Origin of the sequence: Haemophilus haemolyticus (genome assembly GCF_001008275.1) — a bacterium.
Taxonomy (GTDB): domain Bacteria; phylum Pseudomonadota; class Gammaproteobacteria; order Enterobacterales; family Pasteurellaceae; genus Haemophilus; species Haemophilus haemolyticus_P.
In genome coordinates, this window is sequence record NZ_LCTH01000032.1 from 1 (window position 1) to 56867 (window position 56867).

Annotated in this window: 60 protein-coding genes and 1 tRNA gene (1 of these 61 running past the window's edge); 36 read left to right on the forward strand and 25 right to left on the reverse strand. The window is 38.9% G+C overall.

Features of this window, described 5'->3' with window-relative positions:
- A partial coding sequence (locus AAX15_RS04940) for a S6 family peptidase (RefSeq protein ID WP_052749718.1) occupies window positions 1-3929 on the reverse strand: 3929 nt, incomplete at its 3' end.
- Between the two features lie 351 nt (window positions 3930-4280).
- On the opposite strand from AAX15_RS04940, the gene AAX15_RS04945 reads away from it, so the two are divergent.
- The 4 genes from AAX15_RS04945 (at window position 4281) to AAX15_RS04960 (ending at window position 8804) form a co-directional block, all read left to right on the forward strand.
- Window positions 4281-6203, forward strand: coding sequence for a TonB-dependent receptor plug domain-containing protein (locus AAX15_RS04945; RefSeq protein ID WP_046939389.1), 1923 nt, complete (start codon window positions 4281-4283; stop codon window positions 6201-6203).
- 73 nt (window positions 6204-6276) lie between these two features.
- Window positions 6277-7062, forward strand: a complete 786-nt coding sequence (locus AAX15_RS04950; RefSeq protein ID WP_046939390.1) for a substrate-binding domain-containing protein — start codon at window positions 6277-6279, stop codon at window positions 7060-7062.
- A 27-nt stretch (window positions 7063-7089) separates the two neighbouring features.
- Window positions 7090-8067, forward strand: coding sequence for a FecCD family ABC transporter permease (locus AAX15_RS04955; protein WP_046939391.1), 978 nt, complete (start codon window positions 7090-7092; stop codon window positions 8065-8067).
- The gene (locus tag AAX15_RS04960) at window positions 8067-8804 is read left to right on the forward strand and encodes an ABC transporter ATP-binding protein (protein WP_046939392.1); all 738 of its coding nucleotides are present in this window, start codon (window positions 8067-8069) and stop codon (window positions 8802-8804) included. Before AAX15_RS04955 ends, AAX15_RS04960 begins: the two co-directional genes overlap by 1 nt.
- 48 nt (window positions 8805-8852) lie before the next feature.
- Here AAX15_RS04960 and AAX15_RS04965 read toward each other — a convergent pair whose 3' ends face one another.
- A complete protein-coding gene (locus AAX15_RS04965; protein ID WP_046939393.1) occupies window positions 8853-9320 on the reverse strand; it encodes a hypothetical protein in 468 nt (155 codons plus the stop codon).
- Between the two features lie 312 nt (window positions 9321-9632).
- On the opposite strand from AAX15_RS04965, the gene AAX15_RS04970 reads away from it, so the two are divergent.
- Window positions 9633-10958 (forward strand): hypothetical protein, encoded by a 1326-nt coding sequence (locus AAX15_RS04970; protein ID WP_046939394.1) that lies wholly within the window; start codon window positions 9633-9635, stop codon window positions 10956-10958.
- Between the two features lie 48 nt (window positions 10959-11006).
- Here AAX15_RS04970 and metH read toward each other — a convergent pair whose 3' ends face one another.
- From metH to AAX15_RS05000, 6 genes are all read right to left on the reverse strand, one after another.
- Window positions 11007-14696: a methionine synthase gene (metH, locus tag AAX15_RS04975; protein ID WP_046939395.1), complete on the reverse strand. Its 3690-nt coding sequence runs from the start codon at window positions 14694-14696 to the stop codon at window positions 11007-11009.
- A gap of 105 nt (window positions 14697-14801) precedes the next feature.
- A complete protein-coding gene (napF, locus tag AAX15_RS04980) occupies window positions 14802-15308 on the reverse strand; it encodes a ferredoxin-type protein NapF (protein ID WP_046939396.1) in 507 nt (168 codons plus the stop codon).
- Window positions 15308-15919 (reverse strand): Tat proofreading chaperone DmsD, encoded by a 612-nt coding sequence (gene dmsD, locus AAX15_RS04985; protein WP_046939397.1) that lies wholly within the window; start codon window positions 15917-15919, stop codon window positions 15308-15310. Before dmsD ends, napF begins: the two co-directional genes overlap by 1 nt.
- 95 nt (window positions 15920-16014) lie before the next feature.
- On the reverse strand, window positions 16015-16854 hold the full coding sequence (locus AAX15_RS04990) for a dimethyl sulfoxide reductase anchor subunit family protein (RefSeq protein ID WP_046939398.1): 840 nt from the start codon (window positions 16852-16854) through the stop codon (window positions 16015-16017).
- A 1-nt stretch (window position 16855) separates the two neighbouring features.
- Entirely contained in the window at window positions 16856-17473 is a 618-nt protein-coding gene (locus AAX15_RS04995) for a DMSO/selenate family reductase complex B subunit (RefSeq protein WP_046939399.1), read from the reverse strand.
- A 10-nt stretch (window positions 17474-17483) separates the two neighbouring features.
- Window positions 17484-19904 carry a DmsA/YnfE/YnfF family dimethyl sulfoxide reductase gene (locus AAX15_RS05000; RefSeq protein WP_046939452.1) on the reverse strand — a complete coding sequence of 807 codons (2421 nt, stop codon included), beginning with the start codon at window positions 19902-19904 and terminating at the stop codon, window positions 17484-17486.
- Between the two features lie 242 nt (window positions 19905-20146).
- On the opposite strand from AAX15_RS05000, the gene AAX15_RS05005 reads away from it, so the two are divergent.
- From AAX15_RS05005 to AAX15_RS05015, 3 genes are read left to right on the forward strand one after another with little or no spacing between them, the layout of a single operon-like run.
- Complete coding sequence (locus AAX15_RS05005; protein WP_046939400.1) at window positions 20147-21253, forward strand: transglutaminase-like domain-containing protein; 1107 nt, start codon at window positions 20147-20149, stop codon at window positions 21251-21253.
- Entirely contained in the window at window positions 21228-21590 is a 363-nt protein-coding gene (locus AAX15_RS05010) for a mercuric transporter MerT family protein (RefSeq protein ID WP_046939401.1), read from the forward strand. Before AAX15_RS05005 ends, AAX15_RS05010 begins: the two co-directional genes overlap by 26 nt.
- Window positions 21591-21598: 8 nt before the next feature.
- Window positions 21599-21877: a heavy-metal-associated domain-containing protein gene (locus tag AAX15_RS05015; protein WP_046939402.1), complete on the forward strand. Its 279-nt coding sequence runs from the start codon at window positions 21599-21601 to the stop codon at window positions 21875-21877.
- Between the two features lie 66 nt (window positions 21878-21943).
- Here AAX15_RS05015 and sodC read toward each other — a convergent pair whose 3' ends face one another.
- Both sodC and folB read right to left on the reverse strand, forming a co-directional pair.
- The gene (sodC, locus tag AAX15_RS05020) at window positions 21944-22516 is read right to left on the reverse strand and encodes a superoxide dismutase family protein (protein ID WP_046939403.1); all 573 of its coding nucleotides are present in this window, start codon (window positions 22514-22516) and stop codon (window positions 21944-21946) included.
- Window positions 22517-22603: 87 nt separating this feature from the next.
- Window positions 22604-22960 carry a dihydroneopterin aldolase gene (gene folB / locus AAX15_RS05025; RefSeq protein ID WP_046939404.1) on the reverse strand — a complete coding sequence of 119 codons (357 nt, stop codon included), beginning with the start codon at window positions 22958-22960 and terminating at the stop codon, window positions 22604-22606.
- A gap of 82 nt (window positions 22961-23042) precedes the next feature.
- On the opposite strand from folB, the gene plsY reads away from it, so the two are divergent.
- From plsY to rpoH, 5 genes are all read left to right on the forward strand, one after another.
- Window positions 23043-23642, forward strand: coding sequence for a glycerol-3-phosphate 1-O-acyltransferase PlsY (gene plsY, locus AAX15_RS05030; protein ID WP_046939405.1), 600 nt, complete (start codon window positions 23043-23045; stop codon window positions 23640-23642).
- A gap of 41 nt (window positions 23643-23683) precedes the next feature.
- Window positions 23684-25387 carry a nitrate/nitrite two-component system sensor histidine kinase NarQ gene (gene narQ / locus AAX15_RS05035; protein WP_046939406.1) on the forward strand — a complete coding sequence of 568 codons (1704 nt, stop codon included), beginning with the start codon at window positions 23684-23686 and terminating at the stop codon, window positions 25385-25387.
- A gap of 75 nt (window positions 25388-25462) precedes the next feature.
- Window positions 25463-26488 carry a UDP-N-acetylmuramate dehydrogenase gene (gene murB, locus AAX15_RS05040; RefSeq protein WP_046939407.1) on the forward strand — a complete coding sequence of 342 codons (1026 nt, stop codon included), beginning with the start codon at window positions 25463-25465 and terminating at the stop codon, window positions 26486-26488.
- Between the two features lie 25 nt (window positions 26489-26513).
- Complete coding sequence (locus tag AAX15_RS05045) at window positions 26514-26825, forward strand: DUF2322 family protein (protein WP_046939408.1); 312 nt, start codon at window positions 26514-26516, stop codon at window positions 26823-26825.
- A gap of 137 nt (window positions 26826-26962) precedes the next feature.
- Window positions 26963-27808 carry an RNA polymerase sigma factor RpoH gene (gene rpoH / locus AAX15_RS05050; protein ID WP_005626842.1) on the forward strand — a complete coding sequence of 282 codons (846 nt, stop codon included), beginning with the start codon at window positions 26963-26965 and terminating at the stop codon, window positions 27806-27808.
- A 52-nt stretch (window positions 27809-27860) separates the two neighbouring features.
- Here rpoH and AAX15_RS05055 read toward each other — a convergent pair whose 3' ends face one another.
- A complete protein-coding gene (locus AAX15_RS05055; RefSeq protein WP_046939409.1) occupies window positions 27861-28226 on the reverse strand; it encodes a helix-turn-helix domain-containing protein in 366 nt (121 codons plus the stop codon).
- A gap of 126 nt (window positions 28227-28352) precedes the next feature.
- On the opposite strand from AAX15_RS05055, the gene AAX15_RS05060 reads away from it, so the two are divergent.
- Window positions 28353-28922, forward strand: coding sequence for a hypothetical protein (locus AAX15_RS05060; RefSeq protein ID WP_046939410.1), 570 nt, complete (start codon window positions 28353-28355; stop codon window positions 28920-28922).
- Window positions 28923-28964: 42 nt separating this feature from the next.
- Here the strand turns inward: AAX15_RS05060 and dusC are convergent, their stop codons facing one another.
- The 5 genes from dusC to dauA all read right to left on the reverse strand — a co-directional run bounded on the left by dusC (window position 28965) and on the right by dauA (window position 34039).
- Entirely contained in the window at window positions 28965-29900 is a 936-nt protein-coding gene (gene dusC, locus AAX15_RS05065) for a tRNA dihydrouridine(16) synthase DusC (protein WP_046939411.1), read from the reverse strand.
- Window positions 29900-30766 carry a co-chaperone DjlA gene (gene djlA, locus AAX15_RS05070; protein WP_046939412.1) on the reverse strand — a complete coding sequence of 289 codons (867 nt, stop codon included), beginning with the start codon at window positions 30764-30766 and terminating at the stop codon, window positions 29900-29902. The genes dusC and djlA overlap by 1 nt, the downstream gene beginning before the upstream one ends.
- Window positions 30767-30844: 78 nt before the next feature.
- Window positions 30845-31486 (reverse strand): orotate phosphoribosyltransferase, encoded by a 642-nt coding sequence (gene pyrE, locus AAX15_RS05075; RefSeq protein WP_046939413.1) that lies wholly within the window; start codon window positions 31484-31486, stop codon window positions 30845-30847.
- 23 nt (window positions 31487-31509) lie between these two features.
- Window positions 31510-32226 (reverse strand): ribonuclease PH, encoded by a 717-nt coding sequence (rph, locus tag AAX15_RS05080; protein ID WP_046939414.1) that lies wholly within the window; start codon window positions 32224-32226, stop codon window positions 31510-31512.
- A gap of 70 nt (window positions 32227-32296) precedes the next feature.
- Window positions 32297-34039, reverse strand: a complete 1743-nt coding sequence (gene dauA / locus AAX15_RS05085) for a C4-dicarboxylic acid transporter DauA (protein ID WP_046939415.1) — start codon at window positions 34037-34039, stop codon at window positions 32297-32299.
- 124 nt (window positions 34040-34163) lie between these two features.
- Between dauA and AAX15_RS05090 the strand changes: the two genes are divergently transcribed.
- Both AAX15_RS05090 and AAX15_RS05095 read left to right on the forward strand, forming a co-directional pair.
- A tRNA-Ser gene (locus tag AAX15_RS05090) sits at window positions 34164-34253 on the forward strand.
- A gap of 209 nt (window positions 34254-34462) precedes the next feature.
- A complete protein-coding gene (locus AAX15_RS05095) occupies window positions 34463-35665 on the forward strand; it encodes a tyrosine-type recombinase/integrase (protein WP_046939416.1) in 1203 nt (400 codons plus the stop codon).
- On the opposite strand, the gene AAX15_RS05100 is transcribed toward AAX15_RS05095, so the two are convergent.
- A complete protein-coding gene (locus AAX15_RS05100; RefSeq protein ID WP_046939417.1) occupies window positions 35654-35899 on the reverse strand; it encodes an ogr/Delta-like zinc finger family protein in 246 nt (81 codons plus the stop codon). The genes AAX15_RS05095 and AAX15_RS05100 overlap by 12 nt on opposite strands.
- A 474-nt stretch (window positions 35900-36373) precedes the next feature.
- On the opposite strand from AAX15_RS05100, the gene AAX15_RS05105 reads away from it, so the two are divergent.
- The 15 genes from AAX15_RS05105 to AAX15_RS05170 all read left to right on the forward strand — a co-directional run bounded on the left by AAX15_RS05105 (window position 36374) and on the right by AAX15_RS05170 (window position 45631).
- Window positions 36374-36589, forward strand: a complete 216-nt coding sequence (locus AAX15_RS05105) for a helix-turn-helix transcriptional regulator (RefSeq protein ID WP_046939418.1) — start codon at window positions 36374-36376, stop codon at window positions 36587-36589.
- A 1-nt stretch (window position 36590) separates the two neighbouring features.
- Complete coding sequence (locus tag AAX15_RS05110; RefSeq protein ID WP_046939419.1) at window positions 36591-37292, forward strand: hypothetical protein; 702 nt, start codon at window positions 36591-36593, stop codon at window positions 37290-37292.
- Window positions 37293-37454: 162 nt separating this feature from the next.
- A complete protein-coding gene (locus AAX15_RS05115) occupies window positions 37455-38399 on the forward strand; it encodes a hypothetical protein (RefSeq protein ID WP_155397819.1) in 945 nt (314 codons plus the stop codon).
- Window positions 38400-38622: 223 nt separating this feature from the next.
- Entirely contained in the window at window positions 38623-39621 is a 999-nt protein-coding gene (locus tag AAX15_RS05120) for a phage major capsid protein, P2 family (protein WP_052749719.1), read from the forward strand.
- Window positions 39614-39748, forward strand: coding sequence for a hypothetical protein (locus AAX15_RS09675; RefSeq protein WP_268988590.1), 135 nt, complete (start codon window positions 39614-39616; stop codon window positions 39746-39748). Before AAX15_RS05120 ends, AAX15_RS09675 begins: the two co-directional genes overlap by 8 nt.
- Before the next feature lie 129 nt (window positions 39749-39877).
- Window positions 39878-40093: a helix-turn-helix transcriptional regulator gene (locus AAX15_RS05125; RefSeq protein ID WP_032823658.1), complete on the forward strand. Its 216-nt coding sequence runs from the start codon at window positions 39878-39880 to the stop codon at window positions 40091-40093.
- Window positions 40074-40304: a hypothetical protein gene (locus AAX15_RS05130; RefSeq protein ID WP_046939421.1), complete on the forward strand. Its 231-nt coding sequence runs from the start codon at window positions 40074-40076 to the stop codon at window positions 40302-40304. The genes AAX15_RS05125 and AAX15_RS05130 overlap by 20 nt, the downstream gene beginning before the upstream one ends.
- Window positions 40305-40363: 59 nt before the next feature.
- On the forward strand, window positions 40364-40954 hold the full coding sequence (locus AAX15_RS05135) for a host cell division inhibitor Icd-like protein (RefSeq protein WP_080950433.1): 591 nt from the start codon (window positions 40364-40366) through the stop codon (window positions 40952-40954).
- The gene (locus tag AAX15_RS05140; protein ID WP_046939422.1) at window positions 40947-41186 is read left to right on the forward strand and encodes a hypothetical protein; all 240 of its coding nucleotides are present in this window, start codon (window positions 40947-40949) and stop codon (window positions 41184-41186) included. Before AAX15_RS05135 ends, AAX15_RS05140 begins: the two co-directional genes overlap by 8 nt.
- Window positions 41183-41407 (forward strand): hypothetical protein, encoded by a 225-nt coding sequence (locus tag AAX15_RS05145; RefSeq protein WP_046939423.1) that lies wholly within the window; start codon window positions 41183-41185, stop codon window positions 41405-41407. The genes AAX15_RS05140 and AAX15_RS05145 overlap by 4 nt, the downstream gene beginning before the upstream one ends.
- A gap of 8 nt (window positions 41408-41415) precedes the next feature.
- Window positions 41416-41694 (forward strand): hypothetical protein, encoded by a 279-nt coding sequence (locus AAX15_RS05150; protein ID WP_046939424.1) that lies wholly within the window; start codon window positions 41416-41418, stop codon window positions 41692-41694.
- 9 nt (window positions 41695-41703) lie between these two features.
- Window positions 41704-43911, forward strand: a complete 2208-nt coding sequence (locus AAX15_RS05155) for a DUF927 domain-containing protein (protein ID WP_046939425.1) — start codon at window positions 41704-41706, stop codon at window positions 43909-43911.
- A gap of 496 nt (window positions 43912-44407) precedes the next feature.
- Window positions 44408-44662, forward strand: a complete 255-nt coding sequence (locus AAX15_RS05160; RefSeq protein WP_032823666.1) for a type II toxin-antitoxin system Phd/YefM family antitoxin — start codon at window positions 44408-44410, stop codon at window positions 44660-44662.
- Complete coding sequence (locus AAX15_RS05165; RefSeq protein WP_046939426.1) at window positions 44652-44942, forward strand: type II toxin-antitoxin system RelE family toxin; 291 nt, start codon at window positions 44652-44654, stop codon at window positions 44940-44942. The genes AAX15_RS05160 and AAX15_RS05165 overlap by 11 nt, the downstream gene beginning before the upstream one ends.
- 434 nt (window positions 44943-45376) lie before the next feature.
- Window positions 45377-45631, forward strand: a complete 255-nt coding sequence (locus tag AAX15_RS05170) for a type II toxin-antitoxin system Phd/YefM family antitoxin (RefSeq protein WP_046939455.1) — start codon at window positions 45377-45379, stop codon at window positions 45629-45631.
- Between the two features lie 202 nt (window positions 45632-45833).
- On the opposite strand, the gene AAX15_RS05175 is transcribed toward AAX15_RS05170, so the two are convergent.
- Window positions 45834-46169 (reverse strand): helix-turn-helix domain-containing protein, encoded by a 336-nt coding sequence (locus tag AAX15_RS05175; RefSeq protein WP_046939427.1) that lies wholly within the window; start codon window positions 46167-46169, stop codon window positions 45834-45836.
- Window positions 46170-46325: 156 nt separating this feature from the next.
- On the opposite strand from AAX15_RS05175, the gene AAX15_RS05180 reads away from it, so the two are divergent.
- The 3 genes from AAX15_RS05180 (at window position 46326) to AAX15_RS05190 (ending at window position 48670) form a co-directional block, all read left to right on the forward strand.
- Window positions 46326-46772 carry a hypothetical protein gene (locus tag AAX15_RS05180; RefSeq protein WP_046939428.1) on the forward strand — a complete coding sequence of 149 codons (447 nt, stop codon included), beginning with the start codon at window positions 46326-46328 and terminating at the stop codon, window positions 46770-46772.
- 8 nt (window positions 46773-46780) lie between these two features.
- Window positions 46781-47191, forward strand: a complete 411-nt coding sequence (locus AAX15_RS05185) for a hypothetical protein (protein WP_046939429.1) — start codon at window positions 46781-46783, stop codon at window positions 47189-47191.
- 255 nt (window positions 47192-47446) lie between these two features.
- Complete coding sequence (locus tag AAX15_RS05190; RefSeq protein ID WP_046939430.1) at window positions 47447-48670, forward strand: MFS transporter; 1224 nt, start codon at window positions 47447-47449, stop codon at window positions 48668-48670.
- 43 nt (window positions 48671-48713) lie between these two features.
- Here the strand turns inward: AAX15_RS05190 and rfaC are convergent, their stop codons facing one another.
- From rfaC to AAX15_RS05215, 5 genes are all read right to left on the reverse strand, one after another.
- Window positions 48714-49670 (reverse strand): lipopolysaccharide heptosyltransferase RfaC, encoded by a 957-nt coding sequence (gene rfaC, locus AAX15_RS05195; protein ID WP_046939431.1) that lies wholly within the window; start codon window positions 49668-49670, stop codon window positions 48714-48716.
- A complete protein-coding gene (locus tag AAX15_RS05200) occupies window positions 49667-50572 on the reverse strand; it encodes a DMT family transporter (protein ID WP_046939432.1) in 906 nt (301 codons plus the stop codon). The genes rfaC and AAX15_RS05200 overlap by 4 nt, the downstream gene beginning before the upstream one ends.
- On the reverse strand, window positions 50569-51612 hold the full coding sequence (gene waaF, locus AAX15_RS05205) for a lipopolysaccharide heptosyltransferase II (RefSeq protein ID WP_046939433.1): 1044 nt from the start codon (window positions 51610-51612) through the stop codon (window positions 50569-50571). The genes AAX15_RS05200 and waaF overlap by 4 nt, the downstream gene beginning before the upstream one ends.
- Before the next feature lie 85 nt (window positions 51613-51697).
- Window positions 51698-52624, reverse strand: coding sequence for an ADP-glyceromanno-heptose 6-epimerase (gene rfaD / locus AAX15_RS05210; RefSeq protein WP_005635765.1), 927 nt, complete (start codon window positions 52622-52624; stop codon window positions 51698-51700).
- 52 nt (window positions 52625-52676) lie between these two features.
- Window positions 52677-53180, reverse strand: coding sequence for a protein disulfide oxidoreductase (locus AAX15_RS05215; RefSeq protein ID WP_046939434.1), 504 nt, complete (start codon window positions 53178-53180; stop codon window positions 52677-52679).
- Between the two features lie 109 nt (window positions 53181-53289).
- On the opposite strand from AAX15_RS05215, the gene deoC reads away from it, so the two are divergent.
- Window positions 53290-53961, forward strand: a complete 672-nt coding sequence (gene deoC, locus AAX15_RS05220) for a deoxyribose-phosphate aldolase (RefSeq protein WP_046939435.1) — start codon at window positions 53290-53292, stop codon at window positions 53959-53961.
- Window positions 53962-53994: 33 nt separating this feature from the next.
- Here deoC and AAX15_RS05225 read toward each other — a convergent pair whose 3' ends face one another.
- Together AAX15_RS05225 and yihA are read right to left on the reverse strand one after the other, a co-directional pair.
- Entirely contained in the window at window positions 53995-55524 is a 1530-nt protein-coding gene (locus AAX15_RS05225; RefSeq protein ID WP_005636298.1) for a YifB family Mg chelatase-like AAA ATPase, read from the reverse strand.
- A 114-nt stretch (window positions 55525-55638) separates the two neighbouring features.
- Window positions 55639-56256 (reverse strand): ribosome biogenesis GTP-binding protein YihA/YsxC, encoded by a 618-nt coding sequence (gene yihA, locus AAX15_RS05230; protein WP_005626810.1) that lies wholly within the window; start codon window positions 56254-56256, stop codon window positions 55639-55641.
- 103 nt (window positions 56257-56359) lie between these two features.
- On the opposite strand from yihA, the gene AAX15_RS05235 reads away from it, so the two are divergent.
- Window positions 56360-56867, forward strand: the 5' portion of a protein-coding gene (locus AAX15_RS05235; RefSeq protein ID WP_046939456.1) for a VirK/YbjX family protein. The gene runs 359 nt beyond the window's last position; the window shows 508 of its 867 coding nt (coding positions 1-508); the start codon lies at window positions 56360-56362; its stop codon lies beyond the right edge, outside the window.

Genomic DNA, 56867 nt, shown 5'->3' on the forward strand with positions numbered 1-56867 from the left:
GCTTGACGTTGTCTTTCTGCTTCAAGTTGCGCTTGTTTTTCTGCTTCCTCTTGACGGAATTGAGCAGTAACTGGCATAGTTTGCTCAATGGTTTGACGTTGTTGAGCATTTGCTTTGTGATGCTCTGCTTGCGTTTTATCTTGTTCGACTTTTGCTTGCTCTGCCGTTAATGCTTGAGTTTGTGCATTAGTGCTATTTTTAAGATTTTCGACCGCTTGTTGTTTAGCAATAACAGCTTGATTCGCCAGATTAAGAGCACTTAAGCTACTATTATTTTGCTCTGTTGATTTTGCTTTTTCTTGAGCCGCGGTTGCTTTCTCTTGCTGTGTTTCTGCAAGATTAGTTTTGAAGGTTTGAGCCTCTTTATTTTGATTAGCTTGTTCTTCTAAGTCGCGTTCAAGTAATGCTTTTTTCGCTTTCAATTCTGCATTATTAGCTTGTGCTTGTCGGAGAAGTTCTTCTGTGATGATAAGCTCCTCTTTCACTTCTTCAAGTGATAACACCATAAAATAGAAAGCCTGCTTTTCAGCCTGTAAAGATGCCCCTTTTTCAGATAACACTTTTTCCTCTTCAGCAACAGCAAGTGCTTTTTCTTGTTGCTGTTTTGTGAGATTAAGTTGTGTCAGTTTAGCTGTGGCAAACTCAATTTGAGCTTCCTCTTTTTTCACCTGTGCTGTCGCTAAAGCGATATTTGCTTCATCTAAAGCTTGAGCAGTTTCTAGGCTTTTAGCGGATTCGTACGCATTGGTTGCAGTTTGTGCTTTTTCTTGAGCAGCTTGTACTGTAGCTTGTGCTTGGGTTAGTGCCATTTCTTTCTGATTTTGCACTTCCTGTGCGGCATTTTGGTTATGTTGAAGTGCTGCTAATTCCGTTTTTAATGTGTTGAGATGGCTTTGATCAGGCAATGCTTCAGATAATACTGAACTTTTTGACCGCACTTTTTCTTCTTGAGCATGACGTTTTTCGGTTAATGCCGTTTTTTTCGCTAATAATTCGCTTAACTTTTGAGCTTCATTGGTTAAGTTTTGAATTAACTCCTGTTCTTTAATCGGATTATATAAACGGTATTCATTCCTTTTTTTAATTAACTCATAACGCCAAGTACCAGCATCAACGTGTTGATTGGCTAAGGTAAAGTTCAAGCCTGAATCTACCGCTTGTTTAAGGGTAACTAGTGTTAATTGTTCAAGTGTTGTGGGTTCAGCCCCCGTATTATGCACATTAAGCTTAAAGTCACCTTGTGCACGTCCATTAATTTGTAATTTATCGCCTAAATACTGGGTCAGATAAGTACGATAATTAAACGTCCCATTGCCACTTAAATTGCCGTTGATCGTTAACGTATTAAATTGGCTATTGTTCGCTTGAGTAACAAAATCTGGATTCAGCGTAATTTCACTATTATTGAGTGTTAGACTACCTAAACTTGTGTTTGCTGGCATTGTCCAGTTCGCATTATCCAAACTGACTTGAGAGCCATTTTCACCGCTTATTTGATGGGTAAATTGAGTATTAATAAGATTAAAATGAGCGTTATTACTCAAACGAACATCGCCAGTTAAAGTTGCATTATTCACCGTGGCATTTGCCTGATTACTCAAGTGCAATGCTCCTGTTTGTGTTGCGTTGTTACTCAAGGTAAATCGACTCTGTTCGGTTAAATTCACGTTGCCAATTAAATCCACGAATCCTGATGCAACGAGGCTTGCGGTATTAGATAACTGCACGTTGCCATTTACTTTTGTTCTTGGTAACGAATTGATGATTTTTTCATTAGTCAGTTTTTCTGATTTACATTGAGTGAGTCCTGTCCAATCAGAACGAATGCAAACTAAATTTTCTTGATTTGGTGTCACACCAAAAGTTGCTGAGGCGTTGTTATTAATTGTCCAATTACCATTAATTGCAGAAACATTGCGAGAAACCACCGCTTGCCCGCCTTTAATTTGGAGGTTTTCAGCCGTAAACGTGCGGTTAATCCAATCATCATCGATGATGACCTCTCCTCGCGTTGAACCTTCTATCTTGGCATGATTTTGATTTAAATGATTGTAAGCATGAGGCGTTGGACGACCGCTAAAAATTAAGTTACCGCCATTTTGGGTAATATTCCCTTTTAAATTTGTTCCACCTGATAGAAGGAAGTGATTATCTTTGTTAAGTGGATTGTAATTAACATTCAAACGTCCAGTATTTTTAGTATCATCTTTATCACCAAACCAACCATTAAAAGCAATATCACGTTTATTGGTTAAGTCGCCTCCTTGATTATTGGTAGTATCACTTCCAGTAATGATAATGTCTGATGCTTGAGTTGCATTGTGGTTAACTAACATCGCTCCTTCGTCAGTATTTTGAATACGTTTGAAAGTCAATGAGTTACCATTAAGATCTAATCGTCCTCCACGAAAGCCGAAATAAATATTGTTAGAATCAACTTGATCTGCACTGTTGAGTTGAACTGTTGCTCTACCGCTTACAATGCCAACTTCTTTAAAGGCTTGTTTTTGATTATTTTCATCGGCTTGTTGATCCAAGATTACTTTACCATCGCCAACGCTAATTGAGCCTAAGTTTTTACCTTTTGCTTGAATATGTAACGTTCCTTTACCAATTTTAGAAAGGCGATCATTTTCAACACCATTTACTTTCCAAGTAACGGTGCTACCTTCACTTACATGTACGCCTGCCCCTTGCCAAGTTGCATTATTTTCTGAAGATACTGTAAAGTCACCTTCAAAATATAAACCGCCAGCCCCTTGGTTAATATTATTAGTAAAAGTAACTTCACCTTTCGCATAGTCAATAAATGAAATATTTTTACCATTATTTAGTCTTGGTTTATAAGCATTTACACCACCTGCGGCGTAAACAGGTTCTTTATCTTCTGCTTTTAATGCTTCATTAAATAACTGAACCGTTCTGACTTTAAATTGAGGCATACTCACTTTTTCATTCGTTTGAGTAACCGTACCAGTTCCATTATTATTTGAAGTAAATGAATAATGACCGTTACTTCTTGGTTCTAAAAATGTTATAGGCAAATCCTCTGCAAAGATATTGTCATAAAACCAGTCTTTTCTAATTAATTGGAATCCATTCCCAGCTCCCAAGAAAGGGTTACCAGTTTGCAATACGCCATTGATCAACCATTTTTGTTTTTTTGCATCATAAATAAACATTGGCGATCCACTATCGCCTAAAGAACCAGCGATTGGCAAAGGTCCATAATCATTCGGTTTTGTCAGATCTCCATTTAAATTTACCGTACCATTACCTGCCCCACCTTGGGAATGCGTGTTACCAGCAGTTCTCCATTGATAACCACTAGCAATCCAATATGAGCTATTACGTCCCTTTTCTTGATCTTCAGCGGTTCTCCACCATTGTCTACCTGCACCAATACGAACACGTTCAGGATATCTAGCATGATCTGCATACGTATTTCCATGCATTGTTTCTGTCATTTCTATCGGCTCAGCATCAGTGACAAATTTATGTAATCTAGGCATATGATAATCGCCATCATATTGACCAGGTTTATAATTATTTCTCTTTACAATTTGATATGAAAAACGATGCTGATCTGGATTTTGTCCTTCCGCACCAAAATCAACGCTATTATATCCACCGTTATGTGCAACACTCACAATATACTGATCGCCCACTAATGCTGCTACGCCGTTGCGCGACACTACAGAAAAATCAATCATCGGTGCTTTTGTCATTGATGTACCGACTAATTCCCCTTTCTTGTTATAAACCTCAATATTCTGGGCTCCAACTGTGAACTTCCCTTTATTCTCTGCAAAATCACGATAATATTGGTAACTAATACCAAAATAAGTATGTCCTGCCCACGCTTGTGATGCTATCCCTAATGAAATACAAGCGGTTAAAAAATTAAGACGAAATACATTTTTTTTCATAGAAATTACCTGAAAGAATGTTTCATATTACAAAAAGAATTAAACGATAAAGACACGGTTATTCCTGAAGGATTTAATTAAGCAATTAAAGGACGCTGGAGGAAGATAAAGTGTGGATTTATGTTAGAAGATAAATAGCTCAAAATAGGAATTCTAAACCATCATAATTCATTCAATAGTTTGAAACATTATACTTGAAAACGCAAGGCGGATAAAAGCGAAAAAGTGCGGTCAAAAAACGAATTTTTTTACAAAATAAACAGAATTTGTAAAGTAAATGAAAATTCTCAACTAGGAAATGAATTTCTATTGTGCCAAAATAGCGCACTTTTTAAAAAGAGGAACCACTTAATGAAAACTAACTTAATTACTACCGCACTTTTATTGAGTGCATCGGCTTTTGTACAAGCTGAAACTAAAACCGAGCTTGAGCCGATCAATGTGTATTCAGCATCCGCAACCCCTATCAGCCTTCACCAAACAGCGTCGTCTGTTACTGTATTAACAGAAAAAGATTTTGCAGTACGTAATGCGACTTATGTGAGTGATGTATTGAAAACTGTGCCAAGCCTAGCTGTGAGCGCCTCTGGTGGTCGTGGCACATTGACCAACGTATTTTTACGTGGTGCAGATGCAAACCACACTGCAGTGATTATTGATGGTGTGAAAGTGAATCCTGTTTCTGGTTATGGCTTTGATTTCGGTGGATTAGCCTTAAGCAACATCGATCGCATCGAAGTATTACGCGGCGAGCAATCCGCCCTTTGGGGAAGTGATGCGATGGGTGGTGTGATTTATATCACTACGAAAAAAGGCTTAGAAAAAGGCAAAACCTTCAACGTCGATTACGATTTTGGCACAGGCTCTAATCGTACGGTAGATGGTTCATTAACCCTTTCAGGTTCAAACAACGGTTTCTATTATGCTTTACACGGTGACAGCCACCACACTAAAGGCATTTCAGCACTCAGCAACAACCGCTTTAACTACACTGCGCAAGATGGCACAGCAGTGAGTACTGGAGGTTCAACCGAACGCGACAAATTCCACCGTGATAATGCTTCTCTTCGTTTCGGTTATGACGATAATCAAAAAGGTTTTGATTTCTTAACCTCTCACAGCAGCCAAACCGCTAACTTTGATAACAGCGCAACGGATGAAAAAGGCCACTACACCCGCACACGTGACACCTTATTCAAATTAAGTGGCTTCTTAGGTAATGATGATCAATTGCTTAAACACAAGGTTGGTGTAAGCCATCTCAAAACTGACAGCGATACCGTTGGCTACACATCAGCTTACGATGCGAAAAAACTCAATGCAAACTATCAATTAGATGTCAATTTCGATCGTGAAGGCACTCTCACACAAGGTTTAAGTTTCTTAACTGACTATCAAAAAACAGATTTCAATTCGTCTTATTTCAATAATGCAGGCAATAAAAAACTTATTGAGAAAAGCTTAGCAGCTGAATATCGTCTATTACACGATGCAGATCACAGCTTAAATATTAGCGGCCGTTACACTGACAGCTCTGAATACGAAAACTCATGGACTGGCCGTATCGCAGGCGCTTACCGTTTACACAATAACGTGAAAGCACACGCAAGTTTTGGTTCAGCGATTCAAAACCCGACGATCACTGAATATTACGGTTACAACGCGCGCTATATCGGCAACCCGAATTTACAACCTGAGAAAAGTTTAGGTGGCGATATTGGCTTCTTATTTGAAACCAATGATGAGCGTCACAGCTTTGATGTAACTTATTTCGCTCGTAACGTGAAAAACGCAATTAGTAGCAAAGTGATCAACTTTACCACTTATGCAAGCCGCGCAGTAAATCTTGAAGGCAAGAGTAAAGTGAAAGGTGTTGAAGTAGCTTACAACGGTAAAGTTACCGATGCATTAACTGCTTATGCTAACTACACCTACACGCAAACTCGAGATAGCAAAGGCGCTGAATTAGCACGTCGTCCAAAACATTTAGCGAACGCGGGCTTAGCATACCAAATCACTGAAAAATTGGGTGCGGATGTAAATGTATCTTACACAGGCAAACGCATGGATACCTACTATTCACCAACCTACAGCACACATAAAGTGAAATTGCCATCTTACACCTTGGCAAACTTAGGCGTGGACTACAAAGTAGCGGATAGCTTGACGATTTATGCGAACCTTAACAACGTATTCAATAAAAAATACGAAAACGTACTGGGCTATGGCCAAGACGGACGCAATGTTTACGTTGGATTAAAAGGATCGTTCTAATTATTATCCACATATAAGGGCGTGCTTAGCACGCCTTTTTACATTATTGATGGCGTAGCGTATCATTATCTATATGCAAAAAACTCGCTTAATTTTAACCGCACTTTTCTTGCCTCTGGCTTCGCATGCGTCGGAGCAATTCGTTTCGCTTACGCTTTGTAGCGATCGTCTTTTGTCGGAAATTGCACGCCCTGAGCAAATTGCTGCGCAGTCACCTTATTCTAAAAATCCCTTGATGATGTTGGATAAACTCAATGTGGATAAGCCAACCCTTGAGCCACAACTCACCGCATTATTGCCCTATCTCGATAAAACGTTTCTGATCAATGAAACCTTTTATCCACAACTTGTAGCAGATTTAAAAAAACTCGGGGCAAAAATTGAGCCAATTAATGACACGCCACAAACAGCAGAAGAATTATTTGGGCTAATATTGCACTTGGGCAAACTTACGGGTAACGAAACGCATGCGAAATCTTTAATCGATAAACTTAAATTACAAGATTCTCGCCTCAATCTATCACTCACTGACACATTAATACTTTCAGATACCGGCATTGTAGAAACTTATACGCCACAGTATCCCACTTTACTTAACTTGCTAGGCTTAACCCCGCTAAAAACACCACTTACAGCACAAAATTTTTCTCTTGAAAAGGTGTTACGAGCTGAACCAAACGTGTTGATTGAAATCAGTGACCAACAAAGTTATAACGAACAAGCGGAATTGCTTAAACATCCGCTTTTGCAAAATCTTTTTAAAAATCGACCGCACTTTCGTATTCCAATGAAATATACTTATTGCTTTGATCACGGCGTGTGGCAAGGGGCAGAGAAGATTTATCAACAGTTAAAATGATATTTGGATTACATAGGAAATTAATCATTGACCAAAACACTAAAATTAAATACCGCACTTTTCTTCGCGTTACTATTGATTAGCGGCTTTGCGATTTATCATCAGCTCGGCGATTTTGCTCATCTCAAAAATGCCGATGGTGTGCTCACGGATATGCGCTCGCTCGTATTGCTTGATATTCGCCTGCCTCGCATAGGACTAGCCATTTTAACTGGTGCAAGCCTTGCTTTAGCAGGCAATGCAATGCAGGGGATATTTCAAAATCCACTGGCAAGTCCTGGATTATTGGGCAGTAGTGCTGGTGCAACCACTACTAGCGTCTTTTTGCTTTACTATTTTTCCGTACCCTTAAGTCTATTGCTTATTGGCGGCGTGGCTGGCGCATTGTCTAGTTTTTTATTGGTTTATTTAATCGCTAAAAACCACGGTACAACGGCGATGATTTTAAGTAGTTTAGCCGTCAATATGTTGCTCTCGGCTGCTGTTGCATTGCTACTTTCGAACGCAGAAAGCCCGTGGGCGTTAGCTGAACTCTACCGCTGGCTACAAGGTTCTCTTATGTGGGCAAAACTTGATACGCTGCTCATTTCACTTCCAATCGTATTATTGGGATTGTTCTGTTTATATCGTGAACGCCGCTATATTGACTTGCTCACCTTCGGCGAAGAAACCGCGAGCACAATGGGCGTGAATCCTAAACGTAGCTTTTTCGTCACGACCTTTGGCGTGGCATTATTAGTTGGTGCAACAATTCCGCAAACAGGTACTATCGGTTTTATTGGCTTAATCGCACCGCACTTTGCTCGCCTATTACTAAAAAAACGCCCTTCACAACTTTACATCACCAGTGCATTACTTGGCGCATTATTGCTACTTATTGCAGATCTTTGCGTGCAATATATTCCAATCTTCTCACATATTTATATTGGCACGCTCATCGCAATCATTGGCGCACCTTGCTTAATTTGGATTTTAATTACGGAGCAACGCAAGTTGGCAAGATAATGATTAGAATCGAAAATCTTTCCCAGCCTTATGGCTTAAACAACATCAGCTGCACGCTTCCTAAAGGAAAACTTATCGGTATTATGGGCGCAAACGGTGCGGGCAAATCAACTTTGCTCAAAACGATTGCAGGAATTTTACCTATTGCAAAAGGTGAAATTTATTTTGGGAATAGCCTGTTAAGCAAAATGAGTACAACAGAAAAAAGCCAGCAACTCGCTTATCTGGCGCAAGATACCAATATCCATTGGGATTTATCGGTTTATGATGTCATTGCTCTCGGCTTAAATTCGCCATTATCATCGGTAAAAGAGCGGTCAAAAATTACGGAGATTTCACAAAAATTTTCGATAGAACATTTGCTTAATAAATCCTTTCAAAAACTGTCAGGCGGAGAAAAAGCACGAGTGCAACTCGCTCGTTGTTGTATCAAAAATGCGCCGCTATTGCTTGCTGATGAACCTATCGCGCCACTCGATCCCTATTATCAAATAGACATGATGGAACAATTAAAATCGCTCACGCCACAGCATACTTGTGTTGTAGCGATCCATCATTTATCTCTTGCATATAAATACTGTGATGAAGTAATTTTGCTCGATAAGGGCAAAATCATTGCAACGGGCAAAACACAAGCGGTACTAAATTCAGCGAATCTTGCAAAAGCCTTTGATATAAGCGTGAAATTTGATGTAGAAGGAAGAGAGATTTATGGAATAGAGAAATTGGAAAACTAATTCCAATTTCTCATTTTGCTGAAAGTAAAAAAGTATTTTCGATAAAAATCAACCGCCCTTACAAATCAACCAAGGAACTTGCTTGCCTTGTTGATTCTTGTAGTAAATTGAACTTTGAGATCGCGCGATTAAATCCACATAACTTCCTTGAATCGGATCATACGAACGATAAACCACTTCAAATTTTGTACCGCGCGCATTCAGTGTCAGTGTGTATGAATGATCAAAAGGCACCGATTTACCATTATCTAACTGGAAATAAAACCCGAAGTTATCTTTCATACGGCTTTCACGCGAAAGAGGGAAATAAGTCGTCAAATGAGAAATTCCCCCAGTTTCTTTATTATTACAACGATAATGATATGGCTTGTAATTAACAGAATTATTTAACTCAGCTTGGCTAATATTATTCTTTAAAAATCGAGATTTAACCGTTTTCTTCGGCTGATGTGTTGTGGTACAAGCAAATAAACTCACAAGGACACCCACAAACAACGCCATCTTTAATTTATTCATAAATACAAAATTCCGAGAAATAAGAAAGCGCGTATGATAACGGAAATTGGGGATTGTGCAACTGGGCTTTCAAGTTATAGAGAATATACATGCACATACAATCTTTAGCATATTCAAAGCCCCTGAAGGGGAAATATTAAGAACAAACAGAGATAGATGGGATTGAAGTGAGTTTTTTAGTGAAATTAGGCACTGTGCGCTATCTTGAATATTTTATATTAATTTAACTCATTGCTTTATTTGATGTAATATAGTTAAACCTTTTTTCTATTTGATAAAATATATGAAATTATATTAACTAAAGGAACTTTTATGGGAAAACATTTATTAATAACAGGAGCTGGAGTGGATCGTTCAGAGGGAATTGATTTTCCTTTGGCTAATACTTTACTTGCAGATGTGGCTGGATATCTAGCTAATAAAGATAATTGTGTTGATTCAGAATTACGTAAGATGATTCCTGGCCTTCGTTTTAATTTTAATAATATGATTGCTAGAGCAGTAGATAAGGTGGCTACAAGAGAAATTCATGAGCAAAAACAAATGATTCAGAGAGTTCGTGAGGTACTCAATAATCTAGAGGAAAATGATGATAAGAATAAGAAGTTAGCGCAATTATTAATCAAGTTATTTGAAAAACTAGCAACGATAGCTGAACAAAGCTATTTAGATGAAGAAACAGAAAGCCTAATTAGAGATGTATTTCCTGATGATGCAGATGATATTATTGATAGTGATTCTATTTTAGATATACATAAGCTGTCTCTTTCTGACACTTTTAAGCTAGTGCTTAAACGAACTTTAAGAATGAGCTTAAAAGGTGATAATCCTATTGCTAGGGCAATTGGAGCGGATTTGTTAAATATAGAAACATTATTAATAGAGAAATTTTTAGGGTTTTATAATGAAAATCCTGCAGATATTAAGAATTATATTTATATTTCTTGGTCTTTATGGGCTTATCTAGTACATAAACAACAAGAAGTTATTAGTAAAAATCTAAGTCTACCATTTTATAGTCAATTACACAAAGATATTAGAGCAGTAACATTAAATTATACTTATTTTCTTGAAAATCAATTGACAGGAAATAATGTTATATACTTTCATGGTGGGTTGGCAGAATATGTAAGAATGGATACAAGAGACTTATTGAACATAGAAAATATACTATCACTTAACCCGAGTGATTTTATTCGTGATGTTATAGCGCCAAGTATTAATTTAAATGATTATGATATATCAAAACAAGTCCATACAATTCCATCGCTAGTTCCACCTTTAAGGTTAAAGCCTGTGTTATCAAATAAATATATTGAATTATGGGCAAAATCAACAGAGTGGATTAAAGAAGCTGAACATATCGTCATTATAGGATATTCATTTAATAATGCTGATGAGCATTTTAATGACATATTAAGATGCTATCATAATAATAAAAAAATTGATATCGTTGTACCAAATGCAGATGGTGACTCTTTTAAAAATAGAATAGAAAAAGTATTTAATATTCCGCAGAATCAATTAACCAAAGTTACGGTTCAAAATAGATCTGCTCTTCAGTGTAGGAATATTCGCTTAATTTCAGCTTGTGCTACAGAAATAGATGTTTCTAAATTGTTTGGATTAGGTTGTTAATAGTCATAAATGTATGAGGGGGAATAATTCTTCCCCCCTTTATGATTCCTACTTCATCGCCACACCCAACCACTTCATCATCTCTCTCTCATTCCAACCTTTGCGTTTGGCATAATCCTGAGCTTGGTCTTCATCAATGCGACCTAAAGTGAAATAGTTGCTTGCTGGGTGGGTGAAGTACCAACCGCAGACAGAAGCGGCAGGCCACATGGCATAGCTTTCAGTGAGTTTCATGCCGATGCGTTGTTCCACTTCCAATAAATCCCAAATCAAGGCTTTTTCGGTATGTTCCGGGCAGCTTGGATAGCCGGGTGCTGGGCGGATGCCCACATAGTTTTCATTGATTAAACCTTGATTGTCGAATTCCTCTTGCGTGTAGCCCCAAATGCGGGTGCGAAGCTCAAAGTGCAGGTATTCCGCCATCGCTTCGGCTAAGCGATCGCCCACAGCTTGTAGCAAGATAGCGTTGTAGTCGTCGCCTGCCGCTTTATAGCCTTCTACAAGCTCCATTTCTTCAATACCCGCACAAACGGCGAACATGCCGAACCAGTCTTTTTTACCGCTTTCGCGATCGGCAATAAAGTCGCTCAAGCAGAAGTTAAATGGGCTTTTGCTGTTTTTGCCACGTTCCGTTTGTTGGCGTAAGCCATAAGCAGTGCCGATTGGGTTTGTGTGTTCTTCATCAGAGAAAAGCACCACATCATCGCCTACACGTTCGGCAGGGAAGATACCTAAAATACCGCTTGGGTTGAGTTTATGGTTTTGCTCTAATTCATCTAAAACCACTTGCGCATCGTTCCACACTTTGCGTGCTTCTTCACCTCCTTCTGGATAATCAAAAGCATCAGGGTAGCCGCCCATCAAGCCCCAGATACGGAAGAATGGCGACCAGTCGATAAATTTACGTAACTCGGCAATTGGCACGTTTTTGAATTCCACAATGCCCGTTTGTTTTGGTTTTGGCGGCATATAATCCGCCCATTCACCGCTAAAGCCGTCGAAACGATTAGCGCGCGCTTCTTCAATACTAAGCTGTTTACGCAGTGGTTTGCGATTGGCAAAAGATTGTTGGATTTTTTCGTAATCTTTCTTGAATTGTTCCCACAATGCTGCACGACCTTCCGGGTTCATCAATGTCGCACAAACCGTTACCGCGCGTGAAGCGTTCGATGTATAGAACACGCCGTGTTGTTTATATTTTGGATACAGTTTAATGGCAGTATGTTCTTTGGAGGTGGTTGCGCCGCCGATTAAAACAGGCAAGTCTAAACCTAAACGCGTCATTTCGCCGAGGAAGTATTCCATTTCATCAAGGGATGGCGTAATCAAACCGCTCAAGCCTATAATATCCGCCTTTTCATCAATAGCCGTTTGAATGATTTTATCCGCCGGCACCATCACGCCTAAGTCAATGACTTCAAAGTTATTACATTGCAACACCACACTTACGATGTTTTTGCCGATGTCATGCACGTCGCCTTTCACGGTGGCGATCACCACTTTGCCGTTGCTGGAGCCTTTTTGTTTAGTGGCGTTGATAAATGGCTCTAAATACGCCACGGATTGTTTCATTACGCGTGCGGATTTCACCACTTGTGGCAGAAACATTTTGCCGTCGCCGAACAAATCGCCCACCACATCCATGCCTGCCATGAGCGGGCCTTCGATGACCTCTAACGGTGTTGGCAATTTTTGGCGGGCTTCTTCGGTGTCTTCGATGATATGCGTAGTAATCCCTTTCACCAGAGCGTGTTTTAAGCGTTCTTCCACAGGCCACGTACGCCATTCAGCCACAGAATCCACCGCACTTTCATCGTTGCCTTGGTTGCGATATTTTTCTGCAATATCCAGTAAACGTTCTGTGCCATCTGGCGTGCGGTTTAAGACGGCGTCTTCAATCACATTACGTAATTCAGGATCCAGATCATCGTAAATAGCGAGCTGTCCTGCATTCACAATCCCCATGTCCATACCTTGTTTGATGGCATGATAGAGGAATACCGCGTGAATAGCCTCACGCATGACATTATTTCCACGGAAAGAGAAGGACACGTTTGACACACCGCCCGAAATTTTCGCATGCGGTAAAGAGCGTTTAATACGACCTGTAGCGTTGATGAAATCCACGCCGTAGTTATTGTGTTCTTCAATCCCCGTGCCAATGGCGAAAATATTCGGGTCGAAAATGATGTCTTCTGGTGGGAAGCCAAGTTGGTTGACTAAGATGTTATAGGCACGGGTACAGATTTCCACTTTACGCTCTTCGGTATCAGCCTGCCCCACTTCATCAAATGCCATCACCACAACGGCTGCACCGTATTTACGCACCAATTTAGCCTGATGAATAAATTTTTCCTCGCCCTCTTTTAAGGAAATAGAGTTAACGATTGGTTTACCTTGTACTGATTGCAAACCTGCCTCGATCACTTCCCATTTAGACGAGTCAATCATGACTGGCACTTTGGCTGCATCAGGTTCGGTCGCCATAATGTTGAGGAAACGGGTCATGCATTTTTTGCCGTCGAGCAAGGCTTCGTCCATGTTCACGTCGATGACTTGCGCGCCGTTTTCCACTTGGTCGATGGCAATTTCAATGGCTTCAGCAAATTTGTCTTCTTTAATTAAGCGTTTGAATTTCGCCGAGCCTGTTACGTTATTGCGTTCCCCCACGTTCACGAACAGGCTTTCATCGTCAATATTGAGTGGTTCTAAACCGGATAAACGCATGGCGGTTTTGATTTGTGGCAATTTGCGTGGTGGAATATTTTCTACCGCCTCAGCAAAGGCTTTGATGTGTTCCGGTGTGGTACCACAACAACCGCCGATAATGTTCACAAAACCACTTTCTGCCCACTCTTTTAAGTGGGCAGCCATCTCTTCTGCCCCTAAATCATAACCACCAAAAGCATTTGGCAAGCCCGCGTTTGGATGCACAGAAACATAGGTTTCACTGATTTTTGAAAGCTGTTCTACATATTGACGTAATTCTTTTGGACCTAACGCGCAGTTCAAACCGAAAGTGAGCGGTTTTGCATGACGGAGAGAGTTATAGAAAGCCTCAGTAGTTTGCCCAGAAAGGGTTCGCCCTGAAGCATCGGTAATGGTGCCAGAAATCATGATTGGCAATTCTACGCCTAATTCTTCGAATACACTTTCAATGGCGAAAACGGCCGCTTTAGCGTTAAGCGTGTCGAAAATGGTTTCGATCATAATTAAATCCGCACCACCTTCGATTAAGCCTTTTGTTGCTTGGGCATAAGCATCCACCAACTCAATAAAAGTCACATTGCGGAAACCGGGATCATTTACATCAGGTGAAATGGAGGCTGTACGGTTGGTTGGCCCTAATACACCAGCAACAAAGCGAGTTTTTTCTGGCGTGCTATATTTATCTGCGGCCAAACGCGCTAATTTTGCGCCAACAAAATTGAGTTCATAAGCAATAGATTGCAAGTCGTAATCCGCTTGAGCAATCGTAGTTGAACTAAAAGTATTGGTTTCAATAATATCGGCACCCGCTGCTAAATATTTCTCATGAATAGCAGAAATTAGCAGTGGCTGAGTCAATGTCAGTAAGTCATTATTACCGCGTAAATCAACCGCACTTTCCTTAAACTTCTCGCCTCTAAAATCGGCTTCTGTCAGTTTATATTTTTGGATCATCGTCCCCATTGCACCGTCTAAAATGAGAATACGATTTTCTAGAGCTTGTTTAAGTTGAGCGGTTTTATTCACCATAATTATTTTGTTCCGTAAATCTTAATAAATAACGAGGGAATAATAGGTGTAAGGGCTAGGGGTGTCAAATGTTAGAAGGAAAGTACGGTGGAAAATGAAGGATTTTTATTTAAGTGTAATCGCGCCAATAAAACAGGTAATTTTGCATTCTCCGCATCCGTTACAACGTTCATTATCAATCTCTAACATGCTGGTAATCGCTTGTTGTGGGCAAGCGGTTTGGCAGTCTGGACAGGTTTGATTTTGTAGTATTAAACAGGCTGAAGAAAATTGTGGGCGAAGTAGGGTGTCTGCTGGAAAATTAGAATGAAGCGCGTTGGTGGAACAAACTTCGGCGCATTTTCCACATAAATCACAAGGTGCGTAGTCGATTTCAAGAATGGCTTGATTTTGTTCTAATCGAATCAATCCATTCGGGCAGGCAGCAACGCAATTGCCACAGCCATTGCAGACAGCGGTAAATAAATCTTCTCGAGCAGCAAAAGGTGGGCGGGGAAGGTGTTTTTCGCTCACAACGGCAGATTCTCCCGTAGCGAAGAGACTACGGAATAGCCCGCGGCGGGAAATCTGGTTGTGGCTTAGATAAGCCTGATAATAGGCTTCGTTTTTCATTATCGATAGAATCTAACGTTTGGCACATCAATATGCAAATCAGCTTGCCACTGCTGCAAGGTTTGTGCGGTGAGTAAGGCAAGCCCTTGATAGAACGGCGCATTTTCAGCGTTCGCTAGCTGCGTTAAAAAATGGTTTGCCCAAATCAGGAAGTGCTCACGCAGAAATTCTACCACTAAGTACGGTCGATTTTCGGCAAGATAAGCGGCCAGCATTAGCATTAATCCAATATGATCTTCCGGTTCATCTTGTTCGGCTTGAAAAGAAATTTGATGATGACGGAGAAAATCACGCAATGCCAGTAAAGAATTACCAAAAATCACACATTCAGAATCTAAATAAACAGAACCCCAAGGCGGTGCAGGCAATTCGTTTGGGCCAATAAATAGGCGTTGGTATTGATCGTTCAGATCTTGATTTAAGCCTTGCGCAATAAGTGCGGTTGTTTTTTCACGAGTTTTTTCATCCCATTCAATTTCCCATTCTTGCGCCCAAGTGGATTGCCGAAAAAAATCTAAAATACCGGCAAGACGTGAATCGCTCGGTTCATAATAAAAAGCCGCACCGAGCAAGCGCCCGTAAAGGGAAATCTGTTGAAAGGTGTTTTGCATAAAATCTCCGAAAAAAATGACCGCACTTTGGTATTTATTAATTTAGTGGATTGGTTGCAGCGTAGGGGCGTATCGCATACGCCCATACATATAATTTACCCTGCAATGGCCATTCCATAAGTCATATGTAATCCATAAAACAACACACGACCAATGCCTTCTGCGGCTAAGGTTAAAATAACTGCGCAAGCTAATAATCCTGCATTTTTCGCACGGAATAAAAGGAAGGCAGCAATGGCTAATAAGCATAAACGAACAGCTGTCATCATAGCGTAACCCGGCACAAGTGCGGCGGCATTTTGGATGGAACTATGAATGCCTTGCAAGCTAAAGCCTTGATATACTGCAACCACGGCTGCGAATAATACAGCAAGGGCAAAGAGGCTTGGCACGAGATTAAGTTGATAATCGCGTTGTTTGTTCGGCATTAATAATGCATAAGATAACGCCAAACCGCCTAATGCAACAGTGAGATAGAACGTCCAAGATGTTAATGGCGTGTTCCATGTTGGTACACTGGCGATGTGATAAACCTGATTCATCACATACATAAATACCACGCCCACAAGTGCGGTTAAAATTCGCCATAAATTACCAAGCGCCGACGGCATTTTACCTGTGATAGCAATTAGCCAATAGAAACCGGCAAGCGCAAAGAAAATGGCACCTGCGGCAATTTCGTTACTCATCATGGATTCGCTTACGCGATTTAATGAATTAAACGCACGAGCCGGCGTACCAAGGTGCATAATTGAGGCGATAAAACCTAAACCTAAACACGCTAACACCACAAACATGGCTTTGTGGATGTAAGCGCAGCTTTTCTCATTTTTTTCGCCAAGTAGCACAAAAGTAAAAACAAGCCACGCACCGACCGCACTTTGCGCCAATACAGTGAAAAAAACTAATGGAAGTTCATGTAATCCTGCGTTCATCTTACACCTCTCTTGGGTTGCCTAAGAACCCGGTGGTATCGCCACTTGGGCGGGCATTTTTATTTGGTTTCACCACTAAATTTGGATGCGTGATATCTGCCGGTGGCAATGGAGCGATAGAGGCTTGTTCGCCATATTTTGCACGAAGTTCATCAATTGGCGCAAAATCTAATGCGCGTAATGGGCAAGCATCCACACAAATCGGTTTTTGACCGGATTTTACTCTAGAATAACAGCCATCACATTTTGTCATATGGCCTTTTTGCGCATCGAATTGCGGTGCATCGTAAGGGCATGCCATATGGCAATAACGGCAACCGATACAGGTTTCTTCATTTACAATCACGAAACCATCTTCGTTTTTGTGCATTGCACCTGTTGGGCAAACTTTGGTACAAGCCGGATCTGCGCAGTGGTTGCACGAAATCGACATATAATAAGCGAACACATCTTGATGCCAGCAACCGTCTGCTTGTTGGTTCCAGTTGCCGCCTGTGTATTCATAAATACGGCGGAAATTTACATCCGTGCCTAAGTCTTTGTAATCTTTACAGGCTAATTCGCAAGTTTTACAGCCTGTACAGCGATCCGAATCAAAATAAAAGCCATATTGTTTCATTATTCACTCCCTACAAGCGTTCCACTTGAACTAAATTAGAATGTTGTGGATTACCTTTTGCCAATGGTGAAGGACGGTGTGTAGTCAGTGTGTTAATGCTGCCGCCATGGTCGATTTGATCCCCATTCATATTCGCTTTATGCCATGCACCTTGTGGCATAGCAAGCACGCCCGGCATAATACGTGGCGTAACTTTAGCTGCAATGCGAACTTCGCCATTTTCATTAAACACGCGAATCATTGATCCATCTTGGATATTTTTAGCTTGCGCATCAATTGGATTAATCCAAATTTCTTGGCGATTGGCTGCTTGTAAAATATCGACGTTACCATAGGAAGAATGGGTGCGCGCTTTATAATGGAAACCAATCATTTGGAATGGATAATCTTTGCGTTTCAGATCATCTACACCGTTGAAACCAGCATGATAAATTGGTAATGGATGAATCACATCCCCTTCTTCCAATTCCCATGTTTGAGCAATTTTAGCTAACGCTTCTGAATAGATTTCAATTTTACCTGAAGGGGTTTTCAATGGATTTTTTTCAGGATCCTCTCTGAACGCTTTGTACGCAACAAAATGTCCTTTAGGATCACGTTTTTTGAAAATACCCATTTTCTTCATATTTTCATAATCGGGTAAGTCCTTATCTTTTTTCATCATTTCTGCATATAAGAACTTAACCCAATCTTCTTGTGTTTTACCCTCTGTAAATTTGTCATAGACATCTTGCCCTAATCGTTTGGCTATTTCACTCGCGATTTCATAAATAGGCTTCCGTTCAAATTTAGCTGTAGTAGCAGGTTGCCCAAATATTAAATACCCCATATTTCCAGCATATTCATTTGGCGTGAGATCTGCTTGTTCGGTGATCATTAAATCTGGTAATAAAATATCTGCATATTTAGCAGAATCAGTCATAAAATTCTCAACCACAACGATCATTTCGCATTTATTTTCATCTTGTAGAATACGATGTGTTTTATTGATATTAGAATGCTGATTGGTGATGGTATTACCCGCATAATTCCAAATAAATTTAATCGGTACATCTAATTTGTCTTTCCCTTTAACACCATCTCGAAGTGCGGTCATTTCAGGACCTCTTTCTATGGCATCCGTCCACATAAATACAGAGATCTTCGTTTTCACTGGATTTTTTAAGGTTGGAAATTTAACATTGGTAATCTTGTAAGTATCTTCACGTGCACCTGAATTACCACCATGTATTCCCACATTACCCGTTAAAATAGCCAACATTGCGACCGCTCTTACCGCAAGCTCGCCATTGGATTGTCGCTGAATCCCCCACCCTTGAACAATACAACAAGGTTTTGTCATAGCAATTTCACGTGCAAGTCGAATAATCGTTTCTTCTGGAATACCAGTAATTTTGGCAGCCCAGTTTGGTGTTTTAGCGACACCATCTTCACCATAGCCGAGAATATAAGCTTTATAATGAGCATTCTTTGGCGCACTTGGTGGCAACGTTTTTTCATCATACCCCACGCAATATTTATCCAAAAATGCTTGATCGACCAAATTTTCACTAATCATCACATAGGCCATTCCCGCAACCAATGCAGCATCGGTACCTGGACGAATTGGCACCCACTCATCTTCACGCCCTGCAGCAGTATCAGTGTAACGAGGATCAATTACGATCATTTTCGCTTTTGAAATTTCACGAGCTTGCTCCAGATGATATGTAATTCCCCCACCGCTCATGCGTGTTTCCATCGGATTGTTGCCGAAATATACAACCAGCTTACTGTTAATAATATCCGATGTTGCATTGCCTTCATTTGAACCATAAGTGTAAGGCATAGCCATAGAAACTTGAGCACGACTGTAAGTGCCGTAATAGCTTAAATAACCGCCATAACAATTCATCAAACGGGCAAAGGGCGAAGTCGGTGCGGCAGAACGGAGCATATTTCCTGCACTTACACCGGAGCTGTAATTAATATACACGGCTTCATTACCGTATTCCTTTACAATACGTTTAAGGTTATCTGCAATCGTGTCATAAGCCTCTTCCCAACTGACACGTTTAAATTTCCCTTCTCCTCGTTTGCCAATTCGTTTCATAGGGTATTTTAGACGGTCAGGATGATTCATTACTCTGCGAATAGAACGTCCACGCAAACAAGCGCGAACTTGGTGATTACCATAAATATCGTCGCCAGTATTGTCCGTTTCTACTCGATAGACCTCGTTATCTTTCACATGTAAACGAAGCGCACAACGACTGTGGCAGTTACCAGGACAAGTATTCCACACGACTTTTTCTGGGGATTCTACAATCGGTTTAGTTTCAGCTTTGGAAGTGAAAGGAAGGGGTAATTGAGAAACTGTAGCCAGAGCGGCACTGGTTTTAAGAAGTTGTCTGCGATTAAACGCAAAAAAATTTGGATTATTTTTATCCATAATCATATTCTCCCGGAATAATGAAGTGATGTTTTTCAGTGTAAAGAAAAAAGGTTCAGATGGTTGTTGATAAAAATCAAAAAATGATAAATCACCAATCTGGTCGGATCAGTATCACATTTTATTTATTTCATATTGCTCAATTGACGGGCACCTGAAAAATCCGTTAGCATATCGACATCCACAATTAGTTTATCTAATGTGTTAAGTTTTAACTGTTAACTAACTAGAAGGATCTTTTCATGAAGAAACTTATCGCCACAGCGGTGCTTTCCGCGTGTTCAATGGCTTATGCCAATACCAACATCCCAAACTACAATACTGATTCTCATCTGTATGAATTCACTCAAACCTACGATTTGGTCGCGCCAAAAGGCTCGCAAGGACAAACCAATTTATGGGTTCCATTGCCATTTAATGGAGAATACCAACAAGTGAAATCGATTCACTTTGAAGGTAATTACATGAATGCCTATGTAACAGAAAACAATAAATACGGTGCGAAAACCTTATTTGCCACTTGGGATAAAGATACACAAAAGTGTGATTTAAAAGTCACTATGGTCATTGAAACAAAAGACCGTGAACCGATGGTGAAAGGTGCTTTAGAAAATTATACTCCGCCAAAAGATATTCAGTATTCCGTGGATGTACAAGAGTACTTAAAAGCTACTCCACATATTAAAACTGATGGCATTGTGAAAGAATTTGCTGACAAAATCGTAGGTAAAGAAACCAATCCATTGAAAAAAGCTGAGTTGATTCACCGATGGATCGTCAACAATATGGAACGTGATAATTCTGTATTAGGTTGTGGTGACGGCGATGTAGAAAAAATTCTTACCACTGGCGTATTAAAAGGTAAATGTACCGATATTAACTCTGTATTTGTGGCGCTTGCTCGTGCGGCAGGTATCCCAGCCCGTGAAATTTTTGGTATTCGCTTAGGTGCGGCAGAGAAAATGGGCAAATATTCCAAAGGTGCTTTCGGTAGTGCAAATGAACAAGGCATCGCAAACGTAAGTGGCGGTCAGCACTGCCGTGCTGAATTCTACCTTGCAGGGTTTGGATGGGTACCAGTTGATTCCGCAGATGTTGCTAAAATGCGTTTAGCAGAGAAAAAATCTGTTGAAGATAAAGATACACAAGCCGTAGCAAAATATTTGTTTGGTAACTGGGAAGCAAACTGGGTCGGATTTAATCATGCCCGTGATTTCGATTTATATCCACAACCAGAACTGGCTCCAATCAATAACTTCGGCTATCCGTATGCTGAAGTGGGTGGCGATCCGTTAAATTCCTTTGATCCAAAAGAATTTAAATATGACTACGTCTCTAAAAAACTCTAATAAATCCTTTTGGGTTGCCATAGCCACCGCACTTAGTGCCGCGGTGGCTTCAACGTTGTGCTGCATCGCACCATTAATCTATTTAGTGTTCGGCGTATCATCTACTTGGTTGATTGGCTTAGGCGAATATGATTATTTGCGTATTCCCATGCTCATTATTTCATTATGCGCCTTTGCCTATGGATTTTGGCTGTTGATGTTTTCCAAAAAAATTATTTGTAGCAAATATATTTCCCGTAAAAAACTCATCGTTTTATATTGGATTGTATTTATCATGATGATTTTTTTCTTAACCTATCCAACAATTTTGCCTTGGATTTTAGAATTAGCGAATTAGGAATAAAAATGAAGAAATTATGTACCGCACTTTTGCTTTCTCTGTTTGCCATTTCTTTCGCTCATGCGAATGAAACCAAACAAATTGTGCTAAAAGTAAAAGAAATGAATTGCCAGCTTTGTGCTTACTTAGTCAATAAAGAACTACGTAATATCGATGGCGTTATATCAACAAAAGCATCCATTAAAGATGGTTTGGTGACGGTTTTGGAAGATCCCAAAGTCACAAACCAGCAATTATTCGATGCGATTCACAAGCTGAAATATACTGCTGAAGTCGTGAATTAAACGCTAAATATCTAGCAAAAAAAGTGTGGTGAAAATTCACCGCACTTTTCGTTTCGAACAATCGAATTATTTAATCACGCCACATGCCATACGTGGACCGCCACCGCCAAGTGGAGCAGGATGATCGGAGTGATTATCACCACCAGCGTGGATCATAATAGAGTGACCGCGAACATCATCTAAATGTTTAAGACGTGGTGCTAAAACAGGGTTAGTCGCTGTACCATCATGTAATACAGTTAATGCAGGTAAATCACCTAAGTGTGCGTCATCTTGCCATGGGTAACCATGTTGTTTTGCACCTTTAGGATCCCAGTGACCACCAGCGCCTAAACCAGCTGTCAATTTACCCTCTTTTTCTTTTGGCTCACAGCTTGGGTTTTCATGGATGTGGAAACCATGTAAGCCTTCGCTTAATCCTTGTAAATTAGGGGTAAACACAAGACCATAGTTAGATTCAGTAATCGTAACAGTACCCACATCTTTGTTACCGTTTACTGGATCAAGTTGTTGCACTTTCACTTCAATAGAAGCACCTTTTGGTGCCATATTGTGATCATGATTATGCTCATGTGCTTGTGCAACACCAACTGAACATCCCGCACTAACCGCTAGTGCTAATAAGGTTTTCATATTCATTGCAATCTCCTTTATTGCAGTAAAAACTCATGACTATTTTAGTCAATTTCGTTTAAAAAGCCGACAAGTTTTTACGAAAATTTCACATTATTTTAAACATCCACGTACAATCAATACGCCAACATTTCGAGCTTGTGCTACGGCTTTCGGTTTACTCAGTTTAATTTTTAATCCTTGAAGTTGATAACGTGACTCAAGCAAATCCGCCACTTCATAAGCCACTCGCTCAATCAACAAGAAAGGTTTGCTTTCCACATAATCAATTATCACTTGGCTCACTTCAGAATAATTCAAACAATATGCAACATCATCCGTTTCCGCAGCTTGCTTACAATCCCAAGCCATTTCCAAATCAAACACAAGTTTTTGCTTAATTTGCTGTTCCCAATCATATACACCGATTTGTGCAAAAACAGTCAATTCTTCAATAAAAACACGATCCATAAGATTTCCTCTAAAATTATTGTAGGCGTATGCTATCAACTTTGGGTAGAATAACGAATAATTTTTCTTACTGGAGTACAAAATGAGCCTTTTTGCCCTTTTTTATATGCTTTGTGCCTATCTTTTAGGCTCTATTTCCAGTGCTATTCTAATTTGTCGCATTGCTGGCTTACCGGATCCTCGTCAAAATGGATCAAACAATCCAGGGGCAACAAATGTGCTTCGTATCGGAGGCCGTTGGTCTGCTCTTGCCGTACTGATTATTGATATTTTAAAAGGCATGACGCCAGTATGGGTTGGCTACTATTTAGGACTTACACAATTTGAATTAGGCATGGTAGCACTTGGTGCTTGCTTGGGGCACATTTTCCCAATTTTCTTCCAATTCAAAGGCGGCAAAGGCGTCGCAACCGCTTTCGGAGCGATTGCTCCAATTTCTTGGGCTGTAGCAGGCTCTACATTAGGCACTTGGGTCCTCGTTTTTCTTATCAGCGGTTATTCTTCATTAAGTGCGGTTATTTCTGCATTACTTGTGCCTTTTTATGTATGGTGGTTTAAACCTGAATTCACTTTTCCCGTTGCCTTGGTCTGTTGTCTATTAATTTATCGTCATCACGATAACGTTCAACGTTTATGGCGTGGTCAAGAAGATAAAGTTTGGGCTAAATTTAAAAAGAAATAAAAAATTCACCGCACTTTTCTAAATTTCCACTGGAGTTTCCTGTGCATACTAAACGTTCAGTTTCCACTCGTATTGCTAAATATTTATTCATCATTCTCATCGTTGCTGGCGTAATTAGCTCGCTAAGTTTGGCAATTATGAGCAGTAATAAATATGACGCAGAAGCCATTAATATTTCAGGATCTTTGCGGATGCAAAGTTATCGCCTGCTCTATGAAATGCAAGAACAACCAGAAAGCGTGGAAACAAACTTACGTCGTTATCATATAAGCCTTCATTCATCCGCTTTATTGGAAGTTCAAAATCAATTTTTCACACCGAATGTATTAAAACATTCCTATCAAAACATTTTGCAACGTTGGACGAACATGGAAAAATATGCCCGCCAACACGATGTAAAAAATTATAGTAATCAGCTCACTGACTACGTGGCGGATGTTGATTATTTTGTGTTTGAGCTACAACGTTTCAGTGAACAAAAATGGATTTTGGGCGTATCGGTGCTCTTTTTCGCGATGTGGTTAATTTTACTCATGGTGTCTTATGTGATTTGGTACACACAGCGGGAAGTCGTAAAACCACTACACTTAATGACGAAAGCCAGTATGCAAGTGCAAATGCGTCAATTCAATCACATCCCGCTTGATACAACGAAGCAAAATGAGCTCGGTACATTGGCGCGTATTTTTACACAAATGTCCACAGAGCTTGGGCAACTTTATTCACGTTTAGAAGAAACGGTAAACGAAAAAACACAAAAGTTACGCCAAACCAACCGCTCTTTGACGACCCTTTATCAAAGCTCTCAAATTCTTAATGCCAACACAATCAACGATAAAGTATTAAGCCAAGTGCTTGACCATATTCTGGTCAGCGAGAATTTGAAATATATCAAAGTTGAAGTTATGGGTGCAGAGCATTGGGATATTGCTTTTGGTACTCAAGATTTAGACTGCTCTTTGCAAACAGAGACACTTTCTGTCGATAACGAGGAATTCGGTGCACTCTCTTGGCAAGCAGGATTGCCTTGCCCCGATCCGAGAATGATGCAAAACCTTGCTCAAATGCTTGGGCGAGCCCTTTATTTCCAAAAAAGTTTACGCCAACAGGAACAGCTCTTATTGATGGAAGAGCGGTCAATTATCGCGCGAGAATTGCATGACTCGTTGGCTCAAGTACTATCGTTTTTACAGATCCAACTTACATTACTTAAACATAACTTGAAGAAAGAAGGCGATTCATCCAAAGAACAAAGTTTGGTCATTATTCGTGATTTTGAACAGGCTCTTTCGAGTGGATATGCACAATTACGCGAGCTTTTAGCTACTTTCCGTTTAACCATACAAGAAGCTAATTTACAGCTTGCACTAGAACAAGTGATTGACTCATTACGTTCACAAACAACGATGCAAATGAACGTTAATTGCCAATTACCATCACAAAGTTTGAATCCACAACAACTGGTTCATGTGCTACAAATTGTACGTGAAGCCACCACCAATGCGATCAAACATTCTCAAGGCACAGCAATTGAAATTAGCGCCAAAATTAATGCAGAAGGCGAATACGAAATTTTAGTTGAAGATAATGGTATCGGTATTCAAGACCTTGAAGAACCTGAAGGTCATTATGGGTTAAATATCATGACTGAACGTAGTCGCCAACTTAATGCAGAATTTAACATTATTCGTCGCGAACAAGGCGGTACACAGGTGAAAATCACGCTTCCACACGCTTTATGTTAATTACGGTGGATATAATTATTCATAGCAACTGGTATAAAAGATAAATTTTTTATGCACCCTACAATGGTATTTTAAATGCAAAATTTACAACCTTTTCACACTTTCCATATTCATGCTAATGCTCGTGAAATTATCGAAGCGCATAACATTGAACAACTACAACAAGCATGGGCTCATTCAAAAACAGAAAATTTACCCGCACTTTTTCTAGGTCAAGGCAGTAATATGCTATTTTTGTATGATTTTCATGGGGTGGTGATTTTAAATCGTTTAATGGGCATTACTCACCAACAGGATTCTGATTTTCACTACCTGCATGTGAATGGCGGTGAAAATTGGCATGAATTGGTGGAGTGGTCTATTAACAATGGTATTTATGGATTAGAAAATTTGGCTCTGATTCCTGGCTGTGCAGGCTCTGCGCCAATTCAAAATATCGGTGCATACGGTGTGGAATTTAAAGATGTATGCGATTATGTAGATGTGCTTAATTTAAACACAAATGAAACCTTCCGACTCGACACAGAACAATGTGAATTTGGTTATCGTGAAAGTATTTTCAAACATCGTTATCAACAAGGTTATGTGATTACAGCGGTTGGATTAAAGCTCACAAAAAATTGGCAACCTATTCTAAAATATGGCTCACTTGTAGAGTTCGATCCAAAAACGGTCACCGCTAAACAAATTTTTGATGAAGTCTGTCATATCCGTCAAAGTAAATTACCTAATCCCAATGAATTTGGTAATGCGGGCAGTTTCTTTAAAAATCCCGTTATCAGTTCAGAACATTTTGAGGAAATCAAAAAATATCACGAAAATCTACCGCACTTTCCGCAAGCCGATGGCTCAGTGAAATTAGCGGCGGGCTGGCTGATTGATCAATGCAATCTTAAAGGTTTTCAAATTGGCGGCGCAGCTGTTCATGAAAAACAAGCATTAGTGTTAATTAACAAAAGTGGTGCAACAGGACAAGACGTAGTCAAACTCGCCCATCATGTTCGCCAAACTGTTGCAGAAAAATTTGGTGTATATTTACAACCTGAAGTCCGCTTTATTGGTGCAACTGGCGAAGTAAATAGCGAGCAAACTATCGCATAATTTATATAGATTAAGGAAATAAACCATGAGCTTTAAAGAAATTTTAGAAACCTTACCCACAATCGATCATTTAACCGGTTTAAATGTGATGGATGGTGAAACGATTATCCACAACATTCCAGCCATACCAGGTAAATTAGGGTCGCTTCGTCTTTATAATGCGTTGGCTGAAAAATTTAACGGGAAATTAAACCGCACTTCCGCACAACAAGGTGTTGAATGGTTTGCAGAACACGTCGAAGATGCTAAAGCTAATCCAGGCAAGCATCCGAACATCGATTTACTATTTAAAGTCATTAATGAAAATCTTAATTTAACCCTCATTCCTCCTTGCTAATTAATCAGAATTATTTAGAATAATTGAACTTTTGATTGGTAAAACCTGTCTTATTAACAAATTGGTTCAATAAGATAGCTTATTGTGCTATAACTAAGTACATTGATTGGCAAACGCCAAAATAAAGAAGGGAAATGATGGATAAAGAAACACAAATGATGTTAGTTCCTCAAGGCAGTATCGAAGGTTATATTCGTGCGGCAAATGAATATCCGATGCTGACCGCAGAGGAAGAAAAAGAATTAGCAGAACGTTTGTATTATCACGAGGATTTAGATGCTGCGAAAAAACTCATTTTGTCGCATCTTCGTTTCGTGATCCATGTTGCGCGTGGCTATTCTGGCTATGGTTTGCCTCAAGCTGACTTAATCCAAGAAGGCAATATCGGCTTAATGAAAGCTGTCAAACGTTTTAACCCTGAAGTTGGTGTACGTTTGGTGTCATTCGCCGTGCATTGGATTAAAGCTGAAATCCACGAATATGTTCTTCGTAACTGGCGTATCGTAAAAGTCGCAACCACGAAGGCTCAACGTAAATTATTTTTCAACCTACGCAAAACTAAACAACGTTTAGGCTGGTTTAACGAAAATGAAGTTGATATCGTGGCAAATGAATTGGGTGTTTCCAAAGAAGATGTGATCGAAATGGAATCACGTATGAGCGGTGCCGATGTAGGTTTTGATTTACCTACTGATGATGCAGAAACAGAGACTTATTCTCCAGCCCTTTATTTGGAAGATAAAAGTTCTAATTTCGCAGCAGAGCTTGAAAATGAAAACTTTGAAAGCCAAGCAACCGAGCAATTAGGTGCAGCGCTACAAAGTCTAGATGCGCGTAGTCAGGATATTATCAAAGCTCGTTGGTTAGATGATAACAAAGCCACATTGCATGACTTGGCAGCAAAATATAATGTCTCTGCGGAACGTATTCGTCAATTAGAAACCAATGCACTGAAAAAATTAAAAAGTGCGGTGAGTTTTTAAATAATTTGGAAAAAGAAAACCTGCTGATTAGCAGGTTTTTATTGATTTCAATTCAGCCCTTAGTTTCTAACAATGAAATCACCTTCTTTAACGCTTTGATTTCATTTTCTTTCGCAGCAAGCAATTCCTTTAATTTCTCGTTTTCAACAGCAAGTTTCTCACTTGTACCAAAATAATTATTGTAATTAGAATGATTATCTCCTATTGAACAAATCACAAAACGCTCATCATCTAAAAGTTGTGCAATATTGATATTAAAAATTTGCGCAATTTGCTTCAATTTTTCCACACTAACTTTCGTTTGCCCACGTTCAATTTTTGCATAACCTGTTGTGGACATACCCAATTTTTCAGCTACATCCTCCTGTGTCCAATGATTCATGTCACGCATAATTTTTATTTTTTCTGATAATTCCATAATTCACCTAAAGTCATATTTTAACTCTTTAAGCGTTTTAAATAGCTCTTAGAGTGACTGGATTAAATTTTATCTAAATATAACATAGCAATTATTTAGAACCAATTTTCATTTAAGGAAATTAATATGAAAAAATTCATCTCAATTTTATCGTTAAGTATTATATTATTCATTACAGGGTGTTCAGCTACGGTTAATACAACCCAACGGGAAGATGTTTATAAATCTCAAAACTACACTAAAATAGACTCATCTATAATTTTGGGTGAATTCTCTTATGAACCAGCTAAATTAGGTAAAGTTAGAGAAAGCCAACCAGAAAATACTGCTATGGGAACGATTTATTTTGATCAAAGCATTGGAGAAATGGTTAAACACTTTACTGCAAAAGAGTTATCGATGACTGGAATCAAGGTTGGTATAGGTAAATTAACAATTTTGGGAAATGTAAAAAAATTAAAAATTGATGATTTAGGATACAGTGTTGATTTTAGTTATACTATTAACTATAAGCTCTTAAAGAATGGGGAAATCGTATGGGACAAAGATTATTCCCCGACTATAGTGACTGTATCAAAATTCGAAAGTTCTCCACGGGAAATGATCACAAGCCAAACCTATAGATTAATTGCATCAGGATATGAAAAATTTATTAATGATAACGGTGTGAAAACATTATTAGAAAACAACAGATAAAAAATGTGCGGTAAAATTTTTTCAATTTTACCGCCTTTATATTTACGTGATATGACTAAGGATTTCCTGAAAGTCTCTCAATATGTGGCAAGTCTTAATCTTATCAAACACTTGGTTCGCCTCATCATATTCCTTATTCAAATAACGTAACCATTGTTTAATTCGTGCCACATGGTAAAAACCGCTGTCATATTCATTCTCAACATTAGCATATTTTTGCAAGATTTTTTGAATCACACACCAAGGCATTTTTTCTGCATTTGATTTCAGAACATGGCTCAAATTCGGAATATTCAACGCGCCTCGCCCCACCATTAAATCCTGACAACCAGTTTGAGATAAGCAATCTTGCGCATCTTGCCAATGCCAAATTTCTCCGTTAGCAATAACTGGAATGGATAAACGCTCTCGGACTTCGCCAATTTTTTTCCAATTAATTCGATCAGCACGATAACCATCAGCTTTTGTGCGTCCATGAACTGTAATTTCAGTTGCACCACCCTGCTCTACCGCATCAGCGATTTCAAAAGCTTGAGAAATATCATCCCAGCCTAACCGCACTTTTACACTAACAGGAAATTCACGTGGCACGGCTCTGCGCAAGGCTTGAGTTGCACGATAAATCAATTCAGGCTGTTTCAATAATGCCGCACCACCATTACTGCCATTCACTGTTTTAGAAGGACAACCACAATTTAAATCAATGCCATGAGAACCAAGTTCTATCGCACGAATTGCATTTTCTGCAAGGCATTCTGGATGCTGCCCTAGCAACTGTACTCGCACAGGCGTGCCAGAAGAAGTAAAACCCTGATTTTTTAATTCAGGGCATAAACGATAAAATACTTTTTCAGGCAGAAGTTGATCAACTACGCGGACAAATTCTGTGATACATAAATCGTAGTCATTCACTTCCGTGAGAAGTTGGCGTACAAAGGGATCTAAAACCCCTTGCATAGGCGCAAGAATAACACGCACTATTTCCAGCCTTTTGCTTTACAAATTAGATCGTAAGCAGCTTGAATCTGTTGAGTTTTTTCTTTTGCCATTTCCATCATTTCTGGAGGTAAACCTTTCGCCACGAGTTTATCCGGATGGTGTTCATTCATTAAACGACGATAAGCACGCTTAACCGTGTTTTGCTCGTCGGACTCAGTCACACCCAATACTTTATAGGCATCATTTAAAGTTGGGCCAGAAGCATGTTGGTTACCACCACTATTTTGTTGCTGATATTGGTAGCCACCTTGATAGGCACCTTGTTGATATTGCTGATAGAAACCGCCTTGAGTAAAAGCTCGAGCAGCCATTTCCATTGCAATCATTTGTTCAAATTGCATACGAGAAAGACCAAGTTCTTCAGCGATCACATAAAGTACTTCTTTCTCATTTTCGTGAAGTTCTGAATCGGCAAAAGCCGCTTGAACTTGCACTTGTAAGAACATTCGCAATAAATCAGCACGCTGCCCACAACCAATGCGAAATTCACGGATAACTTGGCGAATTGGGAAATCGGATTCTTTACCTCGACGAAACGCATCTTGCGCTAATTTACGCCCCGCATCATCCAGTTTAAGCTGAATCATTAATTGATTAGCTAATTGAATATCTTCTTCTGTTACACGCCCTTTCGATTTACTTAAATGTCCTAACACCGCAAAGGTGGTTTGCATAAACAAATCTTGACGCGTTGTTTTCTTTTTAAAGAAAGTAGAACTTACCGAACCAAGCTCATACAATTTTTTATCTGCAATAGAACCTAAAATGAGTCCAGCTATCGCACCAAAAAATCCACCAACTTTCCACCCTAAAAATACGCCTATAATTTTTCCAATAAATCCCATTCTTTCCCCTGTTAAGTCAAAGTGCGGTTATTTTTATAATGTTATTTATAATGATGACAAAAATTTATTTCTCAAGTTTTATACGCCAAATTCAGCACGATAAACACGCATTTCCTGCAAATGGCTACTGTATCGAGGATCTTGTTCGATAAATTGCATCAAATCATCTAAATCAATGATTGATAGCACTTGGCATTGATAATCACGTTCAACTTCTTGAATTGCTGAAAGCTCGCCTTTTCCTCGCTCCTTACGGTTTAAAGCGATCAATACCGCCGCAAGCTCTGCCTTATTTGCACTAATTAATTCCATAGATTCACGGATCGCAGTACCAGCCGTAATCACGTCATCCACAAGCAAAATTTTTCCTTGCAATGGGCTACCAATTAAATTGCCGCCCTCTCCGTGATCTTTCACTTCTTTGCGATTAAAACACACAGGTTTATCAATACCATAACGATTAAATAACGCCACCGAAACTGAAGTGCCAATTGGAATACCTTTGTAAGCAGGGCCAAAAACAACATCAAAATCTACCGCACTTGCCTGAATTGCCGCAGCATAAAACTCGCCTAAACGCGCTAAATCTGCCCCCGTATTGAACAACCCCGCATTGAAAAAATACGGACTTTTACGCCCCGATTTCAAAGTAAACTCACCGAATTTCAATACATTTCGGCTTAAAGCAAATTCGATAAAATCGCGTTTATATTGTTCCATTTTTTAACCCCTATAAACTGTGTTTATAAGCCTAGCGCTTCGCGTTGAGCGGTGAAAATTTGATTACAACCTTGTTTCGCTAAATCTAATAATGTTAATAATTCTTCATGGCTAAATGGCTCGCCTTCTGCGGTGCCTTGCACCTCAATCATTCGACCATCTTCCATCATCACAACATTCATATCGGTTTCCGCTGCAGAATCTTCCACATATTCCAAATCACAAACAGCTTGACCATCAACAATCCCCACAGAAATCGCCGAAACCAAACCTTTAATTGGGTTAGTTTTTAACGTGCCATTCTCAATTAAACCGTTGATCGCATCACATAATGCGACTGCTGCACCGGTGATAGAAGCTGTTCGAGTACCACCATCCGCTTGAATAACATCGCAATCTAAAGTAATCGCACGTTCACCAAGTGCTTTGAGATCCACCATCGCGCGCAAAGAGCGGGCAATTAAACGTTGAATTTCCATTGTGCGTCCACCTTGTTTACCTTTAGCCGCTTCGCGTTGCATACGACTATGAGTTGAACGTGGCAACATTCCATATTCAGCCGTGACCCAACCTTGCCCTTGTCCTTTTAAGAAACGCGGCACTGCATCTTCCACTGTTGCAGTACAAAGCACTTTGGTGTCCCCAAATTCAACAAGCACAGAACCTTCAGCATGCTTGGTGTAGTTACGGGTAATTTTAATTTGGCGGGGTTGATTATTTTCTCGATTATTTGGACGCATAATTATTCCTTGATATGGTTTAGAATGATGTAATAAAAAAGCGCACTATTCTAGCACGCTTTAGTTTTCATTATTGGGTAGTTTTTTCAAAGTCACGAATTTTGTGGAAAGTTTCGTTTAAATCTGCCGCAAAATTAATTTTTTGAATATCTGGCGAAGAATTAGATTTAACTAACATTCTCAACGGTTGGAATTGCATATTGCACAAGTAAAGTTGTTGATGCGGCAACATGTGTTGAACAAATCGAGTAAGCGCATGAATGCCACCGGCATCAAGCACTGTCACAGCATCACATTGCAGCACAATATGTCTGATTTCGTGATCGGTATGAACCGTTCTATCATGCAAATCCGCAAATAATTTATCCGCAGCAGCAAAGAAAAGCGGACCGCTAATTCGGTAAACCAAAACATCATCTAAATCTTCAGGCGCATTGTGTTCAATGGCTTTTGTCATCTCAGCAATGGTTCGAATAAACAATAGACTCGCAAGCAACACACCCACACTAATCGCAATCACCATATCAAATAATACGGTCAAAATAAGACAAGTCAGCAACACCGCCATTTCATTCTTGCCTGAACGGCGAGCAAGGTGAATAATATCGTGCACACTCGCCATATTCCACGCCACCACCAACAACAAAGCAGCCATAGATGACAAAGGCAAATAAGAAAGGGCTTGCGAAAACAAAAGTAAAGCGAATAAAACAAGTATTGCATGCACGACACTCGATATTGGCGATACTGCCCCTGATTTCACATTAGCCGCAGAACGAGCAATCGCAGCTGTTGCGGTAATCCCGCCAAAAAACGGAGAAATGATATTCCCCAAGCCTTGCGCTAATAACTCATTATTGGAGTGATGTTTAGTATCAGTCATATTATCTAAAATCACGGCGCAAAGAAGTGATTCGATTGCGCCCAATACCGCCATTGAAAAAGCAGCAGGTAACAACGCTTGTAAGCTATTAAAATCCCAATGAATTAATTCACCTTGCGCATCAGGAATATTCCACGGTAGAGAAAAATCTGGCAATACATTAGGAATCCCATGACCAATAGAACCATCAGGCAAAATATATTGAAATGCAGATCCAATCGTCGCCACCCCAAAACCAAAATGCTGTAATGCTATAGCTAAAATTGTACCAATAATCACTGCAGGTAAATGCCCTGGCACTGCCAAACGCAATTTATGCCATTGAGTCAGGACTAATAGTGTTACCACTCCAACCGCTGCATTCGCCCAATTTATCGTAGGAAGTGCGGTAAAAATTGTTTGAATTTTTTCGAGATAATGCGCCGGCATTTTTTCTATGGAAAGTCCCAAAAAATCCTTAATCTGCAAAGTACCAATAGTAATGCCGATCCCACAAGTAAAGCCTAGGGTTACAGGCAACGGAATATATTCAATTAAACGCCCTAGACGAAATAACGCCATCAAAACCAAAATTAGCCCAGAAAGCAATGTCGCCATCAAAAGACCACTGAGCCCAAATTGCTGGGTAACAGGGTACAGAATCACAACAAAAGCGGCTGTAGGCCCAGATATATTAAAGCGAGAACCACCAGTCAGTGCGATAACGATACCCGCAATAATTGCCGTATAAAGACCATGTTGTGGCGGTACACCACTCGCAATCGCCAAAGCCATGGAAAGCGGAATCGCAATCACACCGACGGTCAACCCTGAAATAATGTCGCGAATCAACGATTTTTTCGAATAACCTAAACTAAAGGAATCTTTCAGCGCGCTAAAGGGTTTTACGGCTAAAAAAACATTTTTAGAAAATAACGCTTTAATATGCATAAAAAAACTACAAACGATAAATAAAGTGCGGTTATTCTAGCGAAACTTTTAAAAGTTTTTTATGTTCTAGCGCAAAAAACTTGACTAAACTGGAGCAAATCTTTATAGTTTGCGCACCTTTTACGGTGAGATGTCCGAGTGGTTGAAGGAGCACGCCTGGAAAGCGTGTATGTGGGAAACTGCATCAAGGGTTCGAATCCCTTTCTCACCGCCACGAACCAATTCATTAACGTTCACCAACGTTCATATTCGATAACAAACTATTGATATTTCAATAAGTTATCGTTCACAAACATTTACTACTGTTTATTTCTGATTGCTTATAACCGCACTTTTTAGATCCCAGTTTAGATCCCTCACTGTTTAGGGCTTTTTTCGAGGGATCTAAAAAGTCATACATTTTATTTTATGAGATGATGACTTATGAGCAAGATTGTTAAACCACTGACAAATACCACTTTACAAAACCTTAAACCGATTTCCAAAGAATACATTAAATCTGATGGAAACGGGCTTTATATAAGAATAAAACCTAATGGCACTAAAATTTGGTACTTTGCCTATAAATGGCATAAGAAGCACAGAAAAATTAGTCTTGGTGCATTTCCTGATTTATCTCTTGCATACGCCAGGGAAATAGCTACAGAATATCGCGGTCTAATTTTACGTAACATTGACCCGCTAGAATATCGAAACTCTTCTAATATAGAAGAAAAGAAAATAACCTTTGCGGAAATGGCGATTAGATGGCGTGATAAGCGTTTAAAATTGGGAAAACTTAAACCCGAAACAGTCAATGATGCTTTCCGCCGCGTGGAATTGCATTTATTTCCGAAAATAGCAGACTTACCTATTGAGCAAGCGAGTTATAAAACCTTTGAACCCGTATTATTGCCGCTTAAAAACTCAAATACGCTTTATAAGATAAACATTGCAATAAATCAGATTTTCAGAATGGCAGAGGATGAAGATTTAATAGTTAAGAATCCGTTTAGAAAAATTCATGATGAGTTTACTTATGTGGAAACTAAAAATCATCCGACACTTGCACCAGAAGAATTACCCCGCTTGTTTGAAGTAATGCAAGGGGCAAATTTAGAAAAACCAACCGCACTTTTAATCGAATGGCAATTATTAAGCATTTTACGCAGTTCTGAGGCAGTTAGTATTGAATGGGCAGATATTGATTGGGATGCGAAAGCTCTACATATTCCCGCTGAACGAATGAAAGGCGGTAAACGTTCCCATAGTGTTCCACTTTCTCGACAGGCTTTGAATATATTAGAGCAAATGCGCCGTTATAATGGCAATCGTAAATATGTGTTTTGTTCACGCATTGCACCTTATAATCGCCCGATGAATAGCGGTGCGGCAAATGTTGCTTTAAAGCGTATGGGATTTAAGGGGTTGTTAGTTGCTCACGGTTTACGCAGTATAGCAAGCACTTATTTGCATGAATTAGATTGCTTTTCTTCTGAAGCCATTGAGTTATGTTTATCTCACGAAAATCGTGGGAAAGTGCGCGCAGCTTACGATAAATCGAAAAAATGGCGTTCCAGACAAGAAATTATGCAGAAATGGGGAGATTATGTAGAAGAATGCAAAATAAAGGCGTTACTCGCTTAATATTGCGCGAAGTTCCCGCTTTTTATCTTCTGGCAGATTTGCAATGATATATTTAAAATAATTCTGCTCTTCTAGTTTACTAGGCTTTGTTGTGTGACTAAAGGTTAAGTGTATGACGAATTTATGTGCACAATCCTTATTTTTACAGGTGCAATAGAGTCTAGTAAATTCTTTATGTTCTCTTTGACTTCTATTAATCACTGCCTTATAACCACAGATTTTACAAAAAATCATTTTTTCACGCTACCTTAACTGAAATACTTTTCTTATTAATCCTCTCACGGAAAATTTAAAAAAATATTATAAATCAGATATTTACATTTCACTTCTTAATATATCACTTTTTCCTTAACTGAAAAACACTGAAAAAATGTGTAATTTTTACAGTTAAGAAAATTCAATAAATAAGCATCTAAAGCTAGATATAGCAAGGCTTTACGCAATTTTAAAGACTGAAAATTAACTGTAATTTCTTCAATTTTTAACGCAAATTCGGCGAGGGAGGAAGTGGATTTTCCGTGACGTTGAATTTTCCGTGGAAAATTTCCGTGGGCTCTGGTTGAAATGGTTATTTTTCATTCTCTTTTTGTGGATTCTAATTTCACAAACAAACTTTCTATTCAATCTATCACTAATCTTTTATTTTTTGCCTATCCAATGGGATGTATTGAGATTCCTAGGAATCCAATTTTTATAAGGAAAATATTTATGAATGAAAAAATGCCACAGGCGGAACGCTTCATAAAATTACCCGAAGTGATGAATAAAACGGGGCTAGGACGATCAAGCATTTATCGAAAAATGAATGCTGGCGATTTTCCCAGAAGCATTCAACTAAACAAAAATAACATCGTATGGCTTGAAAGCGAAGTAAATGCGTGGATGCAAGCACAGATAGAAAAACGTAACCAAAAGGAGAAGTAGAATGAAACTACAAAACCAAGATAAGCAAGCTGAATTAGAACAACTGATCGGCAATTTAAACGTTAGCAATCAAGTATTCTACGAAATACAAGATAAAGCCTTATCAATTAAAGAAAACATATCGCGCAACAAAAAACTCATTGAAGCATTAGAAAGCGATAATCAAGAGGCACAGAAAGAAATAGACAATCTTCAAGTTAGCGATACTGGCGAGATTAATTTTGATGGCTTTGATGAACTTTCAGAACGAATCAGTAAAAATACCCGTAAAATCGACACAATTAGAAAAGTGGTTGAAAAATTCGAAATTCAATTAGAAATTCTTTTGATGACGGAATACGAACAAAACCTGACAATATGTAATGAATCCGCCCGCAAATGTTATTCACTTATTGGCGATGAGTTACTCAATGAATTTATTTCAGGCGGTATAGCAGAAGAATTAAGCCGAATACTTACCATTTTTGATAAAGGTGGAAGATATGCAGATGTTTTAAAATATTCAACGGATAGCAATATTCGCGATGTTTTTATTGATGAATTGATAAAACGATTGAAACCTTACATTAAAGCTGATGCAAATGTGCGGGATTTAGGTTTTTCATCACCCGAAGTTAAACTATCTATCCCGATTCCTAGCTGCAGTTTATTGCAGAGAAATAAACATTTAGAAGAACTGAACAATAAACTAAATCAATACTAAGCCGTGGCCCTGTTAAAACAGGGCTTTTTTTATTTTTAGGATAAATTGGCATAACTTGGGATGATTTTGGACTGTTCAACCTGCTATATTTGTGTTATTTTACTATACAAAAACACAGTATCAGAGGGTGCTATGGGGCTATGTCTAATCGAACAAGATTATATGACTATTTCTGATTTTATTAATTCTTTAAATGAAACCGATAAAACAAAAATAGATATGGATTATCTACTAAAACTTTTTGTAGATGAAAAACTTAATTTCTATTTAAAAATAAAAGGCAATCAAGATGAAATATATATATCAGATAGAACCTATTTTTGTTCAACGCAGTTAGACACATATGGCAATACTAATGATAATCTCTTTGTTTCTAATGGCTTTGCAAAAGGATATAGAAGTGGAGAAGAAATAAATTTAGAAAACAACAACTTTCATTTTGAATTAAGTTATTTATCGTGCGATTTGATAGCAAAAGAAAAATATAAACTTAATGATAGAAGAAATTTAATAGTATCAGATGAATTTTATTTTGAAGGAATGTTTAGAATAAATATAGAAAAAGGGTTTATTAATGAAATAGGATTAGATCCCGATAGCTATTTGTATAATTTAAGAAAATCTATATTTCTTTCTAAAACGGGGCTTTCTAGGCTTATTTGTTCATCCTTAGAAATCAATGAGACTTTTATAAGAGATCCTGATATTTTTATAGATGCAGAAGATGATCAAATTTTTATTGATTATCTAAATGAGGTTTATTTATCAAAGGCTGAGATTAATCTCTTAAATAAAGACTTTGGATTATTCACTCATTCAAACACAAATAAACCGCACGAAAAATCAATTAATGAATCAGATGAAGAAATGTATCAAAGCGTTATCAATGCTTTAGTTTTTATGCATCATCCAAAATTTCAAAAAGTAAATAGAAAGAGCTTTTTTATAACTGACAAGAACAGACCATCATTTAATGCAATTTCTGAAGCTATTAGCGATATATTAGAAGAAATGCAAAGTAAAGTTGGATATAGTGGAAAAGTAAGAAAAGCGAAGACCATAGCACCTTTTCTAGAAAAATTTCTAGACCGAAGTCAATACTACTAAATCAAGCCCCTAATTGGGGCTTTTATTTTTTACCCTATTCAACCGTCTAATTTTTTCTAAAAAAGACAAAATTTTTCTAAAAAAAGTAAATTTTCCCAATTTCCTCTAGATCATTTTTTCAACTTCCTACAATACTTTCCGCAATCAAACATAGACAAAGGTGAACGTTAATGAAGATTGCTCAGTACATATGCACACTTACTTATTCAAGAGGAATAACAAAATGAAAGATTCTCAAATAAAGCAATATGCAAGCCAACTTGTGACAAAATATCAAGGTCAACCAAGCAAACAGTCTGACGTTGTTTTATCTATCACACTAAATGAAAAAGCCCTACAAAGTCTAATGACAGATTTTAAGGCGCGCTCTGATTTTTTAGGGGCAGTTAACTGGCTCCCGGTCAAAAACGTTGAAGGGAAAAAATTCTTAGGTGCACTAAAAGGCACAACAACAGGACGCAAACAAGAGGGGCGAAATCGCTCTATTATGGAATATGGCGAAACTTACAAAACTTGCGAGATAGATAGCGGCGTGCAAATTAGCTGGCGTTTAATTGATGAGCTTGAAGTCACTCAAGAAAACTTTGAAGAGCTTTTCACCCGGTTGACGGAAAACCAGTTTATTTTAGATATGCTGAAAATAGGCTGGCATGGTGAAAGCCAAGCGGTAAACACACAAGCCGAAGATTTATCAGATGTTACAAAAGGCTGGCTGGCACAACTGAAAGAACAAAACCCAGCGAATATCATTACGGGCGGAAAAAGTGCGGGCAAAATTGTCTTATTTACTGAAAAAGCCGACTACAAAAATTTAGATGAATTAGCGACTGCATTGCGCAATAAATTGCCAGCAGAATATCAAGAACGCAATGATCTTGTATTTCTTGTAGGGGCTGAATTAGCCTCTAAAGCCAATGCCAACATTAAAGGTGCATACCTTTATTCTGAAAATAACGGCATGAATAATCTTTATTTATCAAATTATTTTGGCGGTATGCCTAGCATTATTCCGCCGCAATTCCCGAAAAAATGCGCCGTGGTAACCACGCTTAAAAATTTAAGTATTTACACACAAAAAACAAGCTGTCACCGCTCTATTTATAACGAAGAAAACACGGGCGACTATATTAACGCCTACTATCGCCAAGAGTGCTATGTTGTAGAAAACCTTAATTTAATGGCGGCACTCGAGCATAAAAACGTGGTATTTGAAAATGAATAAATCCTTATCTGTAATGACCGAGTTGTCCCGCTTGCCAATTTCAACGCAACGCCGTTTTATTAATGAAGTGGCGCGTGAACTTTTACAAGAGAAAATTCCGTTACATAGCTCAATTTTACCGAGATGACGAACTCAACCATAATGAAAAAAGAACGTTCTATTTTATTCTGATGGAATATATAGAAAAAGATGATGTAGGCAAAACCCTGATTAAATAAAGTGCGGTCAATTCCGCACTTAAATAAAAGGAAAGAATATGACATTAAAAACCTTATTGACGATTCAAGAGCTTGAAGAAATGGGCATTGCCAAGCGCACAAAGATTTATTACATGATGAAGCGTGGCGATTTTCCGAAGCCGTTAAAATATGACAGAACCAACCGATGGGCGCGTGAAGATGTACAAGCCTGGTTAGATAAACAAAACCCAAACCGCAAACAAGAGGCGCAGCATGGCGGGCTTACGGCTTAATTGCCCTGAATGTGGTAAAGCGTTACAAATTCGCTCTTCTGTGCGACCGTGCGCAACGGTAACGATAGCTTATGTTTATTGCTCTCATTGCGAATTGAAAGGCGTTTATAAAGCAGGATTTGAACAAGGGCAATTTGCACGATTCCAGCCAATTGCACAGCCACACCAATGGGCGCAAGACCACCCACCCCAACTAGAAAGCAAAAAATAAGGGCTTACCTCGAAAGATAAGCCCGTTCCCTATAACGACAATTTAAAGCGAATAATTCAATGAACTATTTAAACGACAATCTACCGTTTAATGCGGTAGCGTGCAACCTTTTTACACGTAAAAATAAACCATTTTTACAAAATGGCTTGACAGATAAAACGAGATTAAACTATATTGAATGTGCCTTAGCAAATTGCAGGGTACGGTCGTCGAAAGCCGTTTTATTATTACAGGCGAACAGCGCGCCTAATCGCGCTTTTTTTGTTCGTAGCGTTTATGCACCTATTCAATATAGCCTATTTTCTGATAGTCTATTCTCAATGGTAGCGCATAACGGGAAAGGTTTTGCCCTTTGCCGTTTTCCTGTAATAACGGTTTTCGACCCCGTTATGCGTTACCGCCAAATCGTCGAAAATTTTGCGGTAGCTTCTCAAAAATTATTACAGGACACCGCAGAAATGATCTACAAATTTCTATGCGTTAATCGCACACATCCGCACTTTAATTTGTGCATTCAAACTATTCACGCCAACACCGAAGAAAGCGCAAGATTAAGCCTTAACGCTGATTTTCGCCACCTCGTCACCGTTGCAAAAATCAACCCGAAATTTAACCGCACTTTAGCGATGAAAGGGGGGATTTATGCGTAATCTTTCCCTTCATTTAATTGATGAAATTCAAAGCGAAATAACCCGATTTGATACGTTGAACACCTGTTTAGAAATGGTTGGCGCAACTTTTTACTTGAAAGATGAGAGCGAATTAAAGGGCTTTATGCTGAATATGTCGCATTTTTATGCCTTACAGTGTGCGCATATTCAACAGAAATTAGATGAGTGCTTTCCTCAAAAACAGCCTCAATCACAAGGGGGCGAAAAATGATGACGCATAAAATTACCTTACCAGACGGCACGATTATTGAAATTTTCACTAATGCCGATGAAGTGGGCCAAACTGATTTAGATGTTCAAGCATTATGGCACGAGGCAGAACAGAAGGCACAAAGCAAAATGAAACTTGATGAACATATTAAACACAAGTCAATACAGCGTAAGAAAAAACGACGCGCGCACCAAAAACAGGCAAGACGGAAACAACGCTAGGGGGAAATATGGAAAAGCAAGCAGAAACCACCAAATTTTTATTAAATGAATTGGAGAGCCTGAAAGCCCGTGTGCAAGCAATAGAAAATCAATATGCGCAAGCAGATCAGATATGGACGCCACACGATATAGCCGCTTATGCAAAAGTTTCTTATGGTTATGTGATTCAAACCTTGATTAAATTGCCTGGTTTTCCCACAACGTTAGGCGACTCACGTCCACGTTCGCCGAAAAAATACCGCGCGGTAGATGTTATCGAGTTTTTTAAGAATCGGAATAAGGCATAGGGGGAAAAGATGAGTTATAAAAAACACCCACCAAAAGCACCGCACTTTGACGAACAAGGGCGCGTAGCCTTTGAGCATATTCACGCATTAATTGGCAATAAAGCCTGGAATGCTTGGGGATTTGGTAAAGATAAAGGCAATGGCCTTGAATGGGGTTTATTGCGCGATAAATTAGGGCTTGAGCGTGATTATAAGCCGATAATTTTAGATGCGGAGAAGTTGGCAAATGCTGGCGATTATCAGATTTTAAAAGATGATGTGCACGCCGTGACATTTTACCGTTTTGGCAACGTGACAAGCGACCAAGAAAACGCCCTTTTATTGGCACTAGCAACGCATAGTAAGGCGAAAAAAGTCTTTTTTGCAGATAGTCTAGGCGATAATTTGGAAGAATTAAGCCACCGTTTAGAAGATTTACGCAATAGTGCAGAATCGCGTAATTTAGCAGAAATGCGTGTGGAATATATGGATAAACCAGATGCGCCAAAGCGTGATCCTTATGTAGAATATCGAGAAAACGGCAAAATTAAAGGGTTACATTACATCAAGCCTAAAGTTGATAATGATACTGGCGAAATCATTAAAGAGAATATGACGTGGATTTGTGATGATTTAGCACTAGTTGGCGAGGGGAAAACGCAAGGCGGCGAATATTACTATCTTTTCCAATGGCAAAATCGAGATGAAAATAAGCCGCGCACCGTTGCTATCGCTCGTGAAGATTTCGGCACAGATTCAGGCTGGAAGATGCTCAAAGCGCAAGGTTTGAAAATGACACAAGGCTCAGGCTTAACACAACGCCTTACCGAGCACTTTCACTTTAACGGCGATCATTTCACACAGTGGACTATCACAAATGTGACAGGCTGGCTAAATGGGGCGTATTTATTGCCGAATGGGGAAATTATTGGTACTCCTTCAAAGCCGATTTATTTCACTGATAGAAGCAGTTCAAGCCTAGGCTATACGACAAGCGGTACGCTTACAGATTGGCAGCGAGAAATTGCGCAAAATGTACGTGGTAACGCCTCAATGATGATTGGCGTAGCGGTTGCCTTAGCAGCACCGATGCTTTCACTTTTAGGGCGGGAATCTTTTGGCGTGCATTTATTCGCGGAAAGTTCAAAGGGAAAAAGCACCACCCTAAATATTGCCAACAGTATTTACGGCAACCCCGAAAAAATAAAATTAAGCTGGAGCACTACCGCAACAGGCGTAAAAAATGAAGCGGCTGCACGTAATGACGGCTTTATTACTCTAGATGAAATCGGACAAGCTAAAGACGGAAAGAACCTAGAAACTATCGCCTATGATTTGTTTAATGAGACAGACAAAATCAGAGGCGAAAAAGAGGGCGGAAACCGACAAATAAAACGCTGGAAAGTCTCCGCACTTTCGACAGGGGAAAAAGATTTAGAAACCCAACTAAGGCTGCAGGGCGCAAAGGTGCACGCAGGGCAATTAGTACGGCTTTTAAATGTTCCGCTTGAGGAAGCAAAGCATTTACATAACTTTCCCAATAATAAAGCGCACGCCGACCATTTAAACGAAAAAGTGCAAGAATGCTTTGGCGTAATTGGGCGAGAATGGATTGCCTTTCTTTCTAACAATGCGGATGCAGTGAAAAGCACCTATAAGATAATTCGCCAAAAATGGCTAGATTTATCTAATAATATGAGCGGACAAGTGCAACGTGTAGCGGGCGACCGTTTCGCCGTGCTAGAAACCGCACTTTATTTAGCCAAAGACTTAACCCAATGGACGGAAGAAGAAAGCGCACAAGCCATTTTAAAAAACTTTCTCAACTGGAAAGAAGAATTTGGCGAAAATAGCCGAGAAGAAACAAGTTTAATCAGAATTTTGACCGATTGGCTATTAGTCAATGAAGCAAGTTTCATTGAATACCCAGCGGATCCTAATGCAAGAAAACCGATTAAAGCATCAGGTGTTAGAGTGTTAGCCAATGAAGCGAAAAAGGAAGAAGAGCATTATTTCATTTATCCTAAAATTTTTGATGAAATTATTGAGGGATTCCCTAAAAATATGGCGCATAGCATACTTTTTTCATCAGGGTTATTAAAAAAACCAAAAAAGCCCGAGAATGGCTATAATGAATACATTTTCAAAATATCGAAAAAGTATATAGGCAAAACGGTTAGGGCTTATAAGGTGATGCCATTTTCAGATGATGAAAGTGATTCAGAAAAAACCGAATAAAAATTAAAGCAAGGTTCGCCACCTTGCTTTTTTTATGTTTTAAAAGAATTTTTCTGCCAAAAGATAGGATTTTTATAGGAATTATAGGAATAAAATATTACATATCTTTATAAATCAATAACTTATAATAATAAAAAATTCCTATTACCTATCTAAAAATTCCTATTCACTGGGTAAAAATTCCTATTTTTGCTCTTTTTGTTCCTATTGTACAAAAAACAGCCTTTAAAAATTCCTGTAAAATTCCTAAAAAATTCCTGTTTAAAAAATAATCACAGGAATTTTTTCAAACCTTCAACCTATTAATAAATAAAGATTTTTTTCATAAAAATTAAAAAATTCCTGTAATTCCTGTAATTCCTGTAAAAAAAACGCACCAACAGAAAAAAATAATTTAAGAAACCAATACCCATCAATAAAGGCATTCTAGAAATCTTTTAAAAACTCTTTTAAAGTGTTACGATTCAGAAGAACTAACAACAAAAAGAGAATATTTATGGCCATTCATCAAATACTAACAGAGCAGGCTGCAAGCATTACCGATCTAAAACGAAACCCTATGGGCGTAATGCGAGAAAGTGAAAATGGCGTGATTGCTATATTGAATCGTAACCAACCAGCCTTTTATTGTCTTACTCCTGAAATGTTCGCTTATATGCAAGAGTTAATCGAAGATGCAGAACTAGTACGCATTGCAGAAGAGCGAAAAGCTGAGGGCGGTTTTATTGAGGTTGATATTAATGACTTATAAACTGACATTTAGCCCAAAGGCAAAGAAAGAATGGGATAAACTTGGCGATACCATAAAAAACCAATTTAAGAAAAAGTTATTAGAACGCGTAGAAAATCCACACGTGCCCGCTGATCGGCTTTCTGGCTTTTCTGGTGTGTTTTATAAAATAAAACTTCGCTCGGTAGGTTATCGTTTAGTTTATGAAGTTATTGAAGATAAAGTTATCGTTTATGTTCTTGCCGTTGGCAAGCGTGAACGCGCTGAAGTTTACACCGCTGCACGGGATAGATTAAATTAATCTATATTTAATGATATTACTTGTTATTAATCACAAATTAATTTACATTGCACCCTATCTTTGATCCCTCTTTAGATCCCAGTAAACATAAGCGATCACTACTAAACCCCAGTAAAATCAAGGCATAAGCGTTAAAAATTGTTGTTCTTTCTCACCGCCATGAGCCTTGTCAAATAACGCCTATCCTGTCAAAAAACAACATAAAAAAACAATGATTTAGTTATATCTAATCTGTTTCTTTAGTTGGTCTATGTTTGTCTTTGTTTCCGTTTTTAACTCCCTAGCTTAATTAGGTCAAATTCAGGTGAGTTAAAACCGTTTAATTTTAACCAAAAAAACTGCCTGTTATAAGAACAGTGAAACGACAAAGAAAGCATTTCTGAATGCTTTTAAAGTGTTACGATTCACACAAAATGATACAAGAAGAGGATATTATGGCGATTCATCAAATACTAACGGAACAAGCTGCAAGTATTACCGATCTAAAACGAAACCCTATGGGCGTAATACGAGAAAGTGAAAATGGCGTAATAGCTATACTAAATCGTAACCAACCTGCATTTTATTGCCTTACACCTGAAATGTTCGCTTATATGCAAGAATTAATCGAAAATGCAGAACTTGTACGCATTGCAGAAGAACGAAAAGCTGAGGGCAATTTTATTGAGGTTGATATAAATGACCTATAAACTGACTGACATTTAGCCCAAAAGCAAAGAGAAAGAATGGAATAAACTTGGCGATACCATAAAAAACCAATTTAAGAAAAAATTACTCGAACGCTTAGAAAATCCATACGTGCCCGCAGATCGGCTTTCTGGCTTTTATCGAAAGCTTTGTCTATCTATAATAAAATCACCTTACCTTTATACAAGGTAAGGTGATTTTTTATCAGCTTTTCTTCAACTCTTTCAAGAAAGCTACAAAAATCGTTTTTTGGGGCGTGGTTAATTCCTGCCAGTGTCGGTCTAACTCGTCATTATTCCATTCTGCCAATTCCATACAATCCGCAAAAAAATAGCTGATTGGTGTTTTTAAAAAGGTCGCTATCGCCACCAAATGTGACATATTGATCTTATTTGTACCACGTTCATAACGAGAAAGTTGTGGTTGTGAAATATCTACATATTCAGACAATTTTTCTGCTGTATAACCCAATTCTTTTCGTTTTTGCTGGATACGTTGTCCGACTGCACGATCTATATCACTAGCGATAGGTTGAACCATAAATCATTGCCACCACTTTATTCATAATTGGCATTATTTTTTACAATTTATTACCTTGAATGAATATCCTGTTAAGTATATAATTTTTAAAAATATGCTTTTTACGCATATTTAAGAGTTAATTAGATCATATCAATAACCTAAGGAACTTAATTTATGGAATACATTGTCGGTATTATTCTGATTATTGGATTTATTGTTTACAAAATGTATAAGAAAGGTAGAGCAATAACAGATACCTATATCATTGCAAGTGAAAAGGCTTTCATTATTTTCGCAGAAGATCCTTATGGTGTTTTAAAAAGTCTTTGCCAGCAAGGTGATTTCCCTACGTCAAAAAGAATTTTGAGGGATTACGAATTATTCAAAGACTTTCAAATGGCAACTCAAACATTATCACATGAAGAAAAAGAGCTTTTTGCAGAAGATATCTCATTTGCAATGCTTGGGCTTATTACTTTCTTTATATACGGCGAGAACAGAACAAAAAAGAACTTTAATGATGTTCATCATGATCTTAAACATAATTTTGAGTTCAATGACTCATTCAAGCAAGCAAGAAGAAAGGTGTTGTTCTTATATAGAATTTTATATTTGAATTAGAGGTTATTATGTTTATTAATATCATTCGCTGGATTCTATTGCCATTTGCTTGTGTTCTGGCTTACATTCTAACTGGCATAATTGCAAACTTCTTTATTGGTGGATATGAAGGTGAAACAATTGGATATAGCAGATATGCTTACACTTTAGGTTCTTTTGATGTTTATTGGTATGGTTTAATTAAGAATGCCCTGATGAGTTCAGCTCTTGTCTATGCGGCTTTCTTTGTTGCACCAACTTATAAAATGGCGACAACTAGAGTTATCGCGATAATTATGGCTGTAATTTATATTGGATTATTCGTTTACGCTATATCTGTTTTAGAACCAGGCTTTTGGAAAGTTCTAGGTTATTGTGGTGATATAATAGCTTCATGTATAGGGTTATTGGCTTATAAAACTTTAGATGAAGAGGCTTAATTTATCTTAAATATTTGCGTGTCCGATAATTTATTGTTCACGCATTGTATCTTCCATTTAGAAATCAGCGTCATTTCCCACCGCCATCCTAATTTTATTCCCTTATTTTCCTTCTTATTCAAAATCAATTTTTTATTCTTCTTTTCGTATTCTGTTCATTGAATTTTTTCATCAATGCAGTAAACTAGCCATTGATTTTTTAATCACCCTTCTTTTCACTTTAAATGTTACCCGCGAGTAACAAAAGGACACATCATGACAAACAAAGTAAACAGTTATGGCTGGAAAGCCTTAATTGGCTCTGCCGTCGGCTATGCAATGGACGGTTTTGATCTTCTCATTTTAGGTTTCATGCTTAGCGCAATTTCCGCAGACTTAAATCTAACACCCGCACAAGGTGGCTCTCTCGTGACATGGACGCTTATTGGTGCCGTATTTGGCGGCATTTTATTTGGCGCATTAAGCGATAAATACGGCCGTGTACGGGTACTTACTTGGACCATTCTTCTTTTTGCGGTATTTACTGGGTTATGTGCGATTGCACAAGGTTACTGGGATTTACTGATTTATCGCACAATTGCTGGCATTGGCTTAGGCGGTGAATTTGGAATTGGGATGGCTCTAGCAGCAGAAGCATGGCCCGCACGTCACCGAGCTAAAGCGGCATCTTATGTTGCATTGGGTTGGCAAGCTGGTGTATTAGGTGCAGCATTACTTACACCATTATTGCTCCCGCATATTGGCTGGCGTGGAATGTTCTTGGTGGGTATCTTCCCTGCATTTGTCGCTTGGTTCTTACGTTCTCATTTACACGAACCTGAAATTTTCACTCAAAAACAAACCGCACTTTCCACTCAATCCAGTTTTACTGATAAATTACGTTCATTCCAGCTTCTTATTAAAGATAAAGCCACAAGCAAAATTAGCCTTGGTATCGTGGTACTCACCTCCGTACAAAACTTCGGTTATTACGGTATTATGATTTGGTTACCTAATTTCTTATCAAAACAACTTGGATTCAGTTTAACTAAATCTGGACTTTGGACAGCCGTTACCGTCTGCGGCATGATGGCCGGCATTTGGATTTTCGGACAACTCGCTGACCGCATCGGACGCAAACCAAGTTTCTTACTTTTCCAATTAGGCGCAGTGATAAGTATCGTGGTTTACTCACAACTTACCGATCCTGACATCATGCTTCTTGCTGGGGCATTTTTAGGTATGTTTGTGAACGGAATGATGGGCGGTTACGGTGCATTAATGGCAGAAGCCTATCCAACAGAAGCTCGAGCAACTGCACAAAACGTACTTTTCAATATTGGTCGTGCCGTAGGGGGATTTGGACCTGTAGTTGTGGGGGCCATCGTACTCGCCTACTCTTTCCAAACTGCCATCGCCCTACTTGCAATTATCTACGTAATTGATATGTTAGCGACAATTTTCTTAATCCCTGAATTAAAAGGTAAAGCCTTAGACTAAGAAAATATAAAAGATAAAAATGCTCGCCAAGTGCGAGCATTTTTTATGAAATAAAAGGGAGCAATTGTGATAACACTTGTTCAGATAAAATTTCTTTCATTGAACTTGCCGATAAGTAATACTGATTTTTACCATAACAGCCAATCAATTTAGGATCCGTTGCGCCATAAAGCGTAATATTGGGCTTATCCAAAGCGGCTGTTAAATGCGCCAAGCCTGTATCCACCGACACGACGGCTTTTGCATTCGCAAGCTGTTTTGCAAGCTCCGTTAAAGTTAATTTCGGCAATACAATCACTTTAGAATCAACTTGAACCAAACGCTCTGCTCTCGCTTTTTCTTGTTCATTTCCCCAAGGCAAATGAATTTCACAATCAGAAAGTGCGGTAATTTTTTCAATCAATTTTTGCCATTCTGATTCTTTCCAATGCTTATCTGCCCGAGTTGTAGAATGAATGAATACCACATAGTTTTTTTCTGAAGTTTGATGAAGAAAATGGCGAGCAATACCATAATCGCCCTGAACTTGGGACAATTCATAACCTAAACTCAAAGCAAAAAGCTGACGAATTCGTTCCACCGCATGCTGTTGATAAGAAATGGCATATTTTTTATCGTAGAAAAAAGATGCTAACGGCTCTCGGATACTTTGACGATCATAGCCATGTTTCACGCCTTGAGCGAAATGAGTTGCAAATAAAGCACTTTTAATGAGCCCTTGCGCATCAATTACCGCATCATAGTTTTCAGCCTGCAACAAAGTGCGGTAATTTTTCCACTCATTTCTTGTTTGAATGGAAAAAGGCGATTTACGCCAACGGCGCAAAGCAATAGGAATCACGCGATTTACGGCGGAATGCCAACGTGGAATTTCTGCAAAGTTTTCTTCCACCACCCAATCAATACTTAAACTAGGGATCGCCTTTTGTGCATCAGTCAAGGCGGGCAAAGTGTGGATGACATCCCCCATAGAGGAAGTCTTAATCACGCATACTTTCATTTAATTAACCTTCTTCCCCAGTGCATAATCCCAAGCCCAGATACGGCTAAAATGCCCCCAATAATTAAGGAGGAATCCACCTGTTCATTCAACCAAACGGCTGAAAATAAAATGCCTAAAATCGGCACAAGAATAATATAGGCCGAGGCATTGCCCGCCCCTAAGTATTTCACACCATCAAAATACCACGCATAAGCCAATACCGTTGCACCAAATGCAAGACCAAGTAAACTAAACCATTGCGATCCATTTAATTGAAATACGGTTGCCCAATCTTCCGCACTTTCCGTCCATAATGCTGCCAACGTCAGCATGAAAAAACCAAAAGTAGAAGAAATCGTGGTAGCGGTGAGAGAATCAATTCCAATTAATACTTTACGAGCCAATAAAGTATAAGCAACCCAGCAAACTAAAGCACAAAGCAATAACATTTGACCGAATCCAAAATTTTGCAAGAGGTTAGTTAGATTCCCTTTTGTCATGGCTAACAAAGAACCGCTAATGGCAATAATCATCCCTAATACAACCCAGCGATTCCATTTTTCTTTAAATAATAAAATAGCAAAAAACATCGTAAAGACGGGGTTAGAAGCGACCACCATTGTTCCTTGCCCTGCTGGAACATATTTCAACCCCCAAATAAAGAAAGTCGAATAACCAAAGATCCCAAGCAAAGCAGTTAACAATAACCCCACCCATTGATTAGGTCGCAGCTGTTTAGCATATTTGAAACGATTCGCCGCATATAGCCAAATAATGAGTGGAATAATGGCGAAAAAAAAGCGCACGCTTGAAGCAATAAATGTCGGCATAGCTTGGGCAACCACTCGTCCCCAAGGCCAAGAGGCTCCCCATAAAATCACCATTCCAATTAATTGTAAATGTATGCGTAGAGGGTTCATTTGGCTAATAACACCTCTAATTTTTCTAATGCCATTTCCGGCGTAATATCAATCAAACTTTGATGATACCCTTCCGAGCTATCTGTACTTTTACGCACCTTAATTAAATCGCCTTCAATTAAACGAATAATCACGGCTTTATCTGATAATGGTGGCGTATAAGTTGGGCTAGTAGGGCCATAAAGCGCAACCAATGGACGATCTGTCGCAGCGGCAATATGCATTAAGCCGCTGTCATTGCTCACTACTGCCGTACAGTTGGCAATTAAATCCACCGCTTGATTAAGATTCGTTTGCCCTGCCAAATTCAAACAGAATGGTTGCAGTTCTGCTGGCAATACATTGCGAATTTGCTCACCTGCTTCCACATCTTTTGGTGAACCAAATAATTCTACCGCATAGCCTTTTTCAATGAGAATTTCTGCCAATTTAGCATAATGATAATGCGGCCAACGTTTTGCAGGGCCAAATTCTGCGCCAGGACAAAAACCAATAATTGGACGTTCGCCTAAAAGTGCGGTTTGTTTTTCAAATTTTTTTAAGGTTTCAGCTTGTTGCGCTGGCTCAACCGTCAAATAGGGTTTTAAGACAGGAATATCATCAGCTTTTGGTACAGCATCTTTTTCAAAAGCCAATGCAACATAACGCTGCACCATCATTGGATAATCTTTTTTATTGGCTCGTAAATCATTCAATAAAATATAACGGCTTTCTCCTTTCCAACCACGACGATGGACAATTTTTGCAAAGAAAGGAATAAACGCCGATTTCAATGAATTAGGCAAAACAATCGCCATATCATATTGTTTACGCAAAGACTTTCCTAAACGATAACGCGTTCCCAATTCAAAGGCTCCGTGCCCTAATGGCATTTCAATCGCCTTACGCACCTCTGGCATTCGCACAAGCAAAGGCTTACACCAATTCGGTGCCATCACATCAACATTGCAGTTTGGATATTGAATTTTCAGTTGCTGGTACAAACTGTGCGACATCATCATATCGCCAACCCAAGATGGGCCAATAATTAGAATATTCATTTTCTGTCTTTCAGATAAAAGTGCGGTCAAAAATACCGAGATTTTTAACCGCACTTTGTTGATGGGAAGTAGGTAAACCTACGGTTTATTTTCTATTCAACCACGCCATATATTCAGCCACGCCTTCGGCGACTGTTTTGAATGGTTTATCGTAGCCTGTTGAGCGAAGTTTAGTTAAATCTGCTTGCGTATATTCTTGATAACGAGATTTCAAATGCTCTGGGAATGGAATGGTTTCAATCTCGCCTTTACCGTGGAATTTCACTACTGCATCAGCCACCGCACGGAAACTTTCTGCATTTCCTGTACCAAGATTGTAAATACCCGAAATACCATTTTGCCAACACCAAATATTCACTGCAGCCACATCGCCCACATAAACAAAATCACGGCGGAAGTGTTCGCTGCCTGCAAATAATTTTGGATTTTCGCCTTTTAAGATTTGGTTATTCAAGTGGAATGCTACGCTCGCCATAGAACCTTTATGATTTTCACGCGGCCCGTAAACATTGAAATAACGGAAACCACATACTGGCGATTTCGCTTCTTGCAAAATGTTGCGCACATATTGGTCGAACAAGAATTTAGAATAGCCATAAACATTTAATGGACCTTCAAATTCACGTTCTTCACGGAATACTTTAGTATCACCATAAGTTGCCGCACTTGAGGCATAGAAGAAAGGGATTTCGCGATCAAGACAATAGTGCAACAACTCTTTAGAATATTCATAGTTATTGTGCATAATGTATTTACCATCCCATTCCGTAGTCGCAGAACATGCCCCTTCGTGGAATACCGCATCAATATCGCCAAATTCGTCGCCTGCAATAATAGAAGCAATGAAATCTTCTTTATCACAATAATCTGCAATGTCTAAATCAACTAAATTTGCGAATTTTGTGCCATCTTTTAAGTTATCTACCACTAAAATATCTTTGCGCCCTAAATCATTTAATGCCTTGACAATATTGCTGCCAATAAAACCTGCGCCGCCTGTTACGATAATCATAATTCTGTCCTCTTTAAAATAAGTCTGCGTATTGTAATAGATTTTCTACCGCTTAGCCAAAAAACTCTGCTAAAAACAACCGCACTTTTAATCCCCAATAACTCGTGAGGCCGGTTGTAACAAGATCCATTTTGCCTTTACTCAACAACACAATTGTGGGCGTTACATTAATTTGCCATTGTTGTGCAAGCTCGCCTTTCGGATCATTCACTGTAGTGAAGTGGTAGTCATTTTTACTTAAATAATCATTTACTGCCGACTCATTGCCTGAACGTAACGCTACCGACACAACTTGATAACCTTCTTTTGCTAAAGAATTAATTGCCGGCGAAGTATAGCGACAATAACCACACCAAGTTCCCCAAAAATAAAGCAGCGTCGCTTTATTTTGCTCAAGACTTTCAAGAGAGAACGTATTCCCTTGAAGATCTTGCAAGGTGATTTTATTTATTTCCTCTGGCACCACAGGACGACGAACAAAATCCAGTATGCTACTCATCACAATAAAAGTTAAAAAGAGGGATAATCCATTCTTAAGTAGTTTTTTAATCTTCATTTTCTTTATTCCTTATCGCATTGAGATGATTGTAATCAAGCATAAAAGCACAGTCAAAAACAAGGGATTTTTGCTACAATAGGTAAAACATAAATAAAGGAGGAAAATAATGACATCAAATCAACTTGCTCAATATATCGACCACACCGCACTGACTGCAGAAAAAAATGAACAAGATATTTTGACACTCTGTAATGAAGCGATTGAACACGGATTTTATTCTGTATGTATCAATTCTGGTTATATTCCACTCGCTAAAGAAAAACTTGCTGGCTCAAATGTAAAAATTTGCACCGTAGTTGGCTTCCCTTTGGGTGCGAATTTAACCTCTGTAAAAGCATTTGAAACACAAGAATCCATAAAAGAGGGTGCAAATGAGATTGATATGGTGATTAATGTAGGTTGGATAAAATCGCAAAAATGGGATGCAGTAAAACAAGATATTCAAGCTGTATTTAATGCTTGTGATGGCACACCATTAAAAGTGATTTTAGAAACTTGTTTGCTCACTAAAGATGAAATAGTGAAAGCCTGCGAAATTTGTAAGGAAATCGGTGTGGCTTTTGTTAAAACATCAACAGGCTTCAATAAAGGTGGGGCGACCGTAGAAGATGTTGCATTGATGAAACAAACGGTTGGCAATATTGGTGTTAAAGCATCAGGCGGCGTGCGTGATACTGAAACTGCACTTGCAATGATTAAAGCGGGTGCGACTCGTATTGGTGCAAGTGCGGGCATTGCAATTATTAGCGGTACACAAGATACCCAAAGCACTTACTAATCCCTTCACGCGTGGTATTCTCACCACGCGTTTTTACATATTCGACAATTTCTGCAACAAACGATCCATTGCTCTATAGCCCAAGGCCTCCGCTAAGTGCGGTTGAGAAATTTGTTGTTCTCCTTGTAGATCGGCAATGGTTCGAGAAACTTTCAAAATACGATGATAAGCCCGAACAGAAAGCCCCAGTTTATTCAGCGCATTTTCAAGGAAAAAGGCATCTTTATCACTTAGCTTGCAATCACGCTCAATCTCTTTACTATTCAAATAAGCGTTAATTTTTCCGGCTCTTTCCATTTGAATCTCACGCACTTTTAACACTTTTTCGCGTACTTGCGCGCTGGTTTCACCACGATCACCTGTATTTTGTAAGCTGCCTTGTGGCAATAAAGGCACTTCAATAGACAAATCAAAACGATCTAAAAAGGGCCCTGAAAGTCGATTCAAATAACGCATAATTTGCTGGGGTGAAGTGCGGTTATGTGTCCCAGTATAATGGCCTGTCGGGCTTGGATTCATTGCTGCAACCAATTGAAAACGAGCTGGGAATTGAATTTTTGCATTGGCACGGGAAATAATAATCTCACCACTTTCCAAAGGCTGACGTAGTGCATCCAATACTTTTCGTTCAAACTCTGGAAGTTCATCAAGAAAAAGTACGCCATTTGTTGCTAAGGATATTTCACCAGGTTTTGGGATCGTTCCGCCACCAACTAAAGCCGGCATTGATGCACTATGGTGCGGAGCTCGAAAAGGACGTTGTTTCCAATTATGAAAATTTAGCTCGTTTTGAACTAAACTAGTTACAGATGCCGTTTCTATCGCTTCTAGATCGGTCATTTCAGGTAAAAGACCAGTCAATCGGCTAGCTAACATAGTTTTCCCTGTACCTGGTGGGCCAAGAAAGAGCAAATTATGCTGCCCTGCTGCGGCAATAGTCAATGCTCGTTTGGCGTGCTGTTGTCCGATAATATCCGTTAAATCTAATGTATTTTTACCCGAAAAATTTACCGCACTTTCTTTCACAATTTCAGTGGCGAGAGGCAATTTTTCTTGACCATTGAGAAATTGCACTACATCTAAAAGCGTTTGCGCAAAATAAGTATTTTGATCAGACACGAGCGAGGCTTCATTAGCATTTTGTTTCGCGATAATTAACTCCCGCTTTGACTTTTGCGCTGCAAGAATAGCGGGGATCACGCCATGTACACCACGTAATTGCCCAGTCAGCGCAAGCTCCGCCACAAATTCAAATTGCTTTAAGCGACTCGCATCAAGCTGATCCGATGCGGCTAAAATTCCGATGGCAATAGGCAAATCAAATCGACCACCTTCTTTCGGTAAATCTGCAGGTGCGAGATTCACTGTGATACGTTTAGCTGGGTATTTAAATTGTGCATTCATCAACGCACTACGCACCCTATCTTGCGCCTCTTTCACCGTTTTTTCGGGCAAACCAACAAGTGTAAATCCTGGTTTTCCGTTGCTTAAATGCACCTCAATGGTGACAAGCGGTGCTTGCACACCCATAGAAGCACGGCTGTAAACAATAGCAAGGGACATGATAATCCTTAAAGTGCGGTAAAAATGAAAATAGTTTTTGCACTATAAAAAAAGCACATAATGAAATCATTCATCATGTGCTTTTCTTGCGATCTAGATCGCAAAATTTATATTTTATTCCGCAAAAAGTGGCGAAAACCAAAAATCTAATTTCGCTGCAAGTTTATCAATACCAATTTTATTTTGTGCAGAAAAGGCTTCTACTTGAATATCACCTTGGAATGGAAGAATCGCTTCGCGCACCATTTTCACTTGTTTACTACGTGCGCTTTGGCTCAATTTATCGGCTTTAGTAAGTAATAAAAGTACTGGTAAATCTGCAGAAACCGCCCATTCAATCATTTGTTGGTCAAGATCCTTAAGCGGATGGCGAATATCCATCAACACAACCAATCCCGCCAAACATTCACGTTTTTGCAAATATTCACCTAAGGATTTTTGCCATTGGATTTTCATTTGCTCTGGCACGGCAGCATAGCCATAGCCCGGTAAATCTACCAATTTACAATTTGGTTCCACTTCAAATAAGTTGATTAATTGTGTGCGCCCCGGTGTTTTTGAAGTGCGGGCTAAGCTTTTTTGATTGGTTAATGCATTAAGTGCGGTCGATTTCCCCGCATTTGAACGACCCGCAAACGCAATTTCAATGCCGGTATCTTCCGGAATAGAACGAATATTCGGCGCGCTCGTTAAAAAATGAGTTTTATGATAATTAAGTTTAATTTCAGACATAAGGATTCCTTTTAAAATTGCGCTAAGAATAGCATAAATGGAAAATTTCTTGAAATTATGTCAAAATTTGCGCCAAAATTATAACCAATTCATGGCAATTCAGATGACAACAAAAACAACTTACCAATGGCCTCAATCTAAGGATATTTATCCATATCGACCAGGGCGTTTTGATTCACCAAAACATTGGCGTTATAACTTACGTAGCTTTTTAAATCGTGGTTCAATTCGTCGCTTTGAACAATTTATCAATCAGCATCCTTTTCTCGTCGATATTTTTAATACGCATTTGGATTATAGTTATCCCGTTGCTTGTCGTTTTCTGGATAAACGTTTCAATGCATCACAACGTTTTGATGCTGTTTGTGATAACCTTTTATTTTTACCCAAAAAACTTACCGCACTTTCTACGCCGTTATGGGAAAAACCATTAAGTTTTGGCGAAGTCATTCCTGATTTTGAAATGACATTAAGCATGACAACTCATCAACCGATGGAAGGATATTGGGTATTGGAGCTATGGCATAAACCAAGAAATGAATTAGTCTATTTGCTTACTTTTGCCAAATTGGGCGATGCGTTGCTTATTGCTGTTGTACAAGGGCCAAATT

Excerpts from the sequence above, each read along its gene's own strand:
- AAX15_RS05145 (WP_046939423.1), top strand. The coding sequence starts at position 41,183 with ATGATGACGCATAAAATTACCTTACCAGACGGCACGATTATTGAAATT.
- AAX15_RS05120 (WP_052749719.1), top strand. The coding sequence starts at position 38,623 with ATGAAAGATTCTCAAATAAAGCAATATGCAAGCCAACTTGTGACAAAA.
- AAX15_RS05100 (WP_046939417.1), bottom strand. The coding sequence starts at position 35,899 with ATGATTTTTTGTAAAATCTGTGGTTATAAGGCAGTGATTAATAGAAGT.
- pyrE (WP_046939413.1), bottom strand. The coding sequence starts at position 31,486 with ATGGAACAATATAAACGCGATTTTATCGAATTTGCTTTAAGCCGAAAT.
- AAX15_RS05190 (WP_046939430.1), top strand. The coding sequence starts at position 47,447 with ATGACAAACAAAGTAAACAGTTATGGCTGGAAAGCCTTAATTGGCTCT.
- yihA (WP_005626810.1), bottom strand. The coding sequence starts at position 56,256 with ATGTCTGAAATTAAACTTAATTATCATAAAACTCATTTTTTAACGAGC.
- AAX15_RS05010 (WP_046939401.1), top strand. The coding sequence starts at position 21,228 with ATGACTACGTCTCTAAAAAACTCTAATAAATCCTTTTGGGTTGCCATA.
- AAX15_RS04965 (WP_046939393.1), bottom strand. The coding sequence starts at position 9,320 with ATGAATAAATTAAAGATGGCGTTGTTTGTGGGTGTCCTTGTGAGTTTA.
- rfaC (WP_046939431.1), bottom strand. The coding sequence starts at position 49,670 with ATGAAAGTATGCGTGATTAAGACTTCCTCTATGGGGGATGTCATCCAC.
- dauA (WP_046939415.1), bottom strand. The coding sequence starts at position 34,039 with ATGCATATTAAAGCGTTATTTTCTAAAAATGTTTTTTTAGCCGTAAAA.
- murB (WP_046939407.1), top strand. The coding sequence starts at position 25,463 with ATGCAAAATTTACAACCTTTTCACACTTTCCATATTCATGCTAATGCT.
- AAX15_RS05110 (WP_046939419.1), top strand. The coding sequence starts at position 36,591 with ATGAAACTACAAAACCAAGATAAGCAAGCTGAATTAGAACAACTGATC.
- AAX15_RS05200 (WP_046939432.1), bottom strand. The coding sequence starts at position 50,572 with ATGAACCCTCTACGCATACATTTACAATTAATTGGAATGGTGATTTTA.
- AAX15_RS04960 (WP_046939392.1), top strand. The coding sequence starts at position 8,067 with ATGATTAGAATCGAAAATCTTTCCCAGCCTTATGGCTTAAACAACATC.
- AAX15_RS04970 (WP_046939394.1), top strand. The coding sequence starts at position 9,633 with ATGGGAAAACATTTATTAATAACAGGAGCTGGAGTGGATCGTTCAGAG.
- AAX15_RS05150 (WP_046939424.1), top strand. The coding sequence starts at position 41,416 with ATGGAAAAGCAAGCAGAAACCACCAAATTTTTATTAAATGAATTGGAG.
- AAX15_RS09675 (WP_268988590.1), top strand. The coding sequence starts at position 39,614 with ATGAATAAATCCTTATCTGTAATGACCGAGTTGTCCCGCTTGCCAATT.
- djlA (WP_046939412.1), bottom strand. The coding sequence starts at position 30,766 with ATGGGATTTATTGGAAAAATTATAGGCGTATTTTTAGGGTGGAAAGTT.
- AAX15_RS04990 (WP_046939398.1), bottom strand. The coding sequence starts at position 16,854 with ATGAACGCAGGATTACATGAACTTCCATTAGTTTTTTTCACTGTATTG.
- AAX15_RS05055 (WP_046939409.1), bottom strand. The coding sequence starts at position 28,226 with ATGGAATTATCAGAAAAAATAAAAATTATGCGTGACATGAATCATTGG.
- AAX15_RS05045 (WP_046939408.1), top strand. The coding sequence starts at position 26,514 with ATGAGCTTTAAAGAAATTTTAGAAACCTTACCCACAATCGATCATTTA.
- AAX15_RS05125 (WP_032823658.1), top strand. The coding sequence starts at position 39,878 with ATGACATTAAAAACCTTATTGACGATTCAAGAGCTTGAAGAAATGGGC.
- AAX15_RS05015 (WP_046939402.1), top strand. The coding sequence starts at position 21,599 with ATGAAGAAATTATGTACCGCACTTTTGCTTTCTCTGTTTGCCATTTCT.
- metH (WP_046939395.1), bottom strand. The coding sequence starts at position 14,696 with ATGGTGAATAAAACCGCTCAACTTAAACAAGCTCTAGAAAATCGTATT.
- AAX15_RS05225 (WP_005636298.1), bottom strand. The coding sequence starts at position 55,524 with ATGTCCCTTGCTATTGTTTACAGCCGTGCTTCTATGGGTGTGCAAGCA.
- AAX15_RS04995 (WP_046939399.1), bottom strand. The coding sequence starts at position 17,473 with ATGAAACAATATGGCTTTTATTTTGATTCGGATCGCTGTACAGGCTGT.
- waaF (WP_046939433.1), bottom strand. The coding sequence starts at position 51,612 with ATGAATATTCTAATTATTGGCCCATCTTGGGTTGGCGATATGATGATG.
- AAX15_RS05135 (WP_080950433.1), top strand. The coding sequence starts at position 40,364 with ATGAACTATTTAAACGACAATCTACCGTTTAATGCGGTAGCGTGCAAC.
- napF (WP_046939396.1), bottom strand. The coding sequence starts at position 15,308 with ATGAAAAACGAAGCCTATTATCAGGCTTATCTAAGCCACAACCAGATT.
- sodC (WP_046939403.1), bottom strand. The coding sequence starts at position 22,516 with ATGAATATGAAAACCTTATTAGCACTAGCGGTTAGTGCGGGATGTTCA.
- AAX15_RS05185 (WP_046939429.1), top strand. The coding sequence starts at position 46,781 with ATGTTTATTAATATCATTCGCTGGATTCTATTGCCATTTGCTTGTGTT.
- AAX15_RS05130 (WP_046939421.1), top strand. The coding sequence starts at position 40,074 with ATGGCGGGCTTACGGCTTAATTGCCCTGAATGTGGTAAAGCGTTACAA.
- AAX15_RS05000 (WP_046939452.1), bottom strand. The coding sequence starts at position 19,904 with ATGGATAAAAATAATCCAAATTTTTTTGCGTTTAATCGCAGACAACTT.
- rfaD (WP_005635765.1), bottom strand. The coding sequence starts at position 52,624 with ATGATTATCGTAACAGGCGGCGCAGGTTTTATTGGCAGCAATATTGTC.
- AAX15_RS05155 (WP_046939425.1), top strand. The coding sequence starts at position 41,704 with ATGAGTTATAAAAAACACCCACCAAAAGCACCGCACTTTGACGAACAA.
- AAX15_RS05140 (WP_046939422.1), top strand. The coding sequence starts at position 40,947 with ATGCGTAATCTTTCCCTTCATTTAATTGATGAAATTCAAAGCGAAATA.
- AAX15_RS05170 (WP_046939455.1), top strand. The coding sequence starts at position 45,377 with ATGGCGATTCATCAAATACTAACGGAACAAGCTGCAAGTATTACCGAT.
- AAX15_RS05105 (WP_046939418.1), top strand. The coding sequence starts at position 36,374 with ATGAATGAAAAAATGCCACAGGCGGAACGCTTCATAAAATTACCCGAA.
- rpoH (WP_005626842.1), top strand. The coding sequence starts at position 26,963 with ATGGATAAAGAAACACAAATGATGTTAGTTCCTCAAGGCAGTATCGAA.
- AAX15_RS05180 (WP_046939428.1), top strand. The coding sequence starts at position 46,326 with ATGGAATACATTGTCGGTATTATTCTGATTATTGGATTTATTGTTTAC.
- AAX15_RS05115 (WP_155397819.1), top strand. The coding sequence starts at position 37,455 with ATGACTATTTCTGATTTTATTAATTCTTTAAATGAAACCGATAAAACA.
- AAX15_RS05165 (WP_046939426.1), top strand. The coding sequence starts at position 44,652 with ATGACTTATAAACTGACATTTAGCCCAAAGGCAAAGAAAGAATGGGAT.
- rph (WP_046939414.1), bottom strand. The coding sequence starts at position 32,226 with ATGCGTCCAAATAATCGAGAAAATAATCAACCCCGCCAAATTAAAATT.
- AAX15_RS05060 (WP_046939410.1), top strand. The coding sequence starts at position 28,353 with ATGAAAAAATTCATCTCAATTTTATCGTTAAGTATTATATTATTCATT.
- AAX15_RS04950 (WP_046939390.1), top strand. The coding sequence starts at position 6,277 with ATGCAAAAAACTCGCTTAATTTTAACCGCACTTTTCTTGCCTCTGGCT.
- AAX15_RS05160 (WP_032823666.1), top strand. The coding sequence starts at position 44,408 with ATGGCCATTCATCAAATACTAACAGAGCAGGCTGCAAGCATTACCGAT.
- AAX15_RS05215 (WP_046939434.1), bottom strand. The coding sequence starts at position 53,180 with ATGAAGATTAAAAAACTACTTAAGAATGGATTATCCCTCTTTTTAACT.
- deoC (WP_046939435.1), top strand. The coding sequence starts at position 53,290 with ATGACATCAAATCAACTTGCTCAATATATCGACCACACCGCACTGACT.
- AAX15_RS05095 (WP_046939416.1), top strand. The coding sequence starts at position 34,463 with ATGAGCAAGATTGTTAAACCACTGACAAATACCACTTTACAAAACCTT.
- AAX15_RS05175 (WP_046939427.1), bottom strand. The coding sequence starts at position 46,169 with ATGGTTCAACCTATCGCTAGTGATATAGATCGTGCAGTCGGACAACGT.
- AAX15_RS05005 (WP_046939400.1), top strand. The coding sequence starts at position 20,147 with ATGAAGAAACTTATCGCCACAGCGGTGCTTTCCGCGTGTTCAATGGCT.
- dmsD (WP_046939397.1), bottom strand. The coding sequence starts at position 15,919 with ATGCAAAACACCTTTCAACAGATTTCCCTTTACGGGCGCTTGCTCGGT.
- folB (WP_046939404.1), bottom strand. The coding sequence starts at position 22,960 with ATGGATCGTGTTTTTATTGAAGAATTGACTGTTTTTGCACAAATCGGT.
- AAX15_RS04945 (WP_046939389.1), top strand. The coding sequence starts at position 4,281 with ATGAAAACTAACTTAATTACTACCGCACTTTTATTGAGTGCATCGGCT.
- plsY (WP_046939405.1), top strand. The coding sequence starts at position 23,043 with ATGAGCCTTTTTGCCCTTTTTTATATGCTTTGTGCCTATCTTTTAGGC.